Origin of the sequence: Amycolatopsis sp. MJM2582, from assembly GCF_000754115.1 — a bacterium.
GTDB classification, from domain to species: domain Bacteria; phylum Actinomycetota; class Actinomycetes; order Mycobacteriales; family Pseudonocardiaceae; genus Amycolatopsis; species Amycolatopsis japonica.
The window spans coordinates 1525974-1581474 of record NZ_JPLW01000002.1 but is presented as its reverse complement, the minus strand read 5'-3'; the positions used below and the strand labels follow the sequence as shown (position 1 = coordinate 1581474).

General features: G+C 68.8%; 56 protein-coding genes (2 of these 56 only partly in view). 36 read left to right on the top strand and 20 right to left on the bottom strand.

Features of this window, described 5'->3' with window-relative positions; genetic code table 11:
• The 5 genes in view from ED92_RS17470 to ED92_RS17450 are tightly spaced (at most 19 nt apart) and all read left to right on the top strand, a layout consistent with a single transcriptional unit that may run on beyond the window.
• A protein-coding gene (locus ED92_RS17470) for a glutamine synthetase family protein (RefSeq protein ID WP_037339225.1) crosses the window boundary here: on the top strand, positions 1–35 show its final stretch. 1297 nt of this gene lie to the left of the window's left edge; the window shows 35 of its 1332 coding nt (coding positions 1298–1332); the start codon falls outside the window, past its left edge; its stop codon occupies positions 33–35.
• The gene (locus ED92_RS17465; protein WP_037339222.1) at positions 32–793 is read left to right on the top strand and encodes a gamma-glutamyl-gamma-aminobutyrate hydrolase family protein; all 762 of its coding nucleotides are present in this window, start codon (positions 32–34) and stop codon (positions 791–793) included. The genes ED92_RS17470 and ED92_RS17465 overlap by 4 nt, the downstream gene beginning before the upstream one ends.
• Positions 790–3117, top strand: a complete 2328-nt coding sequence (locus ED92_RS17460; RefSeq protein ID WP_037339219.1) for an AMP-binding protein — start codon at positions 790–792, stop codon at positions 3115–3117. The genes ED92_RS17465 and ED92_RS17460 overlap by 4 nt, the downstream gene beginning before the upstream one ends.
• Positions 3114–4211 carry a zinc-binding dehydrogenase gene (locus ED92_RS17455; RefSeq protein ID WP_037339216.1) on the top strand — a complete coding sequence of 366 codons (1098 nt, stop codon included), beginning with the start codon at positions 3114–3116 and terminating at the stop codon, positions 4209–4211. The genes ED92_RS17460 and ED92_RS17455 overlap by 4 nt, the downstream gene beginning before the upstream one ends.
• A 19-nt stretch (positions 4212–4230) precedes the next feature.
• On the top strand, positions 4231–5691 hold the full coding sequence (locus ED92_RS17450) for an aldehyde dehydrogenase (protein ID WP_037339213.1): 1461 nt from the start codon (positions 4231–4233) through the stop codon (positions 5689–5691).
• 9 nt (positions 5692–5700) lie between these two features.
• On the opposite strand, the gene ED92_RS17445 is transcribed toward ED92_RS17450, so the two are convergent.
• The gene (locus ED92_RS17445; RefSeq protein ID WP_037339210.1) at positions 5701–6300 is read right to left on the bottom strand and encodes a TetR/AcrR family transcriptional regulator; all 600 of its coding nucleotides are present in this window, start codon (positions 6298–6300) and stop codon (positions 5701–5703) included.
• Positions 6301–6504: 204 nt separating this feature from the next.
• On the opposite strand from ED92_RS17445, the gene ED92_RS17440 reads away from it, so the two are divergent.
• Both ED92_RS17440 and ED92_RS17435 read left to right on the top strand, forming a co-directional pair.
• Positions 6505–7206, top strand: a complete 702-nt coding sequence (locus tag ED92_RS17440) for a transporter (RefSeq protein WP_081975830.1) — start codon at positions 6505–6507, stop codon at positions 7204–7206.
• Entirely contained in the window at positions 7203–8552 is a 1350-nt protein-coding gene (locus ED92_RS17435) for an FAD-binding oxidoreductase (protein ID WP_037339207.1), read from the top strand. The genes ED92_RS17440 and ED92_RS17435 overlap by 4 nt, the downstream gene beginning before the upstream one ends.
• Here ED92_RS17435 and ED92_RS17430 read toward each other — a convergent pair.
• Positions 8531–8719 (bottom strand): hypothetical protein, encoded by a 189-nt coding sequence (locus tag ED92_RS17430; RefSeq protein ID WP_037339205.1) that lies wholly within the window; start codon positions 8717–8719, stop codon positions 8531–8533. The genes ED92_RS17435 and ED92_RS17430 overlap by 22 nt on opposite strands.
• Before the next feature lie 116 nt (positions 8720–8835).
• Between ED92_RS17430 and ED92_RS17425 the strand changes: the two genes are divergently transcribed.
• Positions 8836–9219 (top strand): hypothetical protein, encoded by a 384-nt coding sequence (locus ED92_RS17425; protein ID WP_037339202.1) that lies wholly within the window; start codon positions 8836–8838, stop codon positions 9217–9219.
• A 2-nt stretch (positions 9220–9221) separates the two neighbouring features.
• Here ED92_RS17425 and ED92_RS17420 read toward each other — a convergent pair whose 3' ends face one another.
• Positions 9222–9638, bottom strand: coding sequence for a helix-turn-helix transcriptional regulator (locus tag ED92_RS17420; RefSeq protein ID WP_200882713.1), 417 nt, complete (start codon positions 9636–9638; stop codon positions 9222–9224).
• 126 nt (positions 9639–9764) lie between these two features.
• Between ED92_RS17420 and ED92_RS17415 the strand changes: the two genes are divergently transcribed.
• Both ED92_RS17415 and arsB read left to right on the top strand, forming a co-directional pair.
• Positions 9765–10169, top strand: coding sequence for an arsenate reductase ArsC (locus ED92_RS17415; protein ID WP_037340261.1), 405 nt, complete (start codon positions 9765–9767; stop codon positions 10167–10169).
• Positions 10170–10198: 29 nt separating this feature from the next.
• Positions 10199–11272, top strand: coding sequence for an ACR3 family arsenite efflux transporter (gene arsB / locus ED92_RS17410; protein ID WP_037339200.1), 1074 nt, complete (start codon positions 10199–10201; stop codon positions 11270–11272).
• Positions 11273–11291: 19 nt separating this feature from the next.
• Here the strand turns inward: arsB and ED92_RS17405 are convergent, their stop codons facing one another.
• Positions 11292–12608 carry an NAD(P)-binding domain-containing protein gene (locus ED92_RS17405; RefSeq protein WP_037340260.1) on the bottom strand — a complete coding sequence of 439 codons (1317 nt, stop codon included), beginning with the start codon at positions 12606–12608 and terminating at the stop codon, positions 11292–11294.
• A gap of 95 nt (positions 12609–12703) precedes the next feature.
• Here ED92_RS17405 and ED92_RS17400 point away from each other — a divergent pair, with 95 nt between their 5' ends.
• Positions 12704–13510, top strand: coding sequence for a GNAT family N-acetyltransferase (locus tag ED92_RS17400; protein ID WP_037339197.1), 807 nt, complete (start codon positions 12704–12706; stop codon positions 13508–13510).
• Positions 13511–13584: 74 nt separating this feature from the next.
• A complete protein-coding gene (locus ED92_RS43155; RefSeq protein ID WP_037339194.1) occupies positions 13585–13884 on the top strand; it encodes a ricin-type beta-trefoil lectin domain protein in 300 nt (99 codons plus the stop codon).
• Between the two features lie 100 nt (positions 13885–13984).
• Here the strand turns inward: ED92_RS43155 and ED92_RS17390 are convergent, their stop codons facing one another.
• Entirely contained in the window at positions 13985–14350 is a 366-nt protein-coding gene (locus ED92_RS17390; protein ID WP_037339192.1) for a hypothetical protein, read from the bottom strand.
• Positions 14351–14376: 26 nt separating this feature from the next.
• Entirely contained in the window at positions 14377–14943 is a 567-nt protein-coding gene (locus ED92_RS17385) for an AAA family ATPase (protein ID WP_052120642.1), read from the bottom strand.
• Positions 14944–15002: 59 nt separating this feature from the next.
• On the opposite strand from ED92_RS17385, the gene ED92_RS17380 reads away from it, so the two are divergent.
• Positions 15003–15584 (top strand): (d)CMP kinase, encoded by a 582-nt coding sequence (locus ED92_RS17380; RefSeq protein WP_037339189.1) that lies wholly within the window; start codon positions 15003–15005, stop codon positions 15582–15584.
• Positions 15585–15597: 13 nt separating this feature from the next.
• On the opposite strand, the gene ED92_RS17375 is transcribed toward ED92_RS17380, so the two are convergent.
• Entirely contained in the window at positions 15598–16863 is a 1266-nt protein-coding gene (locus ED92_RS17375) for a helix-turn-helix transcriptional regulator (protein ID WP_037339186.1), read from the bottom strand.
• A gap of 151 nt (positions 16864–17014) precedes the next feature.
• Here ED92_RS17375 and ED92_RS17370 point away from each other — a divergent pair, with 151 nt between their 5' ends.
• The 3 genes from ED92_RS17370 (at position 17015) to ED92_RS17360 (ending at position 20858) form a co-directional block, all read left to right on the top strand.
• Positions 17015–18100, top strand: coding sequence for an S-(hydroxymethyl)mycothiol dehydrogenase (locus ED92_RS17370; RefSeq protein ID WP_037339183.1), 1086 nt, complete (start codon positions 17015–17017; stop codon positions 18098–18100).
• Positions 18097–18729, top strand: coding sequence for an MBL fold metallo-hydrolase (locus ED92_RS17365; RefSeq protein WP_037339181.1), 633 nt, complete (start codon positions 18097–18099; stop codon positions 18727–18729). Before ED92_RS17370 ends, ED92_RS17365 begins: the two co-directional genes overlap by 4 nt.
• A 149-nt stretch (positions 18730–18878) precedes the next feature.
• Entirely contained in the window at positions 18879–20858 is a 1980-nt protein-coding gene (locus tag ED92_RS17360) for a hypothetical protein (RefSeq protein WP_037339179.1), read from the top strand.
• A gap of 43 nt (positions 20859–20901) precedes the next feature.
• Here the strand turns inward: ED92_RS17360 and ED92_RS17355 are convergent, their stop codons facing one another.
• Positions 20902–21132 (bottom strand): hypothetical protein, encoded by a 231-nt coding sequence (locus tag ED92_RS17355; RefSeq protein ID WP_037339177.1) that lies wholly within the window; start codon positions 21130–21132, stop codon positions 20902–20904.
• A 40-nt stretch (positions 21133–21172) separates the two neighbouring features.
• On the bottom strand, positions 21173–22060 hold the full coding sequence (locus ED92_RS17350; protein ID WP_037339174.1) for an alpha/beta fold hydrolase: 888 nt from the start codon (positions 22058–22060) through the stop codon (positions 21173–21175).
• Positions 22061–22157: 97 nt separating this feature from the next.
• Between ED92_RS17350 and ED92_RS17345 the strand changes: the two genes are divergently transcribed.
• The 3 genes from ED92_RS17345 (at position 22158) to surE (ending at position 24716) form a co-directional block, all read left to right on the top strand.
• Positions 22158–22688 carry a CGNR zinc finger domain-containing protein gene (locus tag ED92_RS17345; protein ID WP_037339172.1) on the top strand — a complete coding sequence of 177 codons (531 nt, stop codon included), beginning with the start codon at positions 22158–22160 and terminating at the stop codon, positions 22686–22688.
• 364 nt (positions 22689–23052) lie between these two features.
• Complete coding sequence (locus ED92_RS17340) at positions 23053–23976, top strand: 1-phosphofructokinase family hexose kinase (protein WP_037339170.1); 924 nt, start codon at positions 23053–23055, stop codon at positions 23974–23976.
• A complete protein-coding gene (surE, locus tag ED92_RS17335; protein ID WP_037340256.1) occupies positions 23976–24716 on the top strand; it encodes a 5'/3'-nucleotidase SurE in 741 nt (246 codons plus the stop codon). Before ED92_RS17340 ends, surE begins: the two co-directional genes overlap by 1 nt.
• Before the next feature lie 12 nt (positions 24717–24728).
• On the opposite strand, the gene ED92_RS17330 is transcribed toward surE, so the two are convergent.
• Positions 24729–25505 carry a hypothetical protein gene (locus ED92_RS17330; protein ID WP_037339168.1) on the bottom strand — a complete coding sequence of 259 codons (777 nt, stop codon included), beginning with the start codon at positions 25503–25505 and terminating at the stop codon, positions 24729–24731.
• Between the two features lie 95 nt (positions 25506–25600).
• Here ED92_RS17330 and ED92_RS17325 point away from each other — a divergent pair, with 95 nt between their 5' ends.
• The 6 genes from ED92_RS17325 to ED92_RS17305 all read left to right on the top strand — a co-directional run bounded on the left by ED92_RS17325 (position 25601) and on the right by ED92_RS17305 (position 31082).
• The gene (locus ED92_RS17325) at positions 25601–26158 is read left to right on the top strand and encodes an SMI1/KNR4 family protein (RefSeq protein WP_037339165.1); all 558 of its coding nucleotides are present in this window, start codon (positions 25601–25603) and stop codon (positions 26156–26158) included.
• Positions 26159–26299: 141 nt separating this feature from the next.
• A complete protein-coding gene (locus ED92_RS17320; RefSeq protein ID WP_081975861.1) occupies positions 26300–27079 on the top strand; it encodes a hypothetical protein in 780 nt (259 codons plus the stop codon).
• Positions 27080–27108: 29 nt separating this feature from the next.
• Entirely contained in the window at positions 27109–27393 is a 285-nt protein-coding gene (locus ED92_RS42510; RefSeq protein ID WP_161791116.1) for a hypothetical protein, read from the top strand.
• Positions 27394–27430: 37 nt separating this feature from the next.
• On the top strand, positions 27431–28321 hold the full coding sequence (locus ED92_RS17315; RefSeq protein ID WP_235213305.1) for a barstar family protein: 891 nt from the start codon (positions 27431–27433) through the stop codon (positions 28319–28321).
• Between the two features lie 221 nt (positions 28322–28542).
• On the top strand, positions 28543–29064 hold the full coding sequence (locus ED92_RS41390; protein WP_052120640.1) for an RICIN domain-containing protein: 522 nt from the start codon (positions 28543–28545) through the stop codon (positions 29062–29064).
• Between the two features lie 74 nt (positions 29065–29138).
• A complete protein-coding gene (locus tag ED92_RS17305) occupies positions 29139–31082 on the top strand; it encodes a HEAT repeat domain-containing protein (protein WP_037339160.1) in 1944 nt (647 codons plus the stop codon).
• 237 nt (positions 31083–31319) lie between these two features.
• Here the strand turns inward: ED92_RS17305 and ED92_RS17300 are convergent, their stop codons facing one another.
• From ED92_RS17300 to ED92_RS17290, 3 genes are all read right to left on the bottom strand, one after another.
• Entirely contained in the window at positions 31320–32291 is a 972-nt protein-coding gene (locus ED92_RS17300) for a sensor histidine kinase (protein WP_037339157.1), read from the bottom strand.
• The gene (locus ED92_RS17295; RefSeq protein WP_052120638.1) at positions 32291–32644 is read right to left on the bottom strand and encodes an STAS domain-containing protein; all 354 of its coding nucleotides are present in this window, start codon (positions 32642–32644) and stop codon (positions 32291–32293) included. The genes ED92_RS17300 and ED92_RS17295 overlap by 1 nt, the downstream gene beginning before the upstream one ends.
• Before the next feature lie 93 nt (positions 32645–32737).
• Positions 32738–33373 (bottom strand): hypothetical protein, encoded by a 636-nt coding sequence (locus tag ED92_RS17290; RefSeq protein WP_052120635.1) that lies wholly within the window; start codon positions 33371–33373, stop codon positions 32738–32740.
• A 378-nt stretch (positions 33374–33751) separates the two neighbouring features.
• Between ED92_RS17290 and ED92_RS17285 the strand changes: the two genes are divergently transcribed.
• Positions 33752–35257 carry a glycosyltransferase family 39 protein gene (locus ED92_RS17285; protein WP_235213304.1) on the top strand — a complete coding sequence of 502 codons (1506 nt, stop codon included), beginning with the start codon at positions 33752–33754 and terminating at the stop codon, positions 35255–35257.
• On the opposite strand, the gene ED92_RS17280 is transcribed toward ED92_RS17285, so the two are convergent.
• Positions 35164–35718: a DUF6326 family protein gene (locus tag ED92_RS17280; protein ID WP_235213303.1), complete on the bottom strand. Its 555-nt coding sequence runs from the start codon at positions 35716–35718 to the stop codon at positions 35164–35166. The two genes, ED92_RS17285 and ED92_RS17280, sit on opposite strands and share 94 nt — an antisense overlap.
• A gap of 162 nt (positions 35719–35880) precedes the next feature.
• Here ED92_RS17280 and ED92_RS17270 point away from each other — a divergent pair, with 162 nt between their 5' ends.
• From ED92_RS17270 to ED92_RS17260, 3 genes are all read left to right on the top strand, one after another.
• A complete protein-coding gene (locus tag ED92_RS17270; RefSeq protein WP_037339152.1) occupies positions 35881–37023 on the top strand; it encodes a sensor histidine kinase in 1143 nt (380 codons plus the stop codon).
• Positions 37020–37679: a response regulator transcription factor gene (locus tag ED92_RS17265; protein ID WP_037339151.1), complete on the top strand. Its 660-nt coding sequence runs from the start codon at positions 37020–37022 to the stop codon at positions 37677–37679. Before ED92_RS17270 ends, ED92_RS17265 begins: the two co-directional genes overlap by 4 nt.
• 163 nt (positions 37680–37842) lie before the next feature.
• The gene (locus tag ED92_RS17260; protein WP_037339149.1) at positions 37843–38781 is read left to right on the top strand and encodes a hypothetical protein; all 939 of its coding nucleotides are present in this window, start codon (positions 37843–37845) and stop codon (positions 38779–38781) included.
• Between the two features lie 74 nt (positions 38782–38855).
• On the opposite strand, the gene ED92_RS17255 is transcribed toward ED92_RS17260, so the two are convergent.
• Positions 38856–40655: an APC family permease gene (locus ED92_RS17255; RefSeq protein WP_037339147.1), complete on the bottom strand. Its 1800-nt coding sequence runs from the start codon at positions 40653–40655 to the stop codon at positions 38856–38858.
• The gene (locus ED92_RS17250) at positions 40652–40924 is read right to left on the bottom strand and encodes a hypothetical protein (protein ID WP_037339146.1); all 273 of its coding nucleotides are present in this window, start codon (positions 40922–40924) and stop codon (positions 40652–40654) included. Before ED92_RS17250 ends, ED92_RS17255 begins: the two co-directional genes overlap by 4 nt.
• 240 nt (positions 40925–41164) lie before the next feature.
• Here ED92_RS17250 and ED92_RS42790 point away from each other — a divergent pair, with 240 nt between their 5' ends.
• Positions 41165–41341 (top strand): hypothetical protein, encoded by a 177-nt coding sequence (locus ED92_RS42790; protein WP_161791114.1) that lies wholly within the window; start codon positions 41165–41167, stop codon positions 41339–41341.
• Positions 41342–41409: 68 nt separating this feature from the next.
• Positions 41410–42297 (top strand): DUF1963 domain-containing protein, encoded by an 888-nt coding sequence (locus ED92_RS41940; RefSeq protein WP_161791113.1) that lies wholly within the window; start codon positions 41410–41412, stop codon positions 42295–42297.
• 26 nt (positions 42298–42323) lie between these two features.
• Here the strand turns inward: ED92_RS41940 and ED92_RS17240 are convergent, their stop codons facing one another.
• Positions 42324–45608 carry a BTAD domain-containing putative transcriptional regulator gene (locus ED92_RS17240; protein WP_052120631.1) on the bottom strand — a complete coding sequence of 1095 codons (3285 nt, stop codon included), beginning with the start codon at positions 45606–45608 and terminating at the stop codon, positions 42324–42326.
• Positions 45609–45722: 114 nt separating this feature from the next.
• Here ED92_RS17240 and ED92_RS17235 point away from each other — a divergent pair, with 114 nt between their 5' ends.
• Together ED92_RS17235 and ED92_RS17230 are read left to right on the top strand one after the other, a co-directional pair.
• On the top strand, positions 45723–46364 hold the full coding sequence (locus tag ED92_RS17235) for a hemerythrin domain-containing protein (RefSeq protein ID WP_037339138.1): 642 nt from the start codon (positions 45723–45725) through the stop codon (positions 46362–46364).
• A 25-nt stretch (positions 46365–46389) separates the two neighbouring features.
• Positions 46390–46893, top strand: a complete 504-nt coding sequence (locus tag ED92_RS17230; protein WP_200882712.1) for a DUF4267 domain-containing protein — start codon at positions 46390–46392, stop codon at positions 46891–46893.
• Here ED92_RS17230 and ED92_RS43355 read toward each other — a convergent pair.
• Together ED92_RS43355 and ED92_RS17215 are read right to left on the bottom strand one after the other, a co-directional pair.
• Positions 46837–49434, bottom strand: coding sequence for a SpoIIE family protein phosphatase (locus ED92_RS43355; protein WP_235213302.1), 2598 nt, complete (start codon positions 49432–49434; stop codon positions 46837–46839). The genes ED92_RS17230 and ED92_RS43355 overlap by 57 nt on opposite strands.
• 296 nt (positions 49435–49730) lie before the next feature.
• On the bottom strand, positions 49731–50276 hold the full coding sequence (locus tag ED92_RS17215; RefSeq protein ID WP_037339136.1) for a YciI family protein: 546 nt from the start codon (positions 50274–50276) through the stop codon (positions 49731–49733).
• A gap of 73 nt (positions 50277–50349) precedes the next feature.
• Between ED92_RS17215 and ED92_RS17210 the strand changes: the two genes are divergently transcribed.
• Positions 50350–51174 carry an SAM-dependent methyltransferase gene (locus ED92_RS17210; RefSeq protein ID WP_037339134.1) on the top strand — a complete coding sequence of 275 codons (825 nt, stop codon included), beginning with the start codon at positions 50350–50352 and terminating at the stop codon, positions 51172–51174.
• Positions 51175–51369: 195 nt separating this feature from the next.
• Here the strand turns inward: ED92_RS17210 and ED92_RS43660 are convergent, their stop codons facing one another.
• Entirely contained in the window at positions 51370–51495 is a 126-nt protein-coding gene (locus tag ED92_RS43660; RefSeq protein ID WP_255355338.1) for a hypothetical protein, read from the bottom strand.
• A gap of 466 nt (positions 51496–51961) precedes the next feature.
• Here ED92_RS43660 and ED92_RS17205 point away from each other — a divergent pair, with 466 nt between their 5' ends.
• Positions 51962–53260: a serine hydrolase gene (locus ED92_RS17205; protein ID WP_063777602.1), complete on the top strand. Its 1299-nt coding sequence runs from the start codon at positions 51962–51964 to the stop codon at positions 53258–53260.
• A protein-coding gene (locus ED92_RS17200; protein WP_255355337.1) for a non-ribosomal peptide synthetase crosses the window boundary here: on the top strand, positions 53211–55501 show its beginning. Its footprint extends 15397 nt past the window's final position; only the first 2291 of its 17688 coding nucleotides appear in the window; the start codon lies at positions 53211–53213; its stop codon lies beyond the right edge, outside the window. The genes ED92_RS17205 and ED92_RS17200 overlap by 50 nt, the downstream gene beginning before the upstream one ends.

Below are 55501 nucleotides of genomic sequence, written 5' to 3'. Positions count from 1 at the left end.
ACTGGGAGTCCACTCGCTACTTCGAGTTCCCGTGAGCGCGCGTCCGATGATCGGCATCACCGGCAGGCGGTTCCGGCTTGAGCTGATCAAGGGAGCCGACGAGCGGTACGGCGACCGTTGTCTCGACAGCTACATGTCGGACTTCGCGAGCCGGATCGCGCAGGCCGGTGGTCTTCCGGTGTATCTCTCCTACGACACCGACGCGGCGGCGATCTGCCGTCGGCTGTCCGGAGTCGTGATCACCGGTGGGCAGGACGTCCATCCGGCGTTCTGGGGTGGCGACCCGGGTGTGGTCCGCGACGTCGATCCGAGAACCGATCCGATGGTCCACGACGCGGCCCGGGACGAGTACGAGATCGCGCTCGTCCGTGCCGCCCTGGACCAGGGGATTCCGGTGCTCGGTGTGTGCCGGGGGATGCAGGTGCTCAACGTCGCGCTCGGCGGCACCCTCGTCGCCGATCTGCCGTCCGGGCCCGTGAGCCACCTGTCGGCGGAGACCGCGCCGACCGACGGCACCGCGGATCACCTTGTGTCCTTTGAAAAGGGCTCGATCGCCGCCGGTCTGTTCGGTGAGCACGCGATGACCAACTCGTGGCACCACCAGGCCGTCGACCGCTGCGGCACCGGACTGGTCGTGACCGGACGGGCGAGCGATGGCGTGATCGAGTCGGTCGAACTCCCGGGCGCGCCGGTGCTCGGCGTCCAGTGGCACCCGGAATGGATGAAGAGCGAGGACCCGGCGATGACGTGGGTGGTCCAGGCCGCGGCGACGAGGCGAAGGAGCTTGCCATGACGGCGAAAGTGGCTTTCGGACAGCTCGGCGACGATCCCGCCGTCCCGACCCTGACGGAACTGCTGTCGCGGCGCGCGAAGGACTCGCCCGCGCGGGAATTCCTGCGGTTCGGGGAGCGGTCGTGGAGTTTCGCCGAGATCGACGACTGGACGTCCAGGCTGGCGCACCGGCTGATCGAGGTCGACGGCGTCCGGCCCGGCGAACGGGTCGCGATCATGCTCCCGAACGTCGTGCACTGGCCGGTGGCGTGGCTCGCCGTGCTGAAGGCGGGCGCGGTCGCCGTACCGATCAACTGTTCCTATCAGCGCGCGGATCTCGTCTTCGTCCTCCGGGATTCGGGCGCGCGTGTCGTGTGCACCGACGCCGAACGCTCGGTCCTGATCAGGGAGTCCACCGCCGGTGAGGACGTCCGCGTCCTCGATGTCGCCGACGACGGGGCGGAGTCGTTCCCGGCGACGCCTCCGCCGGTGACGATCGACGGCGGGGTGCTGGCGAATCTGCAGTACACGTCGGGCACGACCGGTTTCCCCAAGGCGTGCATGCTCACCCACGACTACTGGGTCCGGCTGGGCTGGATCTGCGCGGCGGCGACCGGGCTCGGGACCGACGATGTTCTTCTTACGGCGCAACCGTTCTCGTACATGGATCCACAGTGGAACACCGCGCTCGCCCTGACGGTCGGCGCCCCGTTGGTCGTGCTGCCCCGATTCTCCGCGTCGACCTTCATGGCGGACGTCCGGCGGCACCGCGCGACCTTCTTCTACGTCCTCGGGTCCATGCCGACGCTGCTGTTCAAACAGCCGCTTCGCCCCGAAGACCGCGACAACGACCTCCGGCTCGTCTTCTGTTCGGGAATCCCGAGCGGTCTTCACGCGGAACTGGAGGAGCGATGGGGCGCCCCGTGGCGCGAGGTCTACGGGATGACCGAGTCCGGGATCGACCTGTTCAGCCCGTTCGACGACCCCGGCGCCGTGGGAAGCGGGAGCTTGGGCAGTCCGGTGCCGACGAAACAGGTGCGTGTCGTCAGCCCCGACGGCACCGAATCGCCCGACGGCGAGCCCGGTGAGCTGATCATCGCGGGTACACCGATGATGAACGGCTACTGGAGCCGGCCGGAGGACACCGCCCGCGTGCTGCGGGACGGCTGGCTCCACACCGGGGATGTCGTCGTCCGCCAGGACCGAGGCATCCGGCTGGTCGGCCGGATCAAGGACATGGTCCGGCGCGGCGGCGAGAACGTCGCGAGCGTCGAGGTCGAAGCCGCCCTCGAACGGGACGATCTGGTGGTTTCGGCCGCCGTCGTCGCCGAACCCGACGAGATCTTCGGCGAGGAGGTCAAGGCGTTCGTGCGGCTGGCGGCCGGCGTGCCCGCGGTCCGGGCGACCGCCGAGCGGATCGTCGAGCGGGCGGGCAAGGAACTCGCGCGGTTCAAGGTGCCGCGCTATGTCGAGTTCGTCGCTGACTTCCCCCGAACGCCGTCCGAACGCGTTTCCAAACCGGCGCTCAGAGCGCGTGCCGCGGCCGATCCCGGCGTGACATACGACCTCGGTGCGCGACGGCCGAAGGGATTCCTCGACGTCGGCGTCGTCCGGGGCGTGGCGGTGGTGACCCTCCGGCGACCCGAGAAGCTCAACGCCATGGACGTCGCCACCCGGCTCCGGCTGGCGAGCGTCATCCGCGAGTTCGGCACGGGCGAGAGCGTGCGCGGGATCGTGCTCACCGGCGAGGGACGAGCCTTCTCCGCCGGCGAGGACCTTCAGAGCGCGCCGTCCACGGAAGCCGGGATGCGCGAGGCGTTCGCTAGTTTCCACGACATCACCCGGGCGATCCTGCAGACGCGGGTGCCCGTGATCGCGGCCGTCAACGGGATCGCGGTCGGGGGAGCCTCGGAGATCACCCTGTGCTGCGACGCCCGCATCGGAACCCCGGCGACGGAGTACTTCCAACCCGAAAACGGCCGGGGCATCACGATTTCGAACGCGTCCAGTGTGCTGCTGAGGCGGCTCGTCGGAAACCACGCGACGCGCCTGGTTCTCGGCTCTCCTCGTGTCCGGGCCGACGAAGCCCTGCGGATCGGCCTTCTGGACGAGATCGTCGAGCCCGGCGCCCTGATCGACCGCGCCGTCTGCACCGTCCTCGACTGGACTCCCGAGGGGAACACGACGGCCCTCCACCTCGCGCTCCTTCGCCCGCGGCCAGAGGACGTCGAAGCGGCCTTCGCCCGTGAGGACCTCGCCGCCGCCCAGACCTGGGAGAGCGGCGTCCTGAGCGCGGGCATCAAGAGCTTTCTGTCCACAAGATCCGAAAAGGAGACCTCGACGTGATCGAGACCCAGGCCGCCGTGCTGACGACTATCGGCGAACCACTCGAACTGACCGTCATCCGGGTGGACGACCCGGAGCCGCACGAGGTGCGTGTCGCGGTCACGAACGTGGGGCTGTGCCACAGCGATCTGCACTACATGACCGGAACGGTGCCGACCGGACTGCCGGTCGTGGTCGGCCACGAGGTGGCGGGCGTGGTCGAGGCGGTCGGTTCGCAGGTGTCCGGGCTGAGCCCCGGTGACCGCGTGGTCGGCGCGCTGACCCCGTCCTGCGGCCGGTGCGCGAACTGTGAAGCCGGGCGGTCGACCCAATGCCGTCGGCTGGAGGAAATCCGTCGCCGACCCAGGCCCGCGTTCCAGACCACGTCGGGCGAGCCGATCGAGCGGCTGGGCGACATCGGGGCGTTCTCCCGGCACGTCCTCATGCGTGAGAACTCGCTGGTGAAGCTTCCTGACGACGTCCCGCCGCACGTCGGCTGCCTGCTGGCCTGCTGTGTCGTCACCGGGGTCGGCGCCGTGTTCCGCGGCGCCAAGGTGCGCCCGGGCAGCACGGTCGCGGTCGTCGGCTGCGGCGGCGTCGGATCGGCCATCATCCAAGGAGCCAGGCTCGCCGGCGCCTCGGCGATCGTCGCGATCGACCTGGACGCCGACCGGCTCAAGGCCGCGCGGGACTACGGCGCCACCCATGTCGTCGACGGCGGGGACGGCGACCCGGTCGCGGAACTCCACCGCCTGCTCGGAGACGGGGTGGACTACTCCTTCGAAGCCGTCGGCTCGGCCCGCACCGCCGCGACGGCACTTGCCCTCGTGCGCCCGACCGGGACCGCGTGCCTGGTCGGGATCGCGCCCGGAGGCACCGAGCTCAGCGTCCCGGCGTCGGACTTCTTCTTCGAGGAGAAGCGGCTCATCGGTTCCTACATGGGCTCGGGGCAGGCGCGGCAGGACATCCTTCAGCTCGCCCTCCTGTACCGGCAGGGGCGCCTGCTGCTCGACGAGATGGTGACGCGCGTAATCCCCTTCGGCGAGATCAACCAGGGCTTCGAGGAGATGAAGTCCGGCGACGTGACCCGCATCGTCGTCGACCTCCGATCCTGACCAGGGAAGGAACGCGAAGATGAGCAACGAGATCGAGATTCCCCAGCCGGTGAACCACATCGCCGGCTCCTGGACCGCGTGCGAGACGGTCCGGGACACGTGGAACGTCGACCCCAACACGCGTGAGCGCGTCCACCGTTCCGTCACGACGGCGCCCGGCGACATCGAGCGCGCGCTGCGGCACGCGGAGTGCGTGTACGACCCCCGCCCATGGAACGAGGACGCTCGCCGTGAGCGCGCCGACCTGCTCGAGCGCGTCGCCGAGATCGTCGAGACCCGTGTCGAGGACATCGCCCGCACGGATTCGCTGACCAGCGGCACACCGATCGGCGTCACGCGCCAGGTCGCGGCCTTCCTGCCCGCGAGGATCCGCGCGTCGGCGGCGGATCTGGTGACCATCCCGCGGGTCACCGCGCTGGCGGCGGATGGCCGTGATGTCCGGCTCCACAAGGTGCCGTGGGGACCCGCCGCGATCCTCACGCCGTGGAACGGTCCGAGTTTCATCCCCGCGGCCAAGATCGCCAGTGCGGTGGCCGCGGGGTGCCCGGTCATCCTCAAGCCGTCGGAGCACGCGCCCGGCAGCGCGCAGATCGTCGTCGAGTGCTTCGTCGAGGCGGACCTGCCCAGCGGTGCGCTGCAACTCGTGCACGGCGGTGGCGACGTCGGCGCCAGACTGACCGCCGACCCCCGCGTCAAGATCGTCTCGTTCACCGGCGGGCCCGGTGCCGGACGCGCCATCGCACGGGCGGCCGCGGAGGATTTCAAGGTCCTGCAACTGGAACTCGGCGGCAACAACCCGGTGCTCGTGCTGGACGACGCCGATCTCGACGTCACCGCCGACGGGATCCTCGACGGGATGACCAAACTCAACGGTCAGTGGTGTGAGGGGCCGGGCAAGATCCTCGCTCACCGCAGCCTGGTCGCCCCGCTTCTCGAGGCGCTGACCGAGCGGATCTCCAAGCTCGTCGTCGGCCGCTCGCTCGACGAGGACGTCCAGCTCGGTCCGATCTCCAACGCCCCGCATTTTCGGACCCTTCAGAGCAGGCTCGAAGGGCTGCGCGACCTCGGGGCGACCCTGCACGGACCCGCTCGGCTGCCTGAGCTCGACGGCTACTTCCTGTCGCCGACCGTCGCCGTCGGCGCCGACCCCGCACAGGCCACCGCCGAGCTGTTCGGCCCGGTCGTTTCCTTGCACGCGGTGGATTCCGACGAAGAAGCGTTGCGTATCGCCAACGCCGATCCCTCGGGTCTCGACGCGTACGTGTTCGGCGCCGACACGGACCGCGCGATCGACGTCGGTGCGCGGATCTCGTCGGGCGAGGTGCGCGTCAACGGCGCGAAGGTCGTCGACCTGGGCGACGACTCGGCTCAGAGCTTCTGGGGTCCGGCCGGTATCGGTGGCCACGGGCCCGCCGAGTCGGTGCGCGTCTTCTGCGGCGACCGGGTCGTCGGGGTCGATTCGCCCGGCCTGCCGTTGTGATTCACCCGGTCACGAAGCGACGGGCGTGGATCCGAGCCGGGCCGCCAGCCAGCTGTCGAGGACCGACGTCGCGATCTCCATCTGCCCCTGCGCGGCGGCCCGATCCCCGTAGGTCAGCCAGTTCGCGGCGAAACCGTCGGCGAGGGCGGCGATGACGAAGGCGATCTCGTCGATGACCTCCGGTTCGACCGCGCCGGCTTCACCGAGCCGAAGGCGCACCGTCTCGAGAGCCTTGTCGTACACCGCGATACCGCGGTCTCCGTGCTGACGTCGCGCCCAGCTGATGAGCTCCACCGTCGCCGCGGTGAAGCTGATCGACTCGAGATAGCACTCCATGACTCCGCGCAGGAGCCGTCGAGCGGTCTCTTGCACGTCGCCGTGGGATTCGTCGTCCGCAAGTATGGCGCGGTACCTGCTCGCCACGAACTCGTAGACATCGGCGAAGAGGTCCTCTTTGGAGTCATAGCAGTAGTGCAGCATCGCCAGGTTCGCTTTGGCCTCCTCGGCGATCCGCCGGGTCGTCGCGCCCTCGATGCCGTAGGTCGCGATGACCTCCACCGCGGCTTTGATGAAGTCGCTGCGCCGTTGGGCGGCGGGGATCCGTGGCACGCAATCCTCCCGGTGCACGTAGTTGGACGCTTGATTAAGTCAACGCCAGCCTAGCAGCGGGGGCGTCGGCGGGAACTTGGTCAAGCGACTTGATCGGATGGCTAACTCTGACGTAGGCTATGAGCCGGATCACAAGTCGGCTCGATATCCGCATGTGCCGCCTTCGACGCGGAGTCGAAGGCATGAATCGAAGGAATCAAGGACGTGAAGGATCTGCTCTTCATGCTGGCCGATCTCTGGATGATCTTCGCCGGCTTCTGTTTCGGATGGAAGTTCATCCGGCGCTACAGGAATTATCTCCTCGGCCTGGAATGGATGATCGTCGCGACGTCGGGCTCGAACTTTCTCCTCTGGGCACTTCTCGGTGGTGACGAAGGAAGTCCGCTGTACGGCATCGCGTATTTCTTCGACGCCTTTTCGCGATCGGTCGGCATCACCCTCATCCTCGTCATGGGGCTGATGCGCGTGACGCATCGGTACAAGCCGTCCGTCGCGGTCGATGTCGGCGCGTTCGCCCTCGCCGCCGTCGCCGGGCTGTTCCTCCAGCAGTTCCGCGCCGATCAGCTGCACGTCGGTCCGGCGACGTTCTTCGTCGTCGTCAACGTGCTCACGACGGCTTTCCTCGCCTACTTCTCGTGGCGGCTCTGGCGTATCGGCGCCACGGTGCAGGCCGTGTGCGCGGCGCTGGTCACCATCGCCGGATCCGTCATCGCGATCACCTACGACTTCTTCCCGATCCCGGGCGACGACGTGCACCGGACGCTTTTCTACAGCGCGGCGCTGGCCACCTGGGGATTCCAGATGTTCGTGTACTACTTCGCCTATCGCGCCCTGCACGAACACAACGTGGCGGCGGGATTCGAAAAGGAGCCGAGTGCCGCGGCGCTGTCCGGGCGTGTGCGATGAAGACCGACAACGTCCACTACGACACCTTCAGCGGCTGGGTCGATCCGCCCGCGGATGTCCGGCCTTCGCTGACCGGTGACCTCACCTGCGATGTCGCGGTGGTCGGCGGCGGACTCGGCGGCATGTCGACGGCGTTGCGGCTGACCGAACGAGGCCGGGACGTGGTGCTGCTGGAGGCGGAATTCTGCGGGCACGGCGCCAGTTCGCGCAACGCTGGCCAGCTGGCGGGCGCTCCGGGAGGCGACCTCCAGCTCCTGAATCTGTTCCACCGCAAGAAGATGCCCGGCATGATCCGGCTGGCCGAGCATGCCGCGCACCACGTCGAGGACCTCATCGAGAAGCACGACATCGACTGCGGCTACGAGCAGACGGGCAACGTCTTCGCGGCGGTTTCGCGTGGGCAGCTGGGCCGGGTGCGCCGGGTGGCGAAGCTCCTGCGGCGGGCCGGGGGCGACGTGGAACTGGGCACGAGCGAAGGACTCGGGATCCCGCACGGTTTCCTCGGCGGGATGCGGGAAAACGTCGGCGGGATCATGAATCCCGGTCTGTTCACCGCGGGGGTGCGTCGCGCGCTGCTCCGCACTCCGGCGCAGGTCTTCGAACGGACGAAGGTCACCGACGTCGCACGCGGTCGCGGTCGGGTGGTCATCACCACCGCCCGAGGTCAAGTGCGGGCGAACAAGGTGGTGCTGGCGACGAACGCGTACGCGGGGGAGTGGGACGTCACCCCTCGCCGGCTTTCCGTGCCCATCTGGGTCGCCGAAGCGGAGACCGGGCCCATCGACCCCGCCCGGCTGGCGGCCTTGGGCTGGACCAGTCGCTCGGGGCTGGTCACCCAGCACAACATCATGGAGAACTACCGCCTGACGCCACGCGGCACCATCGTCTTCGGTGTCCGGCGGCTCGAACGCGGCAGGACGTATCCACTCCCGCCGAAGAAGCCGGACCCCGCGCTCGTCGAGGAACTCGCCCGAGCGTTCGCGAGCCGGTTCCCGGCCCTTTCCGACGTCGCGATCGACCGCGCGTGGGGAGGATGGATCGCGATCACCTCGTCGTGGCTACCCCTCGCCGGACAGCTCGACGAGAGCACCTACTACTCGATCGCCTGCAACGGCCACGGTCTGGCCCAGGCGCCCTATGTCGGCTCGCTCATCGCCGACCTGATCGTCGACGGCGAGCGCCACGAGGACTTGGCGGCGCTGTGGGTGGAGAAGGCCGAGTTTCCGCGCCCGATGATGATGGGCCCGCTGGGGCTGCGCACCATCTGGGCCGTCGACCGGTTCAACGATTTCGTGAACGGGAGCCGGCGCAACGCCCGGAGAGGTCAGCGCCGGAGCGCTCGATAGCGCTTGAGCAAGGCGGTGATCCGCACCGGGTCCGCGGCGTCGTTCAACTCGGCGAGCAGATCGTCGGGGCACAACTCGTAATGGTCGCCCCACCATCGCCGCCCCTTGTTGTCCCAGATCCTGTATCCGCCGGGCACTCCTCTTGCCACGTATCGCCGCTTCGACAATCAGCCACCTCCTCCGCCACAGGATGGCACCAGCCGCCGCTCTCCTCAATGATAAGCATGTGCGTATCATAAGCGTGTCGCAGCCATCTCGGGCTGGGACGACGTGAGGAGCGAGCATGATCAGAGGTAAGTGGATGCCCGGCCATGCCGCGGACTTCTCCGGAGACATGCTGGTCAGCGTCACCGCGTTGACGCTCGACGACTTCCGGAGCACACCGGGTGCTTACCGGGCGGGCTACGTGCTCAGCCGCGAGTGGCCCCGGCTGCCCGGCGCGGTCGGCCAATGGCTGTGGGCGGAGCCGCTTCGCCGGCGGCTGGGCTCGGTTTCGGTGTGGCGCGACCACGAGGGCTTGCGTGGGTTCGTCGGCTTGCCCGCCCACGTGGCGATCATGCGGAAGTACCGCGACCTCGGCACCACCCGCGCCACCACCTGGCGCACCGCCGACCTCGATTCGCGGGCCATCTGGCGAAAAGCGGAGCAGTGGCTGGGGGAGCAGTGAGGTTACGAACCGCCGCCGGGAACGGTGCCCCGGTTCGACAGCGGCGCGGCCCGGTCGGCCAGCGGGCCACCGGCGTGCAGAAGTGTCTCCAGTGATCGCAGCGGCTCGGGAAGGACGGTGTACCAGCTCCAGGTGCCGCGTCGCTCCCGATCGAGGATGCCCGCCGCGACCAGAACGCGGAGATGATGACTCAGCGACGGCTGCGGCATGTCGAACTCTTCGGCGAGATCGCAGAAGCAGGCCTCGCCGCCGGGTGAGAAGCGGACCAGCGACAGCAGTCTGATCCGGACCGGATCCGAGAGGGCCTTGAACAACTTCGCGGCCTGCTCGGCCTCGTCCTGGGCGATGACCGCCGCGGGCTCGGCCATCAGCAGTGTGATGGGCACCGGTTTCCGGCCGCGCCCGTTCTCCGTCGCCACGTGCCCTCCTCGGTCCGGGTGACCTTCGACGGCGAGCGTACCCGGTGGATTGACAAATATCGATGCAAGCTCTTGAATCTGGATTCGCAGATTTCGATCCAGTCCACCATCGAGAGGACTCCGCCGATGGCCCGCACACCCGAGGTGCTGTTCGTCTGCGTGCACAACGCCGGTCGTTCGCAGATGGCCGCGGCGTTGCTGCAGCACTACTCGCTCGGCCGTATCGCCGTCCGGTCGGCCGGTTCGGAGCCGGCCGGGACGGTGAACCCGGCCGCGGCCGCGGCGCTCGCGGAGTGGGGCTTGGACATCACCGCCGAGGTGCCGAGCAAGCTGTCCACCGAGGACGTCGAGGCATCCGATGTGGTGATCACCATGGGCTGCGGAGACACCTGTCCGGTGTTTCCCGGAAAGCGGTACCTGGACTGGCCCCTTGAAGACCCGGCGGGGCAGGGCGTGGACGCCGTCCGTCCGATCCGGGACGAGATCGACCGCCGCGTCCGTGGCCTGGTCGCCGAAATCCTCGACGCCTGAACGACTTCCCGGAGCCTGGAGGCCCCAACGTGACGCTTGCCGCCGATGAACCCGACGTCCTGCGCCAACTGTCCTTTCTGGACCGTTATCTGCCGGCTTGGATCATTGGCGCGATGGGTGTCGGGCTGCTGCTGGGCAGCGTGATTCCCGGTCTGCGGGAGGTGCTGGACGCGGTGAAGATCGGGCAGGTGTCGCTGCCGATCGCGCTCGGGCTGTTGCTGATGATGTACCCGGTGCTGGCGAAGGTCCGCTACGACCGGCTCGGCGCGGTGACCAAGGACCGGCGCACGATGGTGCTTTCCTTGGTGCTGAACTGGATTCTCGGCCCGGCGCTGATGTTCGCGCTAGCCTGGCTGATGCTGCCGGACCTTCCCGAATACCGGACCGGCCTGATCATCGTCGGTCTCGCCCGGTGCATCGCGATGGTGATCATCTGGAACGACCTCGCCTGCGGTGATCGCGAGGCCGCGGCGGTGCTGGTCGCGGTGAACTCGGTCTTCCAGGTGCTGATGTTCGGGGTGCTCGGCTGGTTCTACCTGGACCTGCTGCCCGGCTGGCTCGGTCTGGACACCTCGAGCGTCGACTTCTCGCCGTGGGAAATCGCGCTCAGCGTCGTCGTTTTCCTCGGGATCCCGCTCGCCGCGGGGTATCTGTCCCGCCGTGCGGGGGAGCGAAACAAGGGCCGTGACTGGTACGAGGGCACGTTCCTGCCGAAGATCGGCCCGGTCGCGTTGTACGGCCTGTTGTTCACCATCGTGATCCTGTTCGCCCTGCAAGGGGAGACCATCACGTCCCGGCCTCTCGACGTCGCCCGGATCGCCTTGCCGCTGCTTGCCTACTTCGCCGTCATGTGGACCAGCGGATATCTGCTGGGCAAGGCGTCCGGGCTGTCCTACGAACGCACCACGACACTGGCGTTCACCGCCGCGGGCAACAACTTCGAACTCGCGATCGCCGTCACCATCGGCGTTTTCGGCGTGACGTCGGGTCAGGCGCTCGCCGGGGTCGTCGGACCGTTGATCGAGGTCCCGGTGCTGGTCGCCCTCGTGTACGTGAGTCTCCGGCTGCGGAAACGCTGGAGCACGAAAGTCCCGGCGGAATGAGCGGAACCGCGGGTGGTGATCATGACGGCGTCAGAACTTCCGCCTCCGCCGTAGCGCAGCATCCCCCGGACGGCGCGTCGTCCGGCTCGTCGAACAGTCCGGCGCCGCCGCATACGCCGGTTTCGGCCATGCGCAATTCGATGCGCGTCGCCGCTTCGTGGTCACCGGCGAGTTCGGCGGCGATGCTGCGGACCTGTTCGTAACCGGTCATGGCGAGGAACGTCGGCGCTCGGCCATAGCTCTTCATCCCGGCCAGGTAGAAGTTCTTCTCCGGGTGGGCGAGTTCCTTCGCGCCGTGCGGGTAGACGGTTCCGCAGGAATGCACGTTCGGATCGATCAGCGGCGCGAGTGCGACCGGTGCCTGCAGAGCCGGGTCCAGGTCCAGCCGGAGCTCCGACAACCAGGTCAGGTCCGGTCGGAACCCGGACAGCGTCACCACTTCGTCGACGTGCTCGATCCGCTTTCCCGCGGAGGAGATCAGCGTGAGCCTCCCCGCGTCGTCGCGTTCGAGCGCTTCTGTGCGGAACCCGGTCACGACGTCGATCAGCCCGGATTTCACGGCCTCCTGAGCCCGCAGGCCGAGCGCGCCCCGTGCCGGGAGCTGGTCGGCGTCGCCACCGCCGAAGGTGTTGCCGACCGACCCGCGGCGCAACACCCAGCTGATCCGCGTACCGGGCGCGTCCTTCGCGAGTCCGGACAACGCGACCAGCGCGGTCAGCGCCGAGTGCCCGCTCCCCGCGACCGCCACGTGTCCTCCCGCGTACCGGGTCCGCACCGCCGGGTCGCCCAGATCCGGCACACGGTAGGCGATCCGGTCCGCCGCCGCTCGTTCGCCGATGGCGGGAAGTCCTTCCCCGCCAAGGGGATTCGGCGTCGACCAGGTTCCCGAAGCGTCGATCACGGCCCGTGCCGCGATCCGTTCCTCCGTGCCGTCGGCGCGGACGTGCACGGTGAACGGCTCGTCGTCGCGGCCGCTGTCCACGACCCGATCGCGGCCGCGACGGGCGACCCCGATCACCTCGGCGCCGAATCGCACCCGATCGTCGAGCGCCGTCGCCAGTGGCCGCAGATAACGCTCGGCCCACTCCCAACCCGTCGGATACGTCTCGCCATCGGGTCGCGTCCAGCCGGTGCCCTGCAGCAACCGCCCGGCCGCCGGAGCCACGAGCTCGGACCACGATGAGAACAACCGCACGTGATTCCACTCGGCCACTCCCGCACCGGCCCCCGCGCCGCGTTCCAGCACCAGCGGCTCGAAACCCCGCTCCACCAGCTCGGCGGCCGCCGCCAACCCCACCGGTCCCGCGCCGATCACCACGACAGGCAGCTCGTTCATCCCCATGCACCTTTCATCGATCTGTCTCGATTGAAGGGAATGTATCGACCGGCGTCGATTGACGCAACCATCGATTTCGGTCGATACTGGGCGGCATGACCACGGTTGTGCCCGTTCTCCTGCCCGAGCATGAAGCCGCGACTTACGCCGGCTGGTTCGCCTGTCTCGCCGAGCCCATGCGGGTCAAACTCCTGCACGCGGTCGCGACCTCGCCGCGTGGCCTGACCGTCGGCGCGCTCACGGAGATCCTCGGAACCAGCCAGTCGACGTGCTCCCATCACGTCCGAAAACTGGCCGAGGTCGGCTTCCTGCACCTGCGCAAGGAAGGCACGGCCACGGTCGTGACGATCAACCAGGCCTGCTGCAGCGGGCTGCCGCACGCCGCCGACGCCGTGATGGGCCTGCTCGCCCCGCGTCCCTGCTGCCCGGAGAACCTGCCGGAAGACGTCATCGTCCGCGCGCTGCGCGAGGAGGACCGTGACTCGGTCCGCCGGATCTGGAGTGAAGGAATCGCCACATTCGACGCCGAGGTCCTCAGCCGCGAAACCTCTGGCCACCGATGGGTCGCCGAGATCGATGGCGAAGTCGTCGGCTGGACGGTCGCCGTTCCGGTTTCGGAACGCGAGTGCTATCGGGGAGTCGCCGAGACATCGGTCCATGTCGCTGAAAGCCACCGTGGCCGCGGCGTGGGTAAAGCCTTGATGCACAAGCAAGTCACGGAAGCCGACGCGGCCGGGCTCTGGACACTGCAGACGTCGCTCTTCACCGATGACCGCGCCTCCATCGCCCTGCACCAGAGTGCCGGCTATCGCACCGTCGGCATCCGCGAGCGCATCGTCCGACGCGATGGCGCTTGGCGGGACGCCGTCTTCCTGGAACGCCGCGGTCCGGTCACCGCCTAGAGGCCGAGTCGCTTTTCTGGATCAGGTTCGCGGCAGGGTTCCAACGCTGCCTGGACTCCAATTCCGCGGGCAGCGTGTACACGCATGTTTGCCAAAATGGGAACAATCATCAGAAGTGGAACAACTACGCTCCCGGAAAGTTCAAGAACAAGGCGTCCGGGCTGTGTCTCGCAGCCGGAACGTCGTCGGTTTTCGCCGGGTCCTGTGAGGCCAATGTCAGCGACTGGCGGACGTCGTCCACGACGAACAAGTACTTCACCAACGTGTCGACCGGGCTCTGCCTGCACAACAGCGGCGGTCAGGCGGAAGCCGTCGGGCTGCGGGTCTGCCGCGCGGGAACCGTGCTGTGGACGGTGACGAAGCTGCGGAGCTGATTCGAAGCCGCGGAGCGACAAACGCCTGGCTCGCCGACGCCGATCCCTTCTTCAGCAAGGGATGGTGCACGGCGAGCCGGGCGTGACAGCGTTCCGCGCGTTAGGGCGCAAGCCGCCCGGTCTGAGGATCGAAGCAGATCAGCCCCAGCGCCTGGGCGCGTTCGACGGCGAACTCCGTGGCTTCCTCGTACTTGCTGTAGACAACGCCGAAGTAGAACAGCGGGCCGCTGGCGTTGTCGATCAATGGTCCGTCCGACCAAGGGATGTCGTCTTCGTCGTCCTCGGCGTCCGAGTCGAGATCGGGCCAGCGTGCCAGTAGCTGGCTGATGTACTGCTGGATCAAGGTGGACGCTCGAATCCGCCTTCGTCCTCCCGGGTACTCGGTGCGGAGACGCGCGAACGCCGCTTGCGCCGCATTGTCGTCGATGGGGCGTGGACCTTCCCAGACCGCGAGGTGATAGCTCATCGGAAGACGATGTCACACGCTTTCGTTCACAAGGTCCTCTGCTGTGCCACGTCGAGCACGCTCAGGAAGCGCGTGTACGACTCGTCCACCCCGATGCCGGTCGTATCGAGTCGGATCGCATGCGGGCGTTCGGCCAGGTACTCGACGAAGTGACCCTGGATCCTGTCGAGCAGGTCGGAACCGGGATCGTCCAGCATCATCTGGAGCTGTGCCTCGACATCGTTGGCCGGACGCTTCTCGCGCAGGCGTTGCAGATGTTCGTGGTCGTCGACGAGGAGGGCGACCTCGACGTAAGTGGCTCCGGTGGTGAGGGCTACCGCTTCGAAGGCCGGGTCCGGGTCGCGGTCGTGAACGGTCACAAGTTGCGGGACGATCACGTCGTGTCCGTCGCGAAGATGACGTGCGGCCATGTCCCGTCCGTGGCCGCGGGCGATCTCCAAGGCCCCGAAGAAGTTCTCTTTCCAACCGCCGATCAACCCCGTGAGCACGTCCAGGTCGAGGGCGAGCGTTCCTGGGTGCTCGTCGGCGTAACGGCGGGCGAGGGTGGACTTTCCCACGCGTGAGAGACCATTGATGTGGATCAGACGCGCCATGAGTCGACCCTATGTCCTGGCTCCGGTCGGTGGCTGGTCGGTCGATCTATGATCACCGTATGCACGTGCTCGGGCCAACCGATCCTCTTCCTCGGTGGCCGGTCCGACGGGTCGCGGTGGCGGGCCCCGCGGGATCGGGCAAATCGACTCTCGCGCGAACGCTGTGCGAGCGCATGGGCGTGGCGTATGTCGAGTTCGAGTCCTTCTACCACGGTCCTGGTTGGACGGTCCGGGAGACGTGGCAGGCCGACGTTTTGCGGTTCCTCGACAAGGATGTCTGGGCGATCGAGTGGCAGGGCGAACAGGTCCGGGAGCACATGACGGCACGGCTCGACGTGTTGGTGTGGCTCGATCATCCGCGTGCCTTGGCCACGACTCGCGTCGTCGTTCGCACGCTTCAACGTCGTGTCGGGCGGGGTTCGAAGATCGCCGGGGGAAACGTCGAGGGCCCGCTGCACACGTTCTTCACCGACCCGCAGCACATCGTCAAGATCGCGTGGCGCCACCACCCGATCATGCGCGCGCGGGTCCGCAAGGTGATCGACGAGAATCGCCACCCCGAGCTCGTCGTCGTCCGGCTGCGTGGCCAACGGCAGGTCGATCAGTGGCTTCGAGGGCCGTTCGATCAGAGCACAGTGTGAACCGGAACGGTGGCTACGGCACGGCGGGCTGAGTTCCGGGGACTCCGGCGCTCAGTGCCAAGGCCGCGGCTTCACCTCGCGAGGTGACGTTCAGCTTCTTCAAGAGGCCCGCGACGTGGAATTTGACCGTGCTTTCGGTGATGCCGAGCGCGGCGGCGATGGACTTGTTGCGTTGTCCTTGCGCCACAAGCCGGAGCACTTCGAGTTCGCGCGGGTTGAGGTCCGCCAGCTGAGTTTCGTCGACCCGGCCTGAGGTCGGCTCGAACGGGAGGTCGACGGTGACGCGGCTGCCCCAGCCGGGGACGGCGTCGATCTCGACGGTGGCGCCCAGCGTTTTCGCACGTCCGTCGAGCTGCGCTCGCAGACCCTGGACGTCGAGGTTCCCGGATTCCTGGTCCCGGATATCGAGATGCAGCGCGGTGCTGTCGCTCGACCAGGCGATGCGGAGGCGGGTCAAGTCCGGCTGGCCGGTGAAGGCCAGGACCGCCGCACACGTCATCGCCCTGGCGGCATGGGCGACCTCGCCCGGCACCGGCTGCCCGTTCTTCGCCGGGGCCGTGAACTCCAGTTCCGCGTCGTGATGGCGCAGCATCTGCCGGATTTCCCGCCGTAGCCTGCCGAACGCGGCATGCGCGGGCTCTTCGGATTGCGCGAGATCGGTTTCCCGAGCGGATCGGAGCGCGACCAGTGCGGCCGAGGCGGAGTCGGTCGCCGCGAGCCGGGCGCGGTGGTCGTCCAGCCGGGCGGACCGCAGGGTGGTGAGGATCGTGACGAGCGCGGTTTCGTGTGCCGCGGCCATTTCGGTGATCGTCCGGGCGCGTTCGCTGGAGGCCGCGCGGGATTCGGCGAGATAGTCGGGGCTGGCCTGGGTCACCTGCTGGCGGATCGAGGTCGCGACGATGCCGAAGACCTCGGCCAGCACAGCGGGTTGCGGGAAGCGGGTACGGCTCGACCGGGGGACGAGGACGAGCAGGGTGCCGATCGGGTCCTGCACGGCCCAGACCGTCCGGGTGCTGCCGCCGAGGGCGGCCGTCGTGGTCAGCTGATGGCCGGCGGGCACACTCGCTTTGAGCGCTTCGAGTTCGGCGATGGTGACCTTGTCGGTGATCTCCCCGGCACCGGTGACCTTGCGAGGCCGCCCGGTGCACTCACGGGTGAAGATGACCAGGGCCTGGTGCGGCCAGCCGTCGGCGAGGAACCGCGAGAACCGGTCGGCGATTTCGCGCAGCGGGCCCTCGATGACGTCGCGCAGTGCGGTCAGGTCGGCGCAGTCGGGCATCGGATGAGCCTAGCCGCCGGCTCGCCTGGTCGAAAGGACAGGATCCACTGGACCGATGGCCAGGTCGCTGCCGCCTGCTTCCGGCCTAACCTCACGTGAAGCATGCGCTCATGTGCATGCCTGTGTCGTCGAACGGTGGAGGAAACAGGGAATGCCACAGCAGGTGCGCGGGGTGATCGCCCGGTCCGAGAACGCTCCGGTGGAGCTGACGGACATCGTGATCCCGGACCCCGGCCCGGGCGAGGTCGTCGTGTCGATCGCGGCCTGCGGGGTCTGCCACACGGATCTGACCTACCGCGAGGGCGGCATCAACGACGAGTTCCCGTTCCTGCTGGGGCACGAGGCCGCGGGCACCGTGGAAAGCGTCGGAGAGGGCGTGGATTCCGTGCGGCCGGGGGATTTCGTCGTCCTCAACTGGCGCGCGGTCTGCGGACAGTGCCGGGCCTGCAAACGCGGACGTCCGCAGTACTGCTTCGACACCTTCAACGCGACACAGAAGATGACGCTGACCGACGGCACCGAGCTGACGCCTGCGCTGGGCATCGGCGCGTTCGCGGACAAGACACTCGTCCACGCCGGACAGTGCACCAAGGTCGATCCCGCCGCGGACCCCGCCGTCGCGGGCCTGCTCGGCTGCGGCGTGATGGCCGGGCTCGGCGCGGCGGTCAACACCGGCGCCGTCGGCCGTGGCGACTCGGTCGCGGTCATCGGCTGCGGGGGCGTCGGTGACGCCGCCATCGCGGGGGCCCGGCTGGCGGGCGCGGGCACGATCATCGCGGTCGACCGGGACGAACGGAAGCTCACGTGGGCCCGCGAACTCGGCGCGACCCACACCGTCGACGCGAGTTCCACCGACACGGTCGCGGCGATCCAGGAACTGACCGGCGGTTTCGGCGCCGACGTCGTCATCGACGCGGTCGGCCGCCCGGAGACGTGGAAAGCGGCCTTCTACGCCCGCGATCTGGCGGGCACCGTGGTCCTGGTCGGCGTCCCGACCCCGGACATGCGGCTGGAGATGCCGCTGATCGACTTCTTCTCGCGCGGTGGCTCGCTGAAGTCGTCCTGGTACGGCGATTGCCTGCCGGAGCGGGACTTCCCGATGCTGATCGACCTGTACCTCCAGGGCCGGTTGCCGCTGGAGCGGTTCGTGACCGAGCGGATCGCGCTCGACGGTGTCGAGAAGGCCTTCCACGCCATGCACGCCGGTGAAGTGCTGCGTTCGGTGGTGATCCTGTGAGCGGGAACCTGCGGATCGAGCGCGTCGTCACCGCCGGGGTCTTCGAACTCGACGGCGGCAGCTGGGACGTCGACAACAACGTCTGGCTCGTCGGGGACGACGACGAGGTCGTGATCGTGGACGCCGCGCACGACGAGAAGACCATCACCGAGGCCGTGGGCGGCCGCAAGGTCGTCGCCGTCGTCTGCACCCACGGGCACAACGACCACGTCACCGTCGCTCCGCAGCTCGGCGAGCACCTGCACGCGCCCGTCGTTCTGCATCCGGGGGATCGGGAGCTGTGGGAGATGACCCATCCCGGCGTCAGTTTCCGGAGCACGGAGGACGGTGCACGGATCGCCGTCGCCGGTACGGAACTCGAGGTCATCCACACGCCGGGACACTCGCCCGGATCGGTTTGCCTGCATCTTCCCGAGGCCAAGGCGCTCTTCTCCGGGGACACGCTCTTCTCGGGCGGACCCGGCGCGACGGGACGCTCGTTCTCCGACTTCCCGACGATCATCTCCTCGATCAAGGAACGGCTCTTCGCCTTGCCCGAGGACACCAAGGTCCACACCGGGCACGGCCACCCCACCACGATCGGCGCCGAAGCCCCGCACCTGGCCGAATGGATCGCCCGCGGACACTGAACCGCCCGTCGCGCGACATTGATGTTTTCTTTACGGCTGGATCGGCGTTTCTTAGCGCTGGGTCGTTAGTGTCCGCGTCGGTGCGCGGCCGCCCTGTCCCGGGGAGATGGCGTGCGGGTACGTGCACGCGACACGGGGAGGCCAGGAGAATGACCGAGGTGCCGGAATACGCTGTTCCGGATCGGGTGGACAGTCCGGATCGGCAAGTGGCGCCGACGGGCAAGTTCGGCCGGTGGCTGATGGAGCACCGGGTGCAGCCGGTGGGGCCGGAAAGCCACGAGGAGCACACGACACCGCAATCGTGGTGGAAGGTCATGTGCCTGACCGGCGTGGACTATTTCTCCACGTTGTCGTATTTGCCCGGTATCGCGGCGCTGGCCGCGGGTGCGCTGTCGCCCCTGGCGACGTTGCTGATCGTTGCATTGACCCTGCTGGGGATGTTGCCGATGTACCGGCGGGTGGCGAAGGAGAGCCCGCACGGTCAGGGGTCGGTCGCGATGCTGGAGAACCTGCTGCCGTTCTGGCGCGGAAAGATCTTCGTGCTGGTACTGCTGGGTTTCGTCGCGACGTCGTGGATCATCACGATCACGCTGTCGTCGGCGGACGCCACGGTGCACGCGTTGGAGAACCCCATCACCCCGTCGTTCCTGCACGGGCACGAGGTGCTGATCACGGTGATCCTGCTGCTGATCCTGGGCGGGGTGTTCCTGCTCGGGTTCAGCGAGGCGGTCGGGGTCGCGATCCCGCTGGTCGCGATCTTCCTGGTGCTCAACGCCGTCGTCGTGGTCGCCGGGGTCGGCGAGGTGTTCACCGAACCCGGCGCGTTCGACCGCTGGATCGACGCGCTCACCTCAGGGGGAGGCGGGTTCGGCGGTGTCGTCGGCCCGGCGATCCTGGCGTTCCCGTTGCTGGTGCTCGGATTGTCCGGTTTCGAGACCGGTGTGAGCATGATGCCGCTGGTGGCGGCCAAGGGGGAGAACGCCGAACAGAAACTGGCGAACCGGATCCGCAACACCCGCAAGCTGCTCACCGCCGCCGCGCTGATCATGTCGGTGTACCTGATCGCGACGAGTTTCGTCACCACGGTCCTGATCCCGGCCGACGCGTTCAAACCGGGTGGTGAGGCGAACGGCCGGGCGCTGGCGTATCTCGCGCACGAGCTGCTGGGCGAATGGGTCGGTACCGCCTACGACATCAGCAGCATCCTGATCCTGTGGTTCGCCGGGGCGTCGGCGATGGCCGGGCTGATCAACATCGTGCCGCGTTATCTTCCCGCGTACGGGATGGCGCCGGACTGGGCCCGCGCGGTCCGTCCGGTGGTGCTGGTCTACACGGCGATCTGCGTCCTGGTGACGATCATCTTCAACGCCGACGTCAACGCCCAGGCCGGGGCGTACGCCACCGGGATCCTCGCGATGATGGTGTCGGCGTCGGTCGCGGTGGCGATCTCGGCGGCGAAGAAGCGGCAGCGCAAGGCCGCGATCGCGTTCGCCGTGCTGACGCTGATCCTGATCTACGCGTTGGTGGAGAACGTCATCGAGAAGCCCGACGGCCTCACGATCTCCGCGTTCTTCATCCTCGGGATCATCGTGGTGTCGCTGATCTCGCGGGTCACGCGCACCACGGAACTACGGGTGGAGCACATCGAATTCGACGAACCCGCCCGCCGGTTCGTCACCGATTCCATCGCCCACGACGGCGCGCTGACCATCATCGCGAACCGCCGCCAGGCCGGGGACGCCGACGAGTACCGGGCGAAGGAGGCCGAGCAGCGCGGCCTGAACCCGGTGCCGGGTGCCGCCGACGTCCTGTTCCTCGAGATCGACGTCATCGACCCGTCCGGGTTCAGCGACGTGCTGAAGGTCCGCGGTGTCGAGATCGAAGGTTTCCGTGTCCTGCGAGTGGAAAGCCCGGCGGCGCCGAACGCGATCGCGGCCGTCCTGCTCGCGTTGCGCGACGCCACCGGGGTGCGGCCGCAGTGTCACTTCGAATGGAGTGAGGGCAATCCGCTCGGGCACCTGTTCCGCTACCTGATCCTCGGCCGCGGCGACACCGCACCGGTGGTCCGCGAGATCATCCGCACCAGCGAACGCGATCCGGCGCTGCGGCCGGGCATCCACGTCGGCTGACGACGCAGTACTGGTCCGCGCGGCTCGGAAGGGGGCCGCGCGCTCAGTCGTCCGGGCCGCGCAAGGTCAGGACGACGCGGAGCACGTGTTCCACCGCGGCGGGGAACACGGCTCCGCGTAGTTCGCCCCGGCTCGCGAGGGTGTGCCCGGCGAAGTCCAGCATCCGGTCCTCGCCGAGCCGCCGGACGGTCAGTGTGGCCACTTCCTCGAGGTCGAGGCCGGGATTGTCCATCCGGGTCAGCGCGAACTCGATGAGCAGTTGCTCGTCCGTCATTCCGCACCTCCGCCTCGCCTAGAGGATACGGCGGCCGTGATCAGGACAGGACGCGTCCGAGGAAGTCCCGGATGAGGGCGGCGATCTCCGGGCCGTGCGTCTCCAGGGCGAAGTGCCCGGCGTCGAGAAGGTGCAACTCGGCGTCAGGCAGGTCGCGGAGGAAGGCACGGGCTCCGTCGGGGCCGAAGATCTCGTCGTGTTCGCCCCAGGTGATGAGCGTCGGCGGCCGGTGCTCGCGGAAGTACTCCTGGACGGCGGGGTAGACGTCGAGGTTGAACTGGTAGTCCCAGAACAACTGCAGTTGCACCTCCTTGTTCCCGGGACGGTCGAGGAGGGCCTGGTCGAGGGTCCAGGTGTCCGGGGAGAGCCGGTTCAGCCGGTCGGCGGGGACGCCGTGGGTGTACTGCCAGCGGGTCGCCGCGGGCTCCAGGAGTTCACGTACGGCCTCTTCGTGGGTTTCGCGGTCCTTGGCGTGGGCGAACAGGACGTCCCAGAACGGCGTGAAGCCGTCGACATAGGCGTTGCCGGACTGCACCAGCAGCGCGCTGACCCGCTCCGGGTGTCTGCTCGCGATGCGGAGCCCGATGGGCGCGCCGTAATCCTGGATGTAGAGGGCGAAGCGGTCCAAGCCGAGCGCGTCGAGGAGGCCGAGGGTGATCGCGGTCAGGTTCTCGAACGAGTACTCGAACCGGTCGACGGGCGGGGCGTCGGAGTGGCCGAAGCCGATGTGGTCGGGGGCGATGACGTGATAGCGGTCGGCCAGCGCGGGGATCAGCGTGCGGAACATCTGCGACGACGTGGGGAAACCGTGCAGCAGGACCACCGTCGGCGCGCTGGGGTCGCCGGCTTCCCGGTAGAAGACGCTCCGGCCGTCGATGGTCGCGGTGCGGTGGAAGACCTCGCCGGCGGACCGGGTGACTTCGGACATGACAGGTACTCCTTGGATCTAACCGTCTAAATATTTTTGAACGGTTAGACTCAAGCATGCGGCAATCTAACCTGTCAAGCGGTCGACGGAGGGTAGAATGGCTCTCGTGCTGCAACGTCCTCTGACCGGTGAACCCCTCGCGCTGGATCTGCTGAACACCACGTGGCCCGACCGTGGTGAGTGGCGCGACGTCTTCGACGAGCCCGGGGGAGTCGACGCATGGCTGGCCGAGCGAGGCCTGCCGGAGCCGCCGGGCGCGGAGAAACCCTTGCGCCATACGCGTTCCGTCCTGCGCGAGGTGCTCGAAAACCCCGGTGCTCCCGCCGAGAGTGCGCTGAACGAGGTGCTGGCGCGTGGGCGTCTGCGGCCGGAATTACGGGAGGGTGGCGTCGAAGAGGTGATCGAGGTCGACGACGCCGCCTGGCGGCCCGCGTGGCTCGCGGCATACGGCTACTTGGGCCTGCTTCGCACGCGTCCGGACCGGATCAAGCGGTGTTCGGCGTATCCGGCGTGCACGCTGTACTTCGACGACACGACGCGGAACGGCACCAGGCGGTGGTGCTCGATGGAAACCTGCGGCAACCGCGCGAAAGCCGCTCGGCACTATCGTCGGGAACAGTCGGTCTAGCGCCGGCCCGGCACGAATATCGAGGCGTATGGCGAACGGTTCTGACAGGTATTCATTGATCTGCGTCTGACCCTGTGTGTGAGCGGGATTCGCTCCGTTCCAGGCCGAGTCGAGCGTTGTTGATGAAGGATTTGGGACATTCACTGTCCCAAATCCTTCATCAACGAATCCATGCAGAGGAGCCAGGATGTTCAACGCCCCGAACCCCACTGGCTCGGCCCATGCCGGCGGGTAAGCCGTCGCCGCGGGCGAAGGCTCCCTTCGTCGCATCACACGCGGCGAAGGGAGCCTTCAGTCCACTTGTGGACTGCCACGGTCGCCTTGTCCCACGCATGAAATCCGGCAAAACGGGTAAAAGGCCGATATGACTGAGGGTCGAGTGGCGGTGTTCGCGCCGTCTCCGCAGCTGACGGTGACGGTGGAGGAACTGGACGGGGCGCCCGACGTCCACGTGCACGCGGGCGGGCAGGGAGTGTGGCAGTCGCGGATGATCGACGCCCTCGGCGCGCGGGCGGTGGTGTGCTGCGCGCTCGGCGGGGAGACCGGGCGGGTGCTGCGGCATCTGATCGGCGTCGACGCGGAGGTCCGCGAGGTCGCGGCTCGCAACGGCGCCTACGTGCACGACCGGCGTGACGGCCGCCGCGACGAGATGGTGCGGATGCCCGCGGACGCGCTGACCCGGCACGAACTCGACGATCTGTACGAGCTGACCCTGGTCCAGGCCTTGCGCGCGGACGTGGCCGTACTCAGCGGACCGGACGGGGACGACGTCCCGGTACCGCATTCGGTGTACGAGCGGCTCGCCCGCGATCTGGGTACGCACGGCACGCCGGTCGTGGTGGACCTCTCCGGGGAACGGCTCGCCAAGGCGCTCGCGGGAAATCCGGCGGTGATCAAGGTCAGCCACGAGGAGATGGTCGAGGACGGGCTGGCCGAGTCGGACTCACTGGCCGATCTCGCGGACGGGTGCCGTGAGCTGGCGTCGGGCGGTGCCCGGGCGGTCGTCGTGTCCCGCGCGGCCGAGGAGACACTCGCCTGCCTGGAAGGGCGGTTCGTCCTGGTGGAGTCGCCCGATCTGACGCCAGTCGACACCAGAGGCGGCGGGGATTCGATGACCGCGGGGCTCGCGGTCGGCCTGGCGCAAGGCCGGTCGTTGGAAGACGCCGTGAAGCTCGGGGCCGCGGCCGGCGCGATCAACGTGACACGACATGGTCTCGGTTCGGGTAGTGACGGCGCCGTACGGGAACTCACCGGACGCGTACGCCTGAAACCGTGGGAGGCCTCCTGATGCGTGCCCTGATCACCAACGACGACGGTATCGATTCGCCGGGCCTGGCGGCGCTGGCCCAAGGCGCCGTGGACCACGGCTGGACCGTGGTGGTCGCCGCGCCCGCGGCGGAGGCGAGCGGGACCAGCGCGGGCCTGACCGGCGCCGGGGGAGCGGGGCGGGTCGCGATCGAACGACGTGAGCTGCCCGGACTGGCCGGTGTCCCCGCCTTCGCCGTGGCCGCGCACCCCGGTCTGATCGCCTTGGCGGCGGCGCAGGGAACGTTCGGCGAAGCGCCGGAGATCGTGTTGTCCGGGGTGAACCACGGGGCGAACGTCGGGCGCGCGATCCTGCACTCGGGCACGGTGGGCGCGGCGCTGACGGCCTCGATCAACGGCGCGAGGGCGCTGGCGGTATCACTCGACGTGGGACTGGATCCCGGCCCGCGACCCCATTGGGACACCGCGGTCGCCGTCGCCGCGACCCTGTTCGACCGGCTGACGGAACTGCCCGCCGGTACGGTCCTGAACCTCAACGTGCCGGATCGCGCCGAGGCGGGACCGCCGAAACGTACCGGGCTGGCCGACTTCGGCGCGGTGCGCAGTCACATCCAGAACGGCGAGGACGGCGCGTTCACCCTGACCGCGGTCACGGTCGAGGGCGAGTTGTCGCCGGGCAGTGACGCCCGCCTGCTGAGCGAAGGCCACGCGACGGTGACCGCGCTGAACTCGGTCGCCGAAGATCCCGAACTGGACTGGTGACGTCCGGCGTTCTCACCGCCGGAACCAGCTCCGCCGCTTCACGGGGGTTTCCGGCCGCAGACCCAGACTTCCGGTCAGGAAGAAGGTCCCGTTCACGATGTTGCCGCGTGCGGGCGGCCGTTCGAGCTCGGTGGTCGCGATGGCGACGTCGAGTTCGATCGCCGCGATGGTGCGGACCCGGATCCGGTGGAATGCCGTGCCGGTGACGGTGTTCACGGGGGTTTCGACTTCGACGACCTCGCCGGCGAACAGCGCGTGGGCCGAGGGCACCCAGCCTGGCGCGGGTTCTCCCGGCGAGAAGGTGCCGGACGGGATGAAATGGTCGGCGGCGAATTCCAGTTCACCGTCCTGCGAGGCCGAGTACGCGTCGGCGTCGGCGTGCACGGTGACTTCCTCGGCCAGTGCAGCCAGCACCAGGGAGCCGGACTCGAGCCGCCCGCCGGAGTGGGCCAGGACCGCTCGGTCCTCCAGTTCGACCGCGATGGGGCAGATCATTTCCCCGCCGACACCGTCCAGCAGGTCGAGCATCGCGGTCTCGTCGTCGACGAGGCGAACGCCGCCCACGGGAACCGCGGGCGCTTTGCTTGCCAGACAAGGCAGAAGGAACTCGATCTGACCATTGTGGACCTGCGCGACCAGCCGGGCACCGGACGGATCGGTCCAGACGTGCTCGCTGATCTTCTTGGTGATCCGCCGGGCGGTGCCCGCGCCGATCAGGGAAACGACCCGTTCCCCGAACTCTTCCTGACTCGTGACGTCGATCCCGAGCGCCGCGAAGTGGCTGGACACGCTGGCTCCCCCTGTTTCCCGGTTCGGGTGGAGACTACTGGCCGGACCGGCCAAGGTCATCCGGATTTGCCCGGCCGCGGTGAATACTGGCCGCCATGAACCAGACCGCCCGCGAGTTCGCACGGTTGCGGCGCATCATCGAGCGGGAACTGCCCGGCACCGCACCGTTCCTGCCCGGCGCGTCCGAGCGGGACCTCGACCGGCTCGCCACCGAGACCGGGCTCGCCCTACCCGTCGAACTGTGTGACCTCCTGCGCGTGTCGGCGGGTCAAGACGACCCCGACCAACTGAACGGCCCGCTCAACTTCCACCATTTCCTGACCATCGACGAAATCATCGAGATGCACCGGATGCTCACCGAGGTGGTCAGCGACATGGCCGAACCCGTCGAGCAACCCGCCTGCCTCCGATGGACGGTGTGGTCGGAATCCTGGTTGCCGTTCCTTGCTTTCCAGGGCGATTGCTACTTCCTGGACCTGGATCCCGGCGAACTCGGCACCCTCGGACAGGTCGTGTCCCGCCCCAACGTGCCGGACCTCGGTGAGCCGATAGCGCCGTCGCTGGCCGCGTTCCTCGCCCGTGCCGCGGATCTCGTCGAAGCCGGACACGTCAAGGTCGAAGAAAGCACGCTCGTCCTTCTCGATCTTTATTGACCGGTATCTGCTTCGTTGCTGTCGTCTGCAAGGTGAGCCGACAACGTCCACCGCTACAAAACAGTGCAGCAACGGCCGAAGGACGATCGCACCATCGGTCGTCTCACCCTCGCGAGATCGGCTGACGGCTACGGTATGCGGATGAGCGTGTTGCCGGAGCAGCCTGTGGTTCACGAGGCGGGTATCCCGATGTACCTGGTACGCGAGAGGAGCGGGACGGTCGAGCAAGGCACCTGCGACTCGGTCGGCGGGTGGCCGATCCTTCCGGAGGGAGAGCCGTGGCCGGTGTGCTTCTGCGGCGAACGGATGGTGTTGTTCTTCCAGCTCGACATTCCGGTCGACGTCGCCGTGTTCGGCGGGGAGCACCTGTCGGTGTTCCAGTGCCCCGTGCACAACGACGCAGTCGGAACCGATGACGGGTCCGAGCGGTTGCCGGAGCGGTTCTGGGACCAGCCGCCAGGCATTGATCACAGTGAGGGCGCGTTCTGGCGGATCTTGCTTCACCGCGACGACACCGGCCCAGCCGGGGATGTGGAGCCGTACCTTCAACCGCGGCTGCTGGAGCTCACCCCGGCGACCGAGCGAATCACGGTGTGGTCGCTCGAAGACGTGCTGGTCGACGATCGGCCCGCGGATGAGGTGTTCGCCGCTCGGGGAAACGGGGTCGACGAGTTCAAGGTCGGCGGTGTCCCTTGCTGGGCGCAGGAACGCGAGAACTACACCTGTCCCTGCGGCGAGAAGCTGGTCTTCGTGTGCCAAGTGCCCGAGGACACCGGATTCGACAAGCACCTCGGCCAGCCCGCGCAGAACTTCACGTTCAACTCCGACCAGTACGGCCTGTTCCTCGGCAACATGCTCTACATCTTCGCGTGCCCGGCGCGTTGCCATCCCGCGGCGGCGTGGCCGGTGACCCAAAACTGACCATCCGGACGCGACAATCGGAAGATCGGATGTTGCAGGTGGAAGATCGCCATCTCGTCGAGCAGCCGTTCTGCTGGAGTATCGACATACCTGATCTGACTGCTGATGAGGCATCGCAGGTGGTTTCGGCCATCAAGAGCGGAGGGTTGGCTTCTGATCCATTAGTCGTCGACCCCGCTGCCTTCCTGACCCTTCATCTTGATCGTGAGTCAGTTGAAACGCTTTTGGCTGGATTGGCCACAGGTCCCGTCAACGCGGTTGCCGACAGCCTGAAGGAATCGTTTGAAGAGTGGTTGGCTTGGCGCGGAGTGTGATGGTGAATAGTTCGCAGCAGATAGTGGCGTGGGAATGATGATCAATCCCGATGCCGGTCTTCCGCGGGAGCAGCAGCGGTGGACATGGGCGTATCCGGTCGGCCCGCGCTGGTTGCTCTGTGGGGACGTCGGCTTCGGTGATTCCCATGACGATGTCCCGCTGGCGCTGTGTGTGGAAATCGAGGGACTGTTCGTAGACGCTCCCGCGGACGGGGTGGCAGCACCGGTGCCGGAAGTCAGGCTCCTCGGTTGCCGGCCGGAACAGGCGTTCCTGGACGCGCTCGGCGCGTTGGGGCAATCGTCCAAAGCCGGCCTGCGCCGCCGCCGGATCCGTGGCGAGGTCCATGCGGTCGCCGCCGATGGTTCCGCCGGCCTGGTGATCGGCGCTGTGGTGTCCGGAACGGTCGATGCGGCCGGTCCGTCGCGGCTCGGCGCCGGACTTCTGGACGTGACGGTCGATGTGGGCGCCAGGGAGCCGTTGCCGATGGGGCTCCTTGACATCCTGGAACAGTGGCGCACCGGACGGCCGTCCCGGCGGAACCTGTGGGCCGGCTACGACAGAGACCTGCGGCACCGGTGGGCCGGGGTGGCGCTCGGACACACGTCCAGCGCACCTGATGGACCACCCGGCACCACCTACGACCTCGACGGCCGGTTCGTGACCGACATCGAGGGCTTCTACTGCGCGCTCGGCGAAGCGATCAACGGCCCAGGCGGGTACTTCGGCTGGAACCTCGGCGCCCTGGAAGACTGCCTCCGCGGAGGTTTCGGCGCGCAGACCCCGTTTCACCTGGTGTGGCACGACTCGGCCGTCGCCCGCGAACATCTGGTTGCCGACTACGACCGGCGTCGGCAGGGCCCGGCGATCACCCTCGAATACCTCCTGGACATGCTCACGACGCACCGCATCGAGATCGACCTGCGCTGAGCCGCGAGAAACCGTCCCATGCCGCTACGAGCACCTTCAGGCAGGCGCCACACGCGGGCCGACGTGCGAACCCCATCCCAGCACACCCGAATGACTGATTCTGTTTCGGACTATCGCTATCTGGCTTCCTGCAAATCAAAATGGGGTCACGGGTCCACAAAGCACGAAACCGACCCAGCCGCCCACCGGAAGGCACGAAAGCCGTGACCAACCTCCGCACAATGGCCACCGTTTGCTCGGCGGTACTGGCCGCCGCCCTGCTGACCGCCCAGCCTGCCTCGGCGGTGATCGACTCGCCGATTGTCAGCGCGTTGAACGGCCAATGTCTCGACGCGCACGGCAACGGGCCCAAGGTCACGCCCAAAGGCGCGAAAGCCATCCAGTGGCCTTGTCATGGGGACACCAACCAGCTGTGGCACTTCTCCCAGGACTTCAACCGGGAGAACACCTTTCAACTACAGGTCAGAAGCGGAAACTCCAAGTGCCTTGACGTAACCGACAAGAGCACCGCCGCCGGGGCCGAAATCCACCTCTGGGACTGCCGATCCGATTCCGGCGGCAGCCAGTTGTGGCAGTTCCGCCACATCCGTTCCGAGGGCGGCTGGCACTACCACTACATCCAGAACGTACGGTCGGGTAAGTGCCTGGACATACCTGGCAGCTCCACCAGCAGCGGGGTCCAGCTCATCCAGTGGCCGTGCAGCCTCGCGGCGCGCAACCAGGTCTGGCGCAACCGGGCCTGACCAGAGCCCCTTCTGCATGGGTAGCCACGGCATGCCAGCTGATCCGGCGATTTCCGTTTGTCTAGGGTTGAGGTATGGGGGACACGCTGGGCGATGTGAACTGGTCGCGGCTCGAGCACAATTACGGCAACGCGGCGGATGTCCCGGCGTTGCTCCGCGGCTGTGCGAGCCCGGATGTGGAGACGGCGTCGGACTCGCTTTTCGACCTGTCGAACAAGCTTTTCCATCAGGGCGGATGGGTGTGCTCGGCGGCGTCGGCCGCGCTGCCCGGTCTGGTGGATCTCGCTGGTGATCCGGCCGTCCATGAGCGGCACGAGGTGGTTGAGCTGATCAGCTGGCTGGCTGGTGAGGCGGTCGAGGTTTCCGAGCGGTTCGTCGACCCTGGTTGGCGGCCGGCGCTGGACAGGGTGAGACCACGACTGCTCGCGTTGCTGGACGACGCGGATCCGGCCGTTCGGCGCGCGGCGATTTCGCTCGTCGCTGACGGTATCCGTCACCCGGAGTCGATCGCGATGCTGCGTCGCCGGTGGACGGTGGAGACCGATCGCACGATCCGGATCGATCTCGTGGGCGCGTTGGGCGTGGTGTTCGCCTGGTCGCAGGACGAGGAAACAGGGGAGTGCCTGCACGCGCTGGTGACCGATGACGACCCATTGACCGGGCTGGCCGCCGTCCACGCTCTCGCCGTGTCCGATCCCGCCGTCGCCACGGACAAGGTCAGCCTTCTCCTATCCGGGGTGTTGAACGCCGAGACCGAGCAGTACCGGGATTCCGAATGGGTCGGCCATGGCCCGGAGGCTCTCGTCCACAAGACCGGGAGTTTGCTGCTCGGCGATCCGGTCGCGGCGACCGCGTTCGCTCGCGGCGTCGCTCGTTCCGGTGACGCGGCGAAGCGAGTCGCCGCGCTCATGCATGTTCAACAGGTGCTGTCCATGTGGCGCACCACCACCGAAGAGTTGCTTCCCGTGCTGGCCGCGCACCTCGACGACGAGTCACCCGAAGCGCGTTACCGGGCGGCTGCCTTGCTCGCCTGCGTGGGCGAGAGAGGAGCGCCGTACGCCGAGCAGTTGATCGCCCGCACCACCGATCACTCGGTGCGGGGCTCTCGTACCGCGACGACCGTGGGCGATGCCGCGGTGTGGGCATTGGCCAGGCAGGATCATCCAGGCTGCGTACCGGGTCTGGTGAAGCGGCTTTCCGGCAGCCGCCTCGGGTTCAGCCCTGCGGGCTCCTACCACGACAGGACCATTCCGAGTTTGGAGCAGCCGGCGATCGGTGAGGTGCTGATCCCGTTGCGTGGACACGTCGATGCCCTTCTGGACGCCGTCATCGCCCGGCTGGCCAAAGCCCGCCGCGACGCCATACTCGCGCTGAACCTGTGCCAGGTGATCGCGGCCTGGGGGCCGAGCGCGGCGGCTTCCTTACCCGTCGTCATCCGATTCCTCGACGACGAGAAGGTCCGGCCCGCGGCCGCGAAAGCCATCGGTGCCATGGGGCCCGCCGCTGTCGGTGCGGCGGACGCGTTACGTCGCCACGCGAGCGAGCCGGCTGTGGCATGGGCGCTGTGGCGCACTGGTGCCGATCCCGAGACGGCCGTCGCGGTGCTGACGGATCATGTCGCCCGGCCGGGCTTGTGGCACACGACGATCGCACTTCTGGCTGACCTCGGCCCACAAGCCGTGTCGTGCGTCGACGAACTCCGTTCCTTGAGCCGTTCCGCCAACGACTGGACTCGTACCAAAGCCGCCTACGCTTTGGCGCGGATCACCGGCGATCCGACCGAGCCGGTGACCATCCTGACCGACTTGGCCTTCCCGCTCGCGCACGGCGACTGCCTGCCTGTCCGAATCGCCGCGCTGCGCCACCTCGCTGACCTCCAAGCGACCGATGATCGAGTGCGCGAGCTGGCGCAGGCCGTCGTCAACAGCGAACGGCGGCTCGCCTGTTTCGGCGGATGGCGCTCCTTCACCGAGGACGAACAGGCGTACACCGCCGCGACCGCACTGCTGGTCGGCTGATCACCGGCCTTTCAAAAGCAAGAGAACCTCAGCCGTGTCACGCCAGAACGCCGCCCGGAGGGTGGCTCAGGTCGGTTCGGGGGAGCGTCTGGGATCCCGTTCGGGCATGGCTGCCTCGACGCGCTCCATCAGCAGCGCGAAGGACATGAGCAGCAGCGGGATCACCAGCACCATCCACATGATCCTTCTAGTACCCGGATCGGCCGAAACGCAATCGCGCCATCGATCTGACGGGAGTCAGTGTCCTGGGGTGGCGAAGCAGGCGCGGACGGTCGTGCCGTGTGGGCCGGTGTGGACTCGGACGAGGTCGGAGAGGTGGTTGATGAGCAGGAGTCCTCGGCCTCGTATCTGTCCTGCGGGGGCGGGTTGCCGTCCGGCGAGCGGGTCGGTCAGGTGGCCGGCGTCGTGGACTTCGCAGACCAGCAGGCTGTCCTCCGGCCAGATCGCGAGCCGTCCTTGCCCGCCGCCGTGGTCGACGCTGTTGGCGACGAGTTCGGCGACCACGAGTTCGACGCCTTCCACTCGCTCGTCGGTGAGACCGGCCCGGCGTGCCTGGTCGCGGGCCATCGCGCGGGCTTGGGCCAGGGAGACGGTGTCACCGGTGACGGCGTCGAGGGCGGTGTGCCGGGAGGGTTCGATGGGCGCGGGATCGGGCAGAGGGGTGTTGTAGCCGTCGATGATGCGGCCGGGGTCGTAGCCGCTGCTGGCGCGTTCGCCGGTGGAGTCGATCAGGAGCGGGTGGGTGGCTTCGGCGTCGGTGAGTGCGCGGGCGTCGAGGCGGGTGACGTCGTAGGGGCAGAGGATGGTGACCTCGCGGCCGGTGAACGCGAGGTTGATCAGCGCTTCGTGCTGGGCGCAGGCCGGATATTCGAGCTCGGACCGTTCCGCCCAGATGGGCTCGCCGATGATGCGGACGTGCCGGCCGGGATAGGCGTCGGCGAACGCCCGGAGGACGCCGGGGATGATGCGGCCGGGGTTGCGGCCTTCCTCGGTCATGTCCAGCAGCCGCACTCGTTCGGCGTCCTGGCCCAGCGCGGTGCGCAGGAGTTCCAGGTTGGGACCAGGCACGGAGACCGCGACCGGTTCGCCGCGGTCCAGGCCTTGCCGGATGAAGGGGACGGTGCCCGCGAGGTAGTCGTCCTGTCCGCGGTAGAACAGCGCGGGGTGGACGAACGGGTCGGTGCCCGCGGTCTCGGTGGTCGGGCTCATCACGGGCGCATACCCTCGTTCAGGAGTTTCATGTACTCCTCGGCCCAGAAGAGGCGCAGCACTTTCCGTACGGGTTCGGGCGCGTGCCGGACGGTCAGCGAGCGCGGCGGCCGGATCCGGCGGGCGGCGTCGACCAGGGCACTCACTCCTCGCACGTCGGCGAACGCCAGCCGGGACAGGTCGATCGTCCCGCCACCGGCCGCCACCAGCATGTCCAACCTCTGCTCCCACCTCGGCCGGGTCGCCGGGTCGATCACGCCGATGACCTGTATCCCGGACGTGCCGGTCAGGTCCACGATCCGCAACCCGGCCCCGTCCGGTCGCTCGTGGCCGCTGACCGTGGTGTGTTCCACGTCCGTGCCCTTCAGCCGATGCCTTCCTTCTTGCCTGAAGCGTAGTGCTCCGCGATTCTGCTTGTTCGTCGAGGAGCTGTGACTGTGTCGAGATCAGACGGAACCGAGTCCGTCTTCGCCGATCGGGCGCGGTCGCTGTGACCGGCGTTGTGCCTTGGTGATGAGGTCGAGGACCTGGCGATACTGCTCGATGCCGTCGAGTTCGGGCGACGGCGGAGGTTTCGGGGTGCCTGCCGGCGGGTCTTCGTCGACCGAGACGAGCGGTGCGCCCGGCCCGCCGAAGGTGATGGTCCCGGTGCCGTTCTTGTGCTCCTTCACCTGTGGCGGCCCGAGCTCGCCGAGAGAGCGTGAGATGGTCTGCTGCCCGCGGGCCCAGGCGACCACGCGCCTGTCGGTCACCATGTAGGCGCTCGCGCGCATGGCCAGGTAACGGTGCACCCCTTTGACCACGATCATCCCCGCGGTGAGGCCGAAGATGAACCATCCTCCTGGTTTGTCGAAGGTGGGGAAGAGGTAATAGAGCGGCACGATCAGGAACGAGACGACGACGAGATCCTGCTTCCTGGCGATCCGGACGTGTTTCGGCGCGCCTTCCCAGAGCAGGCGTTCGCCGGGAGCGAGGGCGAAGTCGTCGTCGGCAGGCGAGGCGGCCGAACGCGAGTGTTCGTCGCTCGGCGGGACGCGGTCGTAAACGAGAGTGCTCCGTTCTGGAGGCCCGGCAGCGGACATCCGAGCGAGAAACCTGCGAGGAACGGGAAACCCGGCCCTCCTGCACAGACGATATCCGTCACAGGCGTGTGTCGACAGGTGTTTTCGGCTCCGCAGATCCGATCGGCGGTATGGGTGACGATCATTCGTGGATAACGTCGGAGTCGGCGAGAGCTCCGGCCGCAGCGCGCGTGCGGAGCCGATTCGCACACTGGGGAAGCACTGAAACGACTCGGCCGGTTTGCCGCGCCTGGAGGTATCGGAGTGCCCGAAACACTTGCCCGTCTTCCGTTGTCCCAAGACGTCGTATCCGAAAGCAGGTCGCATCGCTGGGCCGTCTGGCGTTCGCCTGCCGATCAGCCGCGCTGGGCCCGGCCGGTATTGCTGTGCATCGCAGCGGTGGCTGCGGTGCTGTACGCGTGGAATCTGCCGACGGTGGACTTCGCGCCGCTGTATTCGGACGCCGTGAAGACCATGTCCGGCAGCTGGAAGGCGTTCCTGTTCGGGGCCGTGGACGAGACGTCCACTTTGGACAAGCTGGCCGGTTCCTTCGTGCCACAGGTGGTCTCTGCGAAGATCTTCGGGTTCCACGCCTGGTCGCTGGCGTTGCCGCAGGTGATCGAGGGCGTGGTCTCGGTACTGGTGATGTACCGGGTGGTGCGGCGCTGGGCCGGTGTGGTGCCCGGTCTGCTGGCGGCCGGGATCTTCGCGCTGACGCCGGTCGCCGCGTCGATGTTCGGGCACAGCATGCAGGACGGCGCGCTCGTGATGTGCCTGGTATTGGCGGTCGACGCCTATCAGCGGGCGGTGCTGGAGGGGCGGTTGCGGTCGCTGGTCTGGGCCGGGGTCTGGGTGGGGCTGGGTTTCCAGGCGAAGATGCTGCAGGCGTGGATGATCTTGCCCGCGTTGGCGATCGGTTACCTGTTGAGTGCGCCGGCCGGGTTGCGTCGCCGGGTGAAGCACGTGGTGGTCGCCGGTGCGGTGACGTTGGCGGTGTCGCTGTCGTGGATCGCGCTGTACACCTTCACCCCGCCCGATGCCCGGCCGTACGTCGACGGCAGCACGAACAACAGCGCCGTCGCCATGGTGTTCGGCTACAACGGCCTCGGGCACCTGGGCATCCAGTTGCCCGGCGCCAGGAAGTTCGACAACGACGGCGGCGAGATCGACCCGCAGCGGTCGTCCGGGCAACGTGACATCCTTCCCGCCATGCGGGGAAATCCCGATGAGGACCCGACGAAGGCGACGAGCAGACCGGTCCAGAAGGGCTGGGCCAAACTGTTCGACGGGCACCTCGCCGTCGCGGTCGGCTGGCTGTATCCGCTCGCGCTGCTGGCCCTGCTGTGCGGATTGTGGTGGCGGCGCGGGGCCGAGCGCATCGATCCGGTGCGCGGCGGGCTGGTGATGTGGGGAGTGTGGCTGCTGACCTTCGGTCTGGTCTTCAGCGTCGCCGATGTCCCGCACACCGCGTACGTGGCCTCGCTCGCGCCGGCGGTCGCAGCGCTCTCCGCCCTGGGCCTCGTCTTGTTCTGGCGGGCGTACCGGAAGGGCGGCAAGCAGTCTTGGCTGTTGCCGATCGCGGTGACGGCCGAAGTGGTTTGGGCCGCGTGGCTGTGGTCGCACTACCCGAATTTCCTGTCGTGGGCGAAATGGGGCGCGCTCGCGCTCGGCGTGACCGCTGTCGTCGCACTTGTCCTGGTGCGCGTGGTCAGGACCACCTCGCCCCGTCTGGTCACCGCCGGGCTCGTCGTCGGGGTCGCGGCCGTGGTGGCCGCGCCCGCCACGTACGCGATCTCCGTGCTGGACCCCGATTACTCCGGCATGTCCTTCGACGCCAACGCCGGCCCGGAGTCGGGCCGGATTCCCGCCGCGCCGCCCGCCCCGGCCAACGGAATAGGTGGGTGAGCCGGGCTCCCAGAACGGGAACTGGGCTTGGGTTCACGCGTGGGCCAGGTCCAGGCGTACCGGAGGATGAGGGCGAGAACGATCAATTCCAGCGCGACGCCGAGACCGTAGAAGTACCTCCAGGACTCGCCCACCGCGTTGAACGCCGCGAAGGGGACCTGTATCGAGGCCACGATGAGGTTCGTGGTGCGGTTCGCCCGGGCGGGCAGGGTCATCGACAGCACGACCATGAGGGTCGGGATCGCCATGAGCGTGAGGAAGACGGTGAACAACGTCTGGCTGATGTCGAACTCGAAGACGACGCCGGCCTCGATGTCTTTGAGGACACCGGGTTTGAAGAAGGCGAGGATGTCCACGTAGGCGTACAGGAGCACGAGGCTCGTCCACGCTGCGGCGAGCTTGGCTCTCACCGGGATCCGCTGCTCGTCCAGTGCGGTCGTGGTGGGTCGACGTGTTCTCATCGTGGTCTCCGTTGTCGTGGTGTGGACCGGTGGGCCAACGATCGCCGAGCCCGGCGGCGGCCACATCGTCGTCGAGGCCGGACCCGTCCCGGCCGTGGGGAGGAGCGGCGTCTCGTTCTTTCGGTCGGTCCCCGACGCCTCGGCGGTCCCTAGGCTGGGCGCGTGACCACCAATGCCCTGCGCTCGCTGTGGGCCGAGCCGCGCGCCACGGACGCTCCCGAACGGGTTTCGCGTGACTGGGTACTGGTCGGGGCGTTGATGGTGACGGCGCTGCTCGAAGGAGTCCTCCGGGACGACGTCGCTTGGCGGCCGTTCGCGACGATCGTGGCGGTCGGACTCGCGCCGATGCTGCTGTGGCGGCGTACCCACCCGTTGGCCTGTGTCGTGGTGGCTTTCGGCACCGCGATGGCATTGGGACTGGCGGGCCTGCTGGGCGGGATCCCGAGCGTGGGCCTCGACACGATGATCTACGTCCTGGTGTTCGTCTACGCGCTGGTCCGCTGGGGCTCGGGGCGCGAGATCGTGATCGGGCTGGCGGTCGTGACGGTCGCGGCGGGAATCGGTATGGTCCCCGACCACGTCGGGCCGACCGAGATCTTCGGCGGGTTCGCCATCCTCGCGGCCGCGGCGGCGGGTGGAGCGGCGTTCCGCTACCGCGCCGACAGCCGGCGCCGGGAGGCGGACCAGATCCGCGGCCAGGAGCGGGTCGGTCTCGCGCGCGAGTTGCACGACATCGTCGCCCACCACGTCTCGGCGATCGCTGTGCAGGCGCAGGCGGGCCGGGCGATGGCCGGGCAGCGACCCGAGGCCGCGCTCGAGGTGCTGGCGGCGATCGAAGGGGAAGCGTCGCGGACGCTCGCGGAGATGCGGGCGATGGTCCGCGTGCTGCGCGACGGAGCGCCGGCGGGGTTCGCGCCCCAGCCCGGCGTTGCCGACCTGGTGTCCCTCGCCAGACGCGCCCCGGCCCCGGTCGTCGACGTGGAGTTGCCGATCGAGCTGGACGAACTTCCGCCCCAGATCGACGCGGCGGTCTACCGGCTGGCGCAGGAGGCGCTGACCAACGCCCTGCGGCACGCCCGCGACGCCTCGCGGGTGGAGATCCGGGTCGTGGACGGCGCGGGAACGCTGCGGCTATGCGTGACCGACGACGGACGGATCGACCCGGCGCGGTCGGTGAACCACGGTTTCGGGCTGCTGGGGATGACCGAGCGTGCGCAACTGCTCGGCGGCACGCTGCGTGCCGGCCCGGCGCCCGAGGGCGGGTGGACGGTCGACGCCGAACTGCCGACTAAAGTACGCCGATGACGGTGCGCGTGCTGGTGGCCGACGACCAAGATCTGGTGCGCACCGGCCTGTCGATGATCCTTGAAGCGCAGCCCGGCATCGAGGTCGTCGGCCAGGCCGCCGACGGCCACGCCGCCGTCGAACTGGCGCATCGGCTCCGCCCCGACGTGTGCCTGGTCGACATCCAGATGCCCGGGCTCGACGGCATCGAGGTGACCAAGCTCCTCGCCGGGCGGGGTGTCCCGGACCCGATCGCGGTGGTCGTGATCACGACGTTCGACCTCGACGAGTACGTCCACGGCGCGCTCCGGGCCGGAGCCCGGGGCTTTCTGCTCAAGGACGCAGGGACGGAGCTGCTCGTCCAGGCCGTCCATGCCGCCGCCGTCGGCGATGCCCTGATCGCGCCGAACATCACCCGGCGGCTGCTGGCCACGCTCGCCGGGAGGGAACCGTCGAGCCGACGGATCCAGCCGATCGAGCCGCTCACCGAACGCGAAGAGGAGGTGCTGACGCTGGTCGCCAGTGGCCGCACGAACGCCGAGATCGCCGCCGAGCTGTTCATCGGCTTGACCACCGCCAAGACCCACGTCGCCAGCCTGCTGACCAAAATCGGCGCCCGGAACAGGGTCGAGATCGCGATGTGGGCCTACGACACCGGCCGGGTGAGGGCCTCGTGAGCACGCCCTGGCAAACCGAAGACCCGAAGTAGCCACCCGGGCGAGAAAACAACGGGACAAAGCTGTGGGCGACACGGGGCTGGTGCTGCGAGCCCACAGCGGAGGGCGATGGCACGATCAGGGGACGCCGCCGGTCCCGCTCACAGGAAGTCACGTCAGTCCGATGAGTCAGCCAGTCGCCGAACCCAGCCCGGTACCGGGCATCATCGCCGCCGAGTTGCAGGTCGCCGCGCGTGGCAGTGCCGGCGGATGGTCGGGACAGATCCGCTCGTGGCCCGGCAAGGTCGTGCCGGGCAACGACCGGCAGATCACCGCGGCGGTCCTGACGCTGATCGGGAACGCTCGCTGGCCCCGGGACCAGGCCCGGGAGCTGACCGCGTTGTTCGCTCCGCTGTATCGGGCGGGCTGGTGCAATGAGGCGATCGTGCGGATGCTGGACACCGACCCGGACGGAACCCGGCGGCCGCCGTGGCTGAGCGATCGCGACACACCGACGATCGGACCACTGAAGAGCTACCTCGCGCGGCGGCTGCATGCCTGGATCCCGGCCGAGCCCGACGAGCAGGACGACACACGCGACATCACCCGCCTACCTTCCGAACTGCCTGATCCGCCCATCGCGGGAACCACCTTCCGATCGTGGGCCGAACGGATGCGTCTCGTCTACGGCGACGCGGAACGCCGCGCCCCGGCCGCGCCCGGGAGTGCCGGGCCGGATCGCCGCGGTGGTCAGGTGACTCCGCTGGAGCGGCGGCGGGAGGCAGTGCGGCGACGGCAGCGCGCGCTCGGTGCGCTGTGGGAGCGTGGCGAACGCGAACGGTATGAGAACGATCCGGCCATCACCGCGGACACCGCGCTCCTGCTCGACCCCGGCGTCTACGACGCGGTGGTGATCGCGGCACGCACCGGCGACCGTGCGCAGATCGCGCGACTTCGCCGTGCGGTCCGGCTCGCCCGTCTCGACGCCGCCGCCCAGCCGGCGCGGGAGGTCGATGCGGGCAGGGCCGCGGAGATCCGGCAGCTGGCCCAGACGATCACCCGGCGCGACGGAAGCGTGATCCCGTTGGGAAGCTTGGCGTTGCTGCTGGCCGACATGGCGTAGCGCCTGGCTGGAACACGAACGCTCTTCACGGTGTTCGACTACCAGGACTTGGCCTATTCCTTCGGTGGCAACGCTCATCGGGCGGCCAACCGGAAACGCATCCGGCAGACGACGGCGTCCGAGTGGCGGCGCAGGGCACGGGCGAGTACGCCGCCGCGCTGGTTCTGCAGGATCCGCTGCCACCAACGCTCCGGTTCGACCTCGGCGATGAGCACGAAGACGTGCCGGTCGGCGACCGTGCGGAGGTGTTCCACCAGCGGTTCGCCGAGACGGCGTCGTTCGTCGTGGAGTAGGACCAGTGCCACTTCGGGGTGCCACTTCTCCCAAGCGGCGACGAAGTTCCGCGCCGATTGTTCGTCTTCGGGGTGGATGACGTGCACGGCCTCGACGTGGTCGCCGAGCGACAATGCGGCGGCGAGCGCGTCACGGGTCAGGCGGGAGACGGTGTGGACGGGGACGACGACGAGTGAGCGGTGTGGTCGCGGGGGAGCGGGGGTCAGGCCGAGTTCGAGCCGCTCGCCGATCCGGCGGTAGCTTCGTTCCACCCATTCCATGGCCGCGACCAGGACCGGTAAGGCGACGACGATCAGCCAGCCGCCCTCGCCGAATTTGGTCGTCGTGACCACGATCGCCGCGGCTGCGGTGAGCAGAGCTCCGAGGCCGTTGAGCGTGGCCTTGCCCCGCCAGCCGGACGGGCGGTTCCGCCGCCAGTGCCGGACCATCCCGATCTGGGAGAGGGTGAACCCGACGAACACCCCGATCGCGAACAGCGGGACCAGGGTGTTCATGTCGCCGTCGGTGATGACTAGCAGCAGAGCCGCGGTGATCGCGAGGAAGCCGACGCCGTAGCGGTACACCTGGCGTTCCGCGCGCAAGGCGAACACGTGCGGCAGTTTGTTGTGCTTGGCGAGCAGCTGGGCCAGCACGGGCAGGCCGCCGAAGGACGTGTTCGCGGCCAGGGCGAGCAGGACCACGGTCGAGAACTGGACCAGGTAGAAACCGAAACCGTCGCCCAGTGCCGCGGTCGTGACCTGCGAGAGCACGGTGACGCCGTCCACCGGATGGATGGCGAATTTCCCGATCAGCACGGCGATCCCGAGGAGCATCACGCCGAGCAGGCCGCCCAGTGCGATCTCCGCGTGCTGCGCGCGCCGTACCCGGGGCTTGCGAAACGACGGTACGGCGTTGGCGATGGCCTCGACTCCGGTCAGTGCCGCGCAGCCGTTCGCGAAAGCCTTGAGCAGCAACAGAATGCCGACCGTCTGCAGGTTCTGCGCGTGTTCCGGTGCGACGACCGCCGCGGCGGGGCCGAACCGGAACAGGCCGGCGACGATGACGGTCAGGATCGCGCCGACGTAGATCACGGTGGGCACGACGAACATCCGGGCGCTCTCGGCGATGCCGCGCAGGTTCACACCGGTGACCAGCGCCAGCACGCCGAGGCACAACCACAGCGTGTACGGCAGGAGCCCGGGGAACGCCGATGTCAGCGCGGCCACCCCGGCGGCCACCGATACCGCGACGTTGAGCACGTAGTCGACGATCAGCGACGCCGCCGCGACCAGTGAGGCCCGGCGCCCGAGGTAGGTCCGGCTGACCCCGTAGGCGCCGCCACCGTCGGGGAACGCGGCGATCACCTGGCGGTAGGACAGCGTCAGCACGCCCAGCAGGACCGCGATCGCGAGCGTGACCGGAACGGTGAAGCCCAGCCCCGCACCACCGGCGACGGCCAGCACGATGACGATGGCCTCGGGTCCGTAGGCGACCGACGCCATCGCGTCCAAGGACAGCGCGGCGAGCCCGCCGACGACGGAAAGGCGGTGGCGTTCGGAGCGGTCGGTCCCGCTCTCGGGGCGGGTGAGTGTCGTGGTCACGCCGTCAGCGTGGGGTTCCGCTGGTCTTCGGTTCGAGGACGTTGACGGGTTCTTGACACCGAATCGGGTGAACCCGATGCCGCGCTGACGCCCCGGGACAGGAACGCGAAACCGGTGGCGCCCAAGGAATTCAGCGCGAACACGAGAGCGGCGTGCCCGGACGGATGCCCCAGTATCAGCCAGGAGTGCAGGAGCCAGCAGATCGTCGCGGTGACGAAAGCGGCCCGTGCGGTGCCGAGCAAGGCGACGGCGTCGATCACCGCGACCATGAGCAACACGGAAACGAGCGGCTGAGGTGAGCCGTCGCCCGCCCCGTGCGAGGAAGACCGCGACGAGAGCACCGGCGAAACCCAGAGGACAGCTGATCAAGGCGGAGACCGGTCTCCGGCACACGGTACGCATCCAGATAGCCGAGCCTGACTTAGGCACCGGCTGAAGAGCCGCTTACGTACTTCGCATGCCGGATGGTCCGATTTTGACGTCGCCAGTTCGGTGCAGGGGAAGAACAGGTGATCGTCGGCGGGGTAAACGCGGAAGGTGACATCGGGTCGGCCGGCGAGACCGGCGCGCCAGCCGGGGTGCAGGCCGCCGGCAGAAACAGCCAGGCATCGCCGGGCCGGGATCATCGCGTCCAGTTTGTCGTCACGGTGCGATTGAGACCGCTCAGCGCTTACCTCGAGTACTGAAAACAATTCCATGGTGGGAGTGTTCCGGTAGCCGTGATCGCTGGTTCCGTCGTTGTATTGTCGGAGGTGTGAAGGGGTTCGTCGACGAGGCACGACGTCGGCAAGTGATCGACGAGTTGCGGCCGCTTCTCCACCAGGTTTCCCTTCCCGCCGCTGATCTGCGGCTGGATGGAGGCCGGCCTGTGTCGGCTGTGGCGTCCTATCTGGCTGGTCATCCTTACCTGCCTGAAGGTGCGCCGTGGCCGCAATACAATGACGTACCGATGTTCTGTGTTGTTCAGGTCAATTTCGCCGATGTCGGCCCGTTGCCTGGCTTCCCGTCGACAGGGTTGTTGCAATGGTTCGTCGGCGCCGACAGCCCGAGTTTCGGTCTCACACACGGGGAGACGAAAGGGACGCAAGGGTTCGAGGTTCGCTGGTATCCAGACACTGCTGCGCGCTCGGTGGCGTCGCCGTCGTCGCCGACACCATGGCACATGGCGAGCCAGGATCCCGGTGTGCACGCCCCCTTCATCCCCGTCGAGGCGCGTGGCGTGAGGTTCACAGTCGGCCGGGCGCTTCCGCAGCTGGCCGAGTTCGACCTTGCCGAGGAAGGGGATCTCGCGCGGCTGGTCCGCGAACTGGCCGTGCTGGGCGGTGAACGCAGTGACCACGCACTGGATCTTTTGCATAACGGATGGAACTTCCATGTCCTCGGCCGTCACGGCTCGTTCGGTGACGACTTCGTCCACGGTAGTTCGCTGGGGGGCAGTGCCGGCTTCACCCAGGAAGACCCACGCGGGCGGCGCGCTTATCCTTCGAGCGGTGAGCCTGCCGGTCAGGTCTTGATCACGATCGACGAGGATGTGTACGACACTGGATGGGGCGACCACGGCATCGCGCATCTGTTCGGCGACCCCGCTGCTCTAGCCCGAGGCGATCTGTCGACGGTGCGCTACTACTGGGACGCCACCTAGCGCACCGACGAGACCACAGCGAACCGCTATCCCAGCCGGGATGAGTCAGCGGATCTTGTCGCCCGGTCGATGGCGCTGAGGGCGAGATCGGCGTGTGTTCGGGCGTCGGCGGACCAGTGGGGGGCGTTCCACCGGTCGGCGATGGTGGCGGCTTGGGTGAAGTGGGCGGCGGCTTCGTCGGCGCGACCGAGGAGGAGGGCGAGTCGGCCGAGGGTGTGGGCGACCGGACGCAGGGCCAGCGACAGGCTCACCGCGCCGGCAGGGGGGCCATCGCGGTGGGGGAGCAGTTCTGCGTAGATCTCCTCGGCAGCGTCATGGTCGTTCAGGGCGACGATCGCCATCGCGCGCAGGCTTGTGAGAAAGCTGAAGAAGAAGTCGGGCCGGATCGGGCTCGGTGACGTGCGAGCCCGGCGTGCCTCGTCGCCGCGGCCGGCGGCGTGGAGGGCGAGCGCGAGCAGGTCGGCGACCATCGGGCCGAGCGCCTCGTGAAGAGTGCGCACGTCGTCCAGGTGGTCGCCGAGCGTGCCGTCGTTCAGCCAGATCGCCGCCTGCACGAGGGGGAGGAAGCCCACGTGTACCGATCCGGCGCGGTCCATGCGTTCGGTGGCCTCGATGTAGAGACGCTCGGCGTCGGCGTACCGGCCCTCGATGAGTACAAGGGTCGCCAGCGCGATCTCGGCGGCGCCGATCGCCTCCGGCATCCGGTAGGCGCGGGCGAGGTCGAGTGCCTCCCCGGTCACGCGGCGCATGGTCGCCGGGTCGTTGGCCGTGGCGGCGTTCACGGCCTGGTTGAGCAGCCCGCTCACGCGGTAGACGGGCAGGTCGTGCTCGACGCCGATCTCCACCAGCTCGCGGGCGTAGTCCTCCCGTCCGGGGTCGCGGGCGAGGACCCAGAGCGCCGCGGCCCGGAGGCGGGGATCGGTGGCGAGGTCGAGTGCTTCCCGCGCCGCCGCCATGACCGTCGGGTCGTCCTCGCCCACCAGCTCGTTGGCGTACGCGGTGAGCAGGCGGGACCGCACGTCGGGGGCGAGGTCGGTCCGCCTGAGCAGGCGGCGGAGGCGGCCGACGATGGGACGGTCGATCGTGCCGTACGTGCGGGCCTGCCAGGAGGTGGGCTCGGTCCAGGCGGTGAACGCGGCGATCATCAGGTCGTCGCGGCCGATCGACTCGGCGTACTCCACGGCCTGCTCGCGCGTGTCCCTGGCCGCGGCGACGGCCCCGGCCCTGATCTGCGCGCGCAGCAGCCTGCCGAGCAGTCCGACACGCTCGTCCGGTTCGCTGGAGTTGGTGACGGCGTCGGTGAGGAGCGTGGCGGCCACGTCGTGGGCGTAGCGCGCCTCAGCGAGCTCGGCGGCCCGTACGCAATAGCCGACTGCCTTCGGTGATCCCGCTCGCGCATAGTGATAGGCGAGCGCCGCGACGTCGCCGGTGCTCTCCAGGGCGGCGGCGATCCGGGCGTGCATCCTGGTGGCCCGCAGCCGGCTGACGTCGGCGACGAGCGTGTCCCTGACCAGGGCGTGAACGAACCGGACGCGCCCGGGCCCCGGCTCGTCGAGCAAGCCGGCGATGATGCCCGCGTCCAGCGCGTCCAGCACGCCGTCCTCGTCGGCGTCGGCGGCCTTCACGAGCACGTCCACCGAGCTTTCCCGGCCGGCCACCGCCGCCAGCCGCAGGACGGACACGCCGCTCTCGGGGAGCCTCGCCAGCCGGCGCCGCAGCACATCCCGTACGCCTTCGGGGACCTCGGACAGCGCGACCAGCGCGCCCTCGCCGCTCAGCAGCCGCGCGCTCTCCCGCACGTAGAACGGGTTGCCGCCGGTCCGTTCGGCGATCCCGGCCACGGTCGCGTCGTCGGCCTCGCACTCGGCGCGGACGAGCTCCGCGACGGCGTCGCCGTTCAGCCCGGGCAGATCCAGCCGGAGGGGCGCGCTGCGGGCGAGTGACCCGAGCGTGTCGGTGAGGTGCTCGCTCTCGTCCGCGCGGTAGGCCGCGACGATCAAGATCGGGGCCTGCGCGCCGACACCGCCGCCGAGCAGTTCCAGCGTGGCGGCGTCCGCCCAGTGGAGGTCGTCGAGGACGACGGCGACCGGCCGGTCGGCGGCGACTGCCGCGAGCCAGTTCCACACGGCCTGCCGCAGCCGGAACCGCCCGGCCGCCGCGTCGCCGTCCACCGGCACGGAGTCGGAGAGCAACGGCGCCAGGTCGTCCGCGAACTCCCCTGGAGGGACGTTCACGGCCACCCTGCGCAGCGCCTCGACCCACGCCCACGCGGGCGGCGCGCTGTCCACCTCGGGACAGCGCCCGGTGGCCACGAGCCACCCGTCCTGTCCGAGTCGCGTGCCGAGGTGCTCCAGCAGCGTCGACTTGCCGAGCCCCGCCTCCCCGGTGACGAGCGCGACGCGCGCTCCCTCGGTGGCGGCCTCCCCAGCGGCCGCCACCAGCGCCGCCAGCTCGCCCTCCCGCCCCACGAACGCCGGCGCGCCGGGCCTGTTGTTCGAACGCGTCGGAGCGGTTGCCCGGAGCGGGTCGGCTGGCGGCGGGGGGACGGCTGCGCGGAGGACGTCCGTGCGCTGGGTGAGGATCGCCTCCTCCAGGGCCACCAGGTTCGGCCCGGGGTCGAGGCCCAGCTCGTCGGCGAAGGTGGCGCGGGCGCGGCGGAGCGCGGCCAGGGCGTCGGCTTGGCGGCCGCTGCTCCACAGTGCGAGGGCGTGCAGGCGCCAGCCCGCCTCGCGCAGGGGATCGTCGCGGGTGAGGCGCTCCGCCTCGGGTACCACCGCCGCGGGGTCGCCGAGCCGCAGCCCTGCCGTGATGTGCAGTTCGCGGGCGATCAGGCGCAGCTCGTTCAGCCGGGCGGTTTCGGCAGTGGCCCACGGCTCGTCGGCGACCTCGGCGAACGCCGGTCCCCGCCACAGCGCCAGCGCCTCGTCCAGCCGGGCGCGGGCGGCACGGGGATCGGTGAGCGTGCGGGCCTCATCGAGCAGCTCCTCGAAGCGCCATGCGTCCACCGCCCCCGGTGGCAGCCGTAGTGCGTAGCCGGGCGCCGCGGTCACCAGCAGGCGGGCCGGGACCCGCGGCGGGCGGCCGGGTTCCAGCAAGCGGCGCAGGTTGGACACGTACGCCTGCAACGACACCAAGGCGCGCGACGGCGGTTCGCCGCGCCACAGGTCCTCGACCATCCGGTCGACCGACACGACCTGCCCACGGGCAGCCACCAGCAGGGCCAGCACGCCACGCTGCCGCGGTCCGCCGAGGGGAACGGACTCGCCGCCGGCCTCGGCCGCGAACGAGCCCAACACCCGGATCAACACCATGACGTGGCACATCGTATGCGCGGCCCGCCTCAGGCGTTCCAAGTCGGCTCCAAATGCCTTCCAAACCCCCGGAAGCAGTCTTGAGCACGTCGAACAGATGAAGGGCAGGAACAGATGACCGTCAACACCCAGGACATGGAGATCGTCCACCGCGCCTTCCGCCGCGAGTCGCGGCTGCTGAAGGAACTCGTCGCGGCGGTCGCCCCGGGCGACACCGCTCGCGCCAAGGTGATCGCCGACCACTTCCGCGACTACCGGCTGGGACTGAAGAACCACCACGAGGGTGAGGACGAGCTGCTGTGGCCGCCGCTGCTCTCCCGGGTCGATCTGGAGGCGGACATCGTCCTGCGCATGGAAGCCCAGCACGAGCGCATCGCGGCCACGCTGACCAGGCTGGACGCCGCGGTCCCGGCGTGGGAGGCCACCGCCGGCGCCGCCGAGCGCGACACCCTCGTGGCGGTCCTCGCCGATCACCAGGCGGTCCTGTTCGAGCACCTCGACGACGAGGAGACCACTCTTCTTCCGCTCGCGGCCAAGCACAGCACCGACGAGGAATGGGCCTCCCTGGGCGATCACATGCTGGCCAACACGCCCAAGCTCACCATGCTCACGCTCTTCGGCCTCGTCCTGGAGGACGCGAACCCGGCCGAGCGCGCCACGCTCCTGGCCGCCCTCCCCGCACCGGTACGCGGCATCTGGCACCTCGTCGGCCGCCCCCGCTACGCCCGCCACATCCGCCGCGTCCGCGCGGCCTGACCCCGCACCTCGCAAGGAGACGACAATGTCGCTGAAGAAGATCAACACCGTCCTGACCGCCGCCTTCGTCCTCTTCATCCTCTGGTTCGGGGCGGAGTTCATCCTGAGCCCGGACACGACGGCGCCGGGCTTCGGCCTGCCGAGCTGGCCGTCCGGCGACGGCGGCGGCTTCCTGATCATCAAGGGAATCCGCGACGTCGTCTTGGCACTGGTCCTCGGCATCCTGCTGGTGACGGGCCACCGCCGGGCGCTGGGCTGGGTGCTGCTGGTGGAGGCCCTCGCCGCGTACGGCGACATGACCACCGTGCTGGCCCACCACGGCTCCGTGGCCACCGCGTTCGGCGTTCACGGCCTGACCGCGACCCTGATGGTGGTCGCCGGCCTGCTGATCCTCCGCGAGACCCGCGAGGTCACCGCCGCCCCGGCGGACCGTCAGGCGCTCAGGGACAAGCCGACGGTGGAAGGCGGCGATTCACGAGGAGAGGGCGTCGCTCACCCGTACGCGCGCGGCGTCGATCATCGCCCGTGAACGCGGGAAGTCGTGCAGTTCGGCGCGCAGGAGGTCCAGCGCGGGCAGCAGGGAACCGGCCGGGACCCGGCGTGCCGACAGGATTTCCGCGGTCCAGGCGAGGAACTCGGTGAACAGTTCTTCGTCACCCACGTAGAGCGAGACCGCCAGGTATTCGACGATGTGAGCGAGGTCTTCCGCGGTGTGCTGCCGCTGGCGGCTCGTGTACTCGCGCATCGCCGGGAGACGGTCTTCGAGGCCGCCCAGAATCGCCTTCACCAGCGCGCTCGAAGTGCTGGAAACGAGGGTGTACTCCTGATCGGCGAGATGCGGCAGGTCGTCGAGCGGCTGATGCCCGGCACGGGGCCGGGGCAGCGGAGAGGCCAGCAGATCGGCCGCCGCCCGCGCTTCCGGCGCCCAGGCGTCCGCTCCGAGCAGGCGCGCGTACCGGCCGTCCGGCCCGAACGCCGCCCCGCCCGCGATGACCGGGGTCGCGGCCGCTCGGCAGGCGGTGATCGTCGCGTGCGCGGCGGGCAGGCGGGTGGCCAGCGAAGCCGACAGTGCCACCGCGTCGGGCCCGGTGCGGTGCAGGTGCGCGACCAGCCGCGGCGCGGGCACCTGGGCGCCGAGATAGTCGACCCGGAAGCCGCGGACCTTCAGCACTTCGGCCAGCAGACGTGCGGGCATGGCGTGCCATTCGCCGTCGACGCACGCCACCGTGATGCGACCCCGGTGCTCCCGCGGCTTGGGGAGCACAGAGCCGAAGCCCGCGAGCACCCGGTCGTTGATCGCGGTCGCGGCGTGTTCCTGCGCCACGGTGAGCCGGTTCGCCGCCCATTCGTGGCCGACCTTGCGCTGGACGGCGCCGACCATGTCCAGCAGCACGGTCTCCGCGTCGAGCCCCGCGCCGAGCGCCTGGACCACGACCTCCCCGGCCGCGTACTCGTCGCCGGTGGTCACCGCCTGCCACAGTCGTTCGAAGTACTGGGCGGTCACGGGGTCGCGGGTCTCGGCGGGAGGCGGCGCGGTGATCACCAGCACCGCCATGTCGTCGTGCGACCGGCGGCCGATCCACTGCGCGGCCAGCATGTGCACCCGTTCGGCGACCGCTTCCGCCGTCAGGCCCGCGCATTCGGCCAAGGCCGCGATCAGCCGGTCCTCGCCGAACATCTCGTCGCCCAGCGGGCCACCCCGGGCCTCCACGATGCCGTCCGTGTAGAGCAGGCAGCTTTCGCCGGGCGCGAGCAGGATCTCCGCGGACCTCGTCCGGATCGAGGGAAGTACGCCGATCAGAGTGCCGCCGGTGTCCACCTCTTCGACGGCACCGTCCGAGCGGACGACCAGCGGCGGCGGGTGTCCCGCGCAGGTGAGACGCACCCACACCCCGTCGCCCTCTCGCCGGGAAGAGGCAAGGGCGAGCGTGGCGAACCGGCTGCCGTCCTGGCTCATCAGGGAGGCGTTCAGCAGGCTCAGCAGCCGATGGTGGTCTTCGGCGATCGGGAGCAACGCGCGCAGGGTCGTCCGGATCTTCCCGGTCAGGACGGCCGCGTCGAGGCCCTTGCCGCAGACATCGCCGAGTACGGCCAGCGACTCGTTGCCGCCGGTGTCGACAGCGGAATGAACGTCGTAGAAGTCGCCGCCGATGCGATCCTCGTCCTGGGCGGGCCGGTAGCGCCCGGCGAATTCCACGCCACCGAGCTGCTCCAGCCGCGGCGGAAGCAGTTCGCGCATGAGCGTTTCGGTCGTCGACGCCTGGTGGGCGAACATCCGGGCCGCCGAGATCGCGGCCCCCGCGCGGGCCGCGAACAGCCGGGCGAAGATCTCTTCCTGCTCGGTGAACGCCGCCTGGTCACCGGTCCGCAGCAGGATCAGGGCCCCGGCGGGCACACCGTGTCCCGGCAAGGGCGTGACGACGATCGACGTGGCCGGGCCGAAGCCGGCAGGCAGCACCCACGACGGCGCGGCGCCGGGGTCGAGCCAGCGCGAAGGCACCGGCGGGAAGCCGCGCAGTGCCTCGTCCAGGCCCGGTAGTTCCGCGGGTTCGATGGTCAGCCTGCACAGCGACACCGCCTCACCGCGGACGCACGCCGCCGCCGGATGAGCACCCTGAACCGGCGGGGCCAGCACCACCGCGGCCCCGGCAAGGTGTTCGGCGGCCAGCCGCGCGGCCACCTCGATGCAGCGTTCGACGTTGAGCGAGCTCAGCAATGCCGCCGAGGCGTCGGTGAGGAAAGCGACGCGCTGCCGTTCCTGTCGCAGCAGGTCACGAGCGGCTTCGGCGTCGGTCTGGTCGGTAAGCCACCAGGTGACGACTCCGTCGTGCGGTACCCGCGACGCCGTCCAGCTACGGCCTCCCGTCTCGCCTCGAACGAGCCCGTCGGCGTCCGAAAGCCAGGACGGCACACCGTGCCGGAAAGGGAGCCCTGGCCTCGCCTCGGGAAACAGTGCGCGGGCGGCGTCGTTGAGGTCCCGGAGATTCCCGTCGTCGTCGACGACCAGGGCGGGGGAAGGAGCGGTGTCCCAGCTCCGCCCGGCGGTGGCGGCGATCACCGGTTCAGTCATCGGCAGGCCCGATGTCCGGTTTCGCCGGACGGGGGTGGGTCCGCGCGACGTCAATCGTCATCGATACTCCTGCTCAGGGGTGCTGCCAAAAGGGCTGGCGCCTCAACCCCTGTCCCGAACCTACCAGTGGTTCAAGGAACGGGCCGATCGGTGGGAATGTGCTGGTGCCGACACCCCACTCGCGAGCGAACCCGGTAGGTCCTGGCGAATGTCCGGGTCCGGACCGTGTCGACGCGGATCCCAAGGCATACCTGTCGTTCTCTTCGCTGTGGTGGGCGACACGCGGCAGCCTCGGTTCATGACGGCCGCCCGCCGAACCGCCAGTCGTGGACCTCGATGTCGGCGTACCGGTTCTGGGTCAGGACGGCGCGTGCCGTGTCCGGGTCCGGCGCCCGGACCAACGCGGCTGTGCCCAACCACCTTGTGTCGTCGTCGGACATCAGCGGCCCATACGCGATCAGCTCGCCCCGATCGGCCGGGATGGCGAGGTCGGCCGCCCGTCCTGTGCCGAGGCCCAGCACCAGGTATCGGTTGCCACCGGTGCGGCCACCGGGGAAATCCCACATGGTGCGCCCCAGCGTGTTGCGCCACCGGCGCAGCAGCACGTCCCGGTAAACGCCGGCCTGGTAGTTGGGCTCGTCGAAGGCGAACGCGCGGGCGGCGCCGGGATCCGGCAGGTCGACGATGTGCACGCTGCCGGTGGCAGCCTCGCCGGCGAGGGTCGGCCCGCGGGCGATCATCTCCGTCGCGTACCGATCCATGTAGGACCAGTGCTCTTCCGACAGCTCTTCGCGCAGCGCCATGGAGCCGGGCCGATCGCGGTGGTAGCAGAAGAACTCCATGCGCACAGTTTCTACCCGCCGGGACCGGTAGTGTGCCGGTACTCGCCGAAGACTCTTGGGGAACAAGATGAGCATGGATGACGCCGCCCGCGTGGCCGCCTCGGTGGACAAGGTCTCGGTGGGGCGGGTGTACGACTATCTGCTCGGCGGCACGCACAACTACGCCGTCGATCAGGCTTTCGCGGAGCAGCAGCTCGCGGTGCTGCCGGAGATCCGGGACTTCGCCCGCGCGAACCGCGCGTTCCTCGGTCGTGCCGTCCGTTACATGGTCGGGCAAGGCATCCGGCAGTTCGTGGACATCGGCTCCGGGTTGCCGACACAGGGCAACGTGCACGAGGTCGCCGACGAGGTGGCGCCGGGTGAATGCCGGGTGGTCTACATCGACAACGAACCGATCGCCCGAGCGCATGCGCAGATCCTGCTCGAGCAGACCGCGGACCCGAACCGGCATGCGGCATTGGACGCCGATTTCTTCGACCGGCGCCTGCTGTGGGACCGCGTGCTCGACACGGGCCTGATCGACCGGACCCAGCCGATCGGGCTGCTGCTGGTCGCGTTGCTGCATTTCATGCCCGACGAACAGAACCCGCACGCCGCGCTCGGTTTCCATCGCACGATGCTGCCACCGGGCAGTTTCCTGGCGGTCTCGCATATTCACGTCGCGCCGGAGGATGTCGAGACGCGGAACGCCGGCGAGAAAGTGGCGCGGGAGTACGGGCGCCGGACCAATCACGCCGCGATCATGCGCTCGCGTGAGCAGATCGCCGAATTCTTCGGAGACCTGGAATTGGACGAGCCCGGTCTGGTGTGGCTGCCGCAATGGCGCCCGGACACCGAGAGCGTGGGCAAGGACGCCGCCCGGTCGCGCGGCCTCGCCGGGGTGGCACGCACCCGCTGACCCCGTTTACCGCCAAGGAGTCACCCGGGCAACCGACGATCGTCGTGTCCACGACAAGGCCGAAACCGTTACAGGCAACCGGGTGAATCTTCGTGTTTCCGGTTTTTCCGGGTGCCGTCGATGATCGAAAACCGCCGTTGTGCGTCCGCTTCGCGAGATTGCACGATACGGTGCACGTGCGCATGGTCGTGCTACTCACATGGTGGGAATCCCATTCTCCAAGATCACCTTCTTGTTTTCGCTGTTGGCGGTGCCGTCGGCGCGGGAGAAATGATCTTCGAGGTCGATTGTCGCATTTCCATGTTTGAACAGATGGCTCATGGGGAACCAGCAGGCGCCGTCTCGGGATTTTCATCTGTGAAAAGGCGGCTGAGCTGGAAAAAGCGACGAGAGGAGGATGCCTGCGATTGTCCCGCCGGGGGCCAAGCTCGGCGGTCGGAACAGTGGAATTCATTTGTTGTCAACACATCCTTCGACTGGTGGATGTGGCGGTCCGTCCATGCCTTCTTCCGGTGTGCCGCCGGACGCGATTCCACGATGTGCGGTGGATTGACAACCGGTCCGATAAAATGAATGGCAGGTATTGCCACCCTGCGTAGCGCCGGGCGCTTTTCGGTCGAATCGTTGTTCCCACCATCGGCGGTACAGACGATCTCGCGGTCCGGGCAGCGTGTTGTTCCGGCCCGATGCGGACTTCCGGTTCCACGGGTGGGGGAACAAGGAATGCGACGCGGTACGGAACGCGGCAATCAAATCGCGGTTTACTGCTACAGGGGAGGAATCGGTCATGCGCTCTGTGTCGGAACAGTACGGCCACACTGGACGGAATCCGGTGCCGAAACGACGGCTCCAAGAGATACTGGCCCGCTTGGCCGGCGGGCACGGCGTTCCTGGAGCACAGCTCGCGGTGCTCGACGGTGGCGTGACGACAGTGGTCCAGACCGGTGTCGAGCACCAGGACAGAAAGAGACCGATGGGCCCGTCGTCCGCCGTACCGATCGGATCGGTCACCAAAGTGGCCACCGCCACGGTCGTGATGGCGCTGATCGCGGACGACGATCTCGAACTGGACCAGCCGGTCGGCGAGATCTTGGGCGAACCCGGTCTCGCCGAGGGAGTGACACCACGACATCTGCTGAGCCACACCAGCGGTCTGCCCTCCGATCCGGCCGACGTCACCGGGGTGTGCCTGCGTGAGATCCGAGCGGCGGTTTCCGTCTGCCCGCCCGGCACCGCGTTCTCGTATTCGAATCTGGGCTACGCCTTGGCGGGCTCACTGATCGAAGCGGTCACCGGGATGACCTGGCGTGAAGCCGTCGAGGCGATACTCCTGCGGCCATTGAAGATCGAGCCCGCCTACGCCGGAAGTCCGAGAACCGTTCCCGGGCACGGACGCGCCACGGGCCCGGCCGGTGCCCGTCCGGTCGAGCAGGCGCTGCCGCCGATGCTCGAACCCGCCGGTGCGCTGGCGTTGAGCGCCGCGGACCTCGTCGAACTCGGCCGGGTCCATTTGGGAAAGCCGGGATTGCTCGACGTCGTGACCGCCGCGGACATGCACCGGCGGGTGCCCGATGCCGAGCCGTACGGTCTCGCCGACGGCTGGGGTCTGGGAATCGCGCACTACGAGGACGGCGACGAAGTCTGGCTCGGCCACGACGGCACCGCCGACGGCACCTCGTGCCAGTTGCGGATCGATCAGGCGGGCGCCTGCGTCGTGGCGTTCACCGCGAACGGTGCCGCGGGCACGGACATGTGGCACGACCTCGTCGCCGAGCTCCGCGCGCTCGGCCTCGCGATCCCGGAGCGCCGACCGACCGCACCGGCCCGCCCGGTCCCGATCGCGGCCGGCGACTTCGGCACCTATCGCAACGGTGCCCTCGACTACACGATCCGCCCCGGCGAACACGGCGGAGCCGAACTGGTCGCCGACGGCGAGGTCTTCCCCGGACTCACCCTCCACGACGACGCCTCGTTCACGGTGCGCGACCCCGTCACCGGGCGCCCGACACCGTGCGGCCGGCTGCGCGGAACGCCCGGTGAGGCGACCGCGATCGAAATCGGCGGCCGTCTCGCGCGGCGTCACTGAGCTGCCTTCTCCCTCCCCGTCCCCTGGCCCACCTCGGTGGGTTCGCTTGTTGTGCCTGGAAGGTACCGAAAAGATGACCGTGCTCGACACGACGGCCACCCCCGGAGCCGAAAGAGCCGTCGCCCTGCCGGAACTGTTCGCCGCGCGGGTGCGTTCCACCCCGGACGCGGTCGCCGTGGACGGCCATGGTGGACAGCTGACCTACGCCGCACTCGCCGACCGTGCCGCACGCCTCGCCGCCCGGCTGGTCCGGCTCGGAGTGCGTGCCGAGGACAGGGTCGGGTTGCTGCTCGAAAGGTCCGCCGAACTCGTCGTCGCCGAGCTGGCGATCGTGATGGCGGGCGGGGTCTACGTGCCGCTCGACCGGCGCGCCCCTGAGGACCGCTCGCGGCTGGTGCTGGCCACCGCGGGTGTCTCGGTGCTGATCACGGACGAACCCGAGCGCGCCGCGCGAATCCACAGTGGACGGATCGTCGTCGCGGGACGGTCACTCGCGCCGCCGGATGTGACGCTTCCGCGAGTCGACGCGGACCAGCTGGCGTATCTCATGCACACGTCGGGCTCGACCGGGACGCCGAAGGGAGTGGCGGTCCGGCATCGGGATGTCGCGGCGCTGGCGGCCGACGGCCGGTTCGCGGGTGGCGCGCACCGCCGGGTCCTGCTGCATTCCCCGGCCGCGTTCGACGCGTCGACCTACGAATTGTGGGTGCCGCTGCTCGGCGGCGGGACGGTGGTGATCGCGCCGCCGGGCGAGCCGGACGTGGAGATGCTGCGCGAGATCATCGGCCGGTACGAGGTCACCTCGCTCTGGCTGACCGCGGGGCTGTTCCGGGTCGTGGCACAGGAGGCGCCGGACTGTTTCCTTGGTGTGGAAGAGGTATGGACGGGCGGAGACGTGGTCCCGCCGGCCGCCGTCCGCCGGGTGCTGGCGGCCTGCCCCGGTCTCACCGTGACCGACGGCTACGGCCCCACCGAAACCACCACCTTCGCCACCTCGCGTCCGATGTCCACAAAGGACGATGTGCCGGACCCCGTGCCGATCGGCCGCCCACTCGACGGAATCCGCGCCCACGTCCTCGACGAGGCGCTGAACGCCGTCCCGGCCGGGCAGGCGGGGGAGCTGCACCTGTCCGGGACCGGGCTGGCCCGTGGGTACTGGGGCAGACCGGGTGCGACCGCGGACCGTTTCGTGGCCGATCCCGCCGTCCCCGGCGGCCGGATGTACCGGACCGGTGATCTGGTGCGGTACAACGACGACGGCGAACTGGAGTTCCTCGGCCGGACAGACGACCAGGTCAAGGTCCGCGGTTTCCGGGTCGAGCTCGGGGAGATCGAATCGGTGCTGGCCGCCGCGCCGGGTGTGGGCGAGGTGGTGGTCGTCGCCCGTGAGCGAAAGCCGGGCGTCAAGCGGTTGGTCGCCTACGTCGTGACCGCGCCGGGCGAGGCGCTCGACGATCTCGCGGAGACGGCCGCGGCGGTGCTGCCGGACTACATGGTGCCGTCGGCGTTCGTCGTCCTCGACGCACTTCCGCTCAACGCCAACGGGAAGGTCGATCGCCGCGCCCTGCCCGCGCCCCCGGAGGAGAGCCGGACGGAAACCGGGCCGCGCTCGGAAACGGAACGTGCCGTCGCCGACGTGCTGGCGGGCGTGCTCGGAATGGACCGCGTCGCGAGCGATGACGACTTCTTCGCCCTGGGCGGCGATTCGCTCCTCGCGGTGCAGGCGTTGTCCCGGCTGCGCCGGACCTTCGGCGTGACCTTGTCGGCTCGTGCCGTGTTCGACGCACCCACCGTGACCGGACTGGCCCGGCTGGTCGACGAGGCGCAACCCGCCGGGAACGACGCGATCCCGGCCGCACCGTCGACCCAGGTGCTCCCGCTTTCGCCCGCCCAGCGGCGTCTGTGGTTCCTCGACGAGCTGACCGGGGACAGTGCGGAGTACAACACGGCGGTCGGTCTCCGGCTTTCCGGGCCGCTGGACGTCGACGCCCTGCGCGGTGCGCTGGCCGCGCTCTGCGCCCGTCACGAGTCCCTGCGCACGACCTTCGACGAAGGTTCCCAGCGCATCGCCGACAGGGCCGAGATACCGCTGCGTGTCAAGGGAACCGCCGCCGACGATGCCACCTTGGCGGCGGACCTGAGCGTCCCGTTCGACCTGCGCAGCGGCCCCCTGACGAGGGCCACGCTCTATCGCCAGGGACCGGAGGAGCATCTGCTCGTCCTGTGCCAGCACCACATCGT

What these genes read in the sequence shown, in the direction of transcription:
- ED92_RS17460 (WP_037339219.1), top strand. Translation starts at nt 790, where the DNA reads ATGACGGCGAAAGTGGCTTTCGGACAGCTCGGCGACGATCCCGCCGTC.
- ED92_RS17450 (WP_037339213.1), top strand. Translation starts at nt 4,231, where the DNA reads ATGAGCAACGAGATCGAGATTCCCCAGCCGGTGAACCACATCGCCGGC.
- ED92_RS17435 (WP_037339207.1), top strand. Translation starts at nt 7,203, where the DNA reads ATGAAGACCGACAACGTCCACTACGACACCTTCAGCGGCTGGGTCGAT.
- ED92_RS17425 (WP_037339202.1), top strand. Translation starts at nt 8,836, where the DNA reads ATGATCAGAGGTAAGTGGATGCCCGGCCATGCCGCGGACTTCTCCGGA.
- ED92_RS17415 (WP_037340261.1), top strand. Translation starts at nt 9,765, where the DNA reads ATGGCCCGCACACCCGAGGTGCTGTTCGTCTGCGTGCACAACGCCGGT.
- ED92_RS17405 (WP_037340260.1), bottom strand. Translation starts at nt 12,608, where the DNA reads ATGAACGAGCTGCCTGTCGTGGTGATCGGCGCGGGACCGGTGGGGTTG.
- ED92_RS17400 (WP_037339197.1), top strand. Translation starts at nt 12,704, where the DNA reads ATGACCACGGTTGTGCCCGTTCTCCTGCCCGAGCATGAAGCCGCGACT.
- ED92_RS17390 (WP_037339192.1), bottom strand. Translation starts at nt 14,350, where the DNA reads ATGAGCTATCACCTCGCGGTCTGGGAAGGTCCACGCCCCATCGACGAC.
- ED92_RS17385 (WP_052120642.1), bottom strand. Translation starts at nt 14,943, where the DNA reads ATGGCGCGTCTGATCCACATCAATGGTCTCTCACGCGTGGGAAAGTCC.
- ED92_RS17380 (WP_037339189.1), top strand. Translation starts at nt 15,003, where the DNA reads ATGCACGTGCTCGGGCCAACCGATCCTCTTCCTCGGTGGCCGGTCCGA.
- ED92_RS17375 (WP_037339186.1), bottom strand. Translation starts at nt 16,863, where the DNA reads ATGCCCGACTGCGCCGACCTGACCGCACTGCGCGACGTCATCGAGGGC.
- ED92_RS17370 (WP_037339183.1), top strand. Translation starts at nt 17,015, where the DNA reads ATGCCACAGCAGGTGCGCGGGGTGATCGCCCGGTCCGAGAACGCTCCG.
- ED92_RS17360 (WP_037339179.1), top strand. Translation starts at nt 18,879, where the DNA reads ATGACCGAGGTGCCGGAATACGCTGTTCCGGATCGGGTGGACAGTCCG.
- ED92_RS17355 (WP_037339177.1), bottom strand. Translation starts at nt 21,132, where the DNA reads ATGACGGACGAGCAACTGCTCATCGAGTTCGCGCTGACCCGGATGGAC.
- ED92_RS17350 (WP_037339174.1), bottom strand. Translation starts at nt 22,060, where the DNA reads ATGTCCGAAGTCACCCGGTCCGCCGGCGAGGTCTTCCACCGCACCGCG.
- ED92_RS17345 (WP_037339172.1), top strand. Translation starts at nt 22,158, where the DNA reads ATGGCTCTCGTGCTGCAACGTCCTCTGACCGGTGAACCCCTCGCGCTG.
- ED92_RS17340 (WP_037339170.1), top strand. Translation starts at nt 23,053, where the DNA reads ATGACTGAGGGTCGAGTGGCGGTGTTCGCGCCGTCTCCGCAGCTGACG.
- surE (WP_037340256.1), top strand. Translation starts at nt 23,976, where the DNA reads ATGCGTGCCCTGATCACCAACGACGACGGTATCGATTCGCCGGGCCTG.
- ED92_RS17325 (WP_037339165.1), top strand. Translation starts at nt 25,601, where the DNA reads ATGAACCAGACCGCCCGCGAGTTCGCACGGTTGCGGCGCATCATCGAG.
- ED92_RS17320 (WP_081975861.1), top strand. Translation starts at nt 26,300, where the DNA reads ATGAGCGTGTTGCCGGAGCAGCCTGTGGTTCACGAGGCGGGTATCCCG.
- ED92_RS42510 (WP_161791116.1), top strand. Translation starts at nt 27,109, where the DNA reads ATGTTGCAGGTGGAAGATCGCCATCTCGTCGAGCAGCCGTTCTGCTGG.
- ED92_RS17315 (WP_235213305.1), top strand. Translation starts at nt 27,431, where the DNA reads ATGATCAATCCCGATGCCGGTCTTCCGCGGGAGCAGCAGCGGTGGACA.
- ED92_RS41390 (WP_052120640.1), top strand. Translation starts at nt 28,543, where the DNA reads ATGGCCACCGTTTGCTCGGCGGTACTGGCCGCCGCCCTGCTGACCGCC.
- ED92_RS17305 (WP_037339160.1), top strand. Translation starts at nt 29,139, where the DNA reads ATGGGGGACACGCTGGGCGATGTGAACTGGTCGCGGCTCGAGCACAAT.
- ED92_RS17300 (WP_037339157.1), bottom strand. Translation starts at nt 32,291, where the DNA reads ATGAGCCCGACCACCGAGACCGCGGGCACCGACCCGTTCGTCCACCCC.
- ED92_RS17290 (WP_052120635.1), bottom strand. Translation starts at nt 33,373, where the DNA reads ATGTCCGCTGCCGGGCCTCCAGAACGGAGCACTCTCGTTTACGACCGC.
- ED92_RS17280 (WP_235213303.1), bottom strand. Translation starts at nt 35,718, where the DNA reads ATGAGAACACGTCGACCCACCACGACCGCACTGGACGAGCAGCGGATC.
- ED92_RS17265 (WP_037339151.1), top strand. Translation starts at nt 37,020, where the DNA reads ATGACGGTGCGCGTGCTGGTGGCCGACGACCAAGATCTGGTGCGCACC.
- ED92_RS17260 (WP_037339149.1), top strand. Translation starts at nt 37,843, where the DNA reads ATGAGTCAGCCAGTCGCCGAACCCAGCCCGGTACCGGGCATCATCGCC.
- ED92_RS17250 (WP_037339146.1), bottom strand. Translation starts at nt 40,924, where the DNA reads ATGGTCGCGGTGATCGACGCCGTCGCCTTGCTCGGCACCGCACGGGCC.
- ED92_RS17240 (WP_052120631.1), bottom strand. Translation starts at nt 45,608, where the DNA reads ATGGTGTTGATCCGGGTGTTGGGCTCGTTCGCGGCCGAGGCCGGCGGC.
- ED92_RS17235 (WP_037339138.1), top strand. Translation starts at nt 45,723, where the DNA reads ATGACCGTCAACACCCAGGACATGGAGATCGTCCACCGCGCCTTCCGC.
- ED92_RS17230 (WP_200882712.1), top strand. Translation starts at nt 46,390, where the DNA reads ATGTCGCTGAAGAAGATCAACACCGTCCTGACCGCCGCCTTCGTCCTC.
- ED92_RS43355 (WP_235213302.1), bottom strand. Translation starts at nt 49,434, where the DNA reads ATGACTGAACCGGTGATCGCCGCCACCGCCGGGCGGAGCTGGGACACC.
- ED92_RS17215 (WP_037339136.1), bottom strand. Translation starts at nt 50,276, where the DNA reads ATGGAGTTCTTCTGCTACCACCGCGATCGGCCCGGCTCCATGGCGCTG.
- ED92_RS17210 (WP_037339134.1), top strand. Translation starts at nt 50,350, where the DNA reads ATGGATGACGCCGCCCGCGTGGCCGCCTCGGTGGACAAGGTCTCGGTG.
- ED92_RS43660 (WP_255355338.1), bottom strand. Translation starts at nt 51,495, where the DNA reads ATGAGCCATCTGTTCAAACATGGAAATGCGACAATCGACCTCGAAGAT.
- ED92_RS17205 (WP_063777602.1), top strand. Translation starts at nt 51,962, where the DNA reads ATGCGCTCTGTGTCGGAACAGTACGGCCACACTGGACGGAATCCGGTG.